We start from the raw sequence: 57,671 nt of genomic DNA on the forward strand, positions 1-57,671 counted from the left end.
TTTTAAATATAATTTTATTCTGGCGCGGCTCAGGGGTTTGGGTTGGGTTTTTTTGGGGGGGGGGGGGGGGCTTCCCCCCCGCCACCCCAGAAAAGAGCTCAAACATACCGCTCAATCAGGGCTATATCGATCGGAAATCTTTACTTTTGCACCCAAGGTCTAAAACGTAACAGGTTTTCAAAACCTGTTACGTTTACAAAGATGGCAGCGTACAATATCAGTCGAAAATCTTTACTTTTGCCGGATGTTAGAAATTCTTTATCGTGACGAGCATATTATTGCCATCAACAAACCCAGCGGATTACTGGTTCATAAATCTTTCTATGCCGGAGAAGCTGATACTTATGCTATTCAGGAGTTGAAGAAGCAGATTGGGCAAAAAGTATTTCCCGTACATCGTTTAGACCGGAAAACTTCGGGCGTTCTGCTGTTTACTTTAGATAAAGATACCCTGAGAGTCATGAGCGAACAGTTCGCATCACGTGAAGTGGAGAAGAAATATCTGGCCATTCTTCGTGGCTGGACAAAAGAAGAAGAAACCATTGATTATGATTTGGTTAATGAAAATGAAGTTACACAGAATGCGGTTACTTACTATCGCCGCTTGCAAACCTCAGAAATAGATTTACCTTTTTTAAAACATCAGACTTCGAGATATTCTTTGGTAGAAGCCATTCCTGAAACAGGAAGATTTCATCAGTTGAGAAAACATTTTAAACATATTCTCCATCCGATCTTAGGCTGTCGCAAACATGGTTGCAACAAACAAAATAAGCTGTGGCTTCAGACGTTTGATATCAACAAAATGACACTCCATGCCCATCAATTGATTTTTAATCATCCCATTTCTAACGAAAGAATTACAGTAAATGCCACTATAGATGAAGACTTCAAAAGAGTAGGGGATATTCTGAAATTCGATCTGAGTGCGTACTCTTCATTAAAACCTTAAGATTTTAAATATCCTTGACAAGGTTTTAAACCTTGACAGGGATGGTATTTATAATTATATCAAAAAAAGTATCCCATTCCATTTAACAGCTAAAGCAGATTTCTCTGTATCTGTTGTTTTTAACGCAATGTTCGCAAAGTTTAATTATGTATGCTTTTTATTTTCGATCGCAAAGGCACTTCGTTCAGCAAAGACTGATGTGCATACTCCGCTTAGTGAAACGCCCTTGCGAATCAAAATGTTTTCAGGATAATCATCTTTCTTTGCGGTCGCAGCGTTAAAAATCTCACTCATTTGCAGCGTACACAGATTGTGCCTATTGTTTTATCGCAATGTTTGCAAAGTTTATTGATAAATAATCTTTATTCCGATCGCAAAGGCACTCCGTTCAGCAAAGACTGATGTGCGTACTCCGCTTAGTGAAATGCCCTTGCGAACAAAATATATTCATGTTGATCAAACCTTTGCGATCATAGCGTTTAAAAATCCACTGATTTATTGCATATATAGTTATTTTTCCAGCTTATAGATGTTATATATCAGACATTTTGATAAAATATCATACATCAATCGAACATTAATTTTAAAATGAGTAATTTTGTAAAACTTTTTTTCAATGTACAAATCGCTCATTCGTCCGATTCTTTTCAAATTTGATCCTGAAGATGTTCATCACTTTACATTTTCAATGCTTAAGAATTTTGGATTTCTCACAAAATTATTTTTGCCAAAACCTATTGAAGACAAACGTCTGGAAAGAGAAGTTTTTGGATTAAAATTTAAAAATCCTGTAGGATTGGCTGCCGGCTTCGATAAAAATGCAGTTTTATTTAATGAATTGGCAGACCTGGGTTTCGGATTTGTAGAAATAGGAACAGTAACTCCGAGAGCGCAGGCCGGAAATCCCAGAAAAAGATTGTTTCGTTTGATTGAAGATGGCGGAATCATCAACAGAATGGGATTCAACAACGATGGTCTTGAAGCTGCTATTGAAAAGCTGAAATCCAATAAAGGAAAAATAATCATCGGTGGAAACATCGGAAAAAATACAGATACAACCCCGGAAAATTATACCCAGGATTATCTGGACTGTTTTGAAGGTCTTCATCCTCATGTAGATTACTTTGTACTGAATGTGAGCTGCCCGAATGTAGGAAGCCACGCCAAACTGGAAGATGTAGAATACCTGAGAGAGCTGATTACAGAAGTGAAAAAAATAAACCAGTCAAAATCTGTACAGAAACCTATATTATTAAAAATTGCACCAGATCTTAATAACAATCAGTTAGACGAAATCATTGACCTGATCGCAGAAACAAAGATTGATGGTATTGTAGTATCCAATACTTCAGTAAACAGAGAAGGTCTGAAAACCTCTCCGGAAGTTTTGGAACAGATCGGAAATGGTGGACTAAGCGGAAAACCTATCCGTGAGAGAAGTACAAAAATGATCAAATACCTTGCTGATAAAAGCAACAGAGCATTCCCAATCATTGGAGTTGGAGGAATCCACTCTGCTAAAGATGCGATGGAGAAGCTGGATGCAGGAGCTGTATTGGTTCAGTTGTACACGGGATTTATTTATGAAGGTCCGGAACTGATCAAAGAAATCAATCAGGAACTTCTGAAAAGAGCAAGCAGATTACCGAGATAAAAATAAAAAGAGAGTTCATTGGACTCTCTTTTTTATTTTGACTTTACTACGGATGCATTTTTAATATCTACAGTAATTGTATGGGCGGGAGTGCCTTCAGATTTCCCTATTTTGTAGGTAATCGTTTGTTTCTCTTTGGATTTCGTTTTGGTAACATCGTAAATATTTTCCCAGCAGCTTTCAATCAGGAATTCTTCATAATTTTTATAATTCCAGTCTTTTGTGAAATAAAGAACGCGATAGCCTTTTTCTCCTTCACTTGCCCCACACTGTCCGCAGGCATTAAAATTTGAAGTCTGTTCAAAATAAAGTAAAACCCTGTTTCCGTTTTCTCCTGAAGCATAGGAGATCAATTCATTTCCGCCTGCTTTATTGATGAAATCGTAGGTGTTAATCTTTTTATTATTTGGTAAGTACAGATAGTTGTTGAGGCGGTAGATCATAGCATTGCCTGTAAATAATGTTGCAGCCTGAACCTTTTTGCCAAGATAAAAATGGCCGGGAATCGGATTGTTTTTAAGAGCTGACTGATCAAATATGATAGATTCCTTTGGTAGTAATTTTTGAGCTATTTCATCAGTCTTTTCTACTTTCTGAAGAGAGGTGATCAGTCCCTTTAAAAGCCTGGCCTTTTGTTTCTGAAGGGTTCCAAAATTATACAGAGACAGATTTCCATAATAATCATATATTCCGGTAAGAAGGATTTTCTTTTTATACTTATCATAATAATACCATCCATCCACATAATGTTGGTATTGATCACAATCTACAATGCCTGTATAGCTAAGTTCAACAGTAATTGGTATTCCTCCGATTTCTCCGGTAAACGTCTGGGAAGAATCGGTTACTTTCTTTAATTCAACTTTTTGACTGAGGAAAAATGTAAGGAAAAAGCAAAAAAAGACACTGAAAGTTTTTTTCATGGTTGAGTTATCGTGGATTTTAGTTTTTTTAAATGAAGAAGTGAGCGATGGTGTAGATAATCAATCCTACCAGTCCGCCGACCAGCGTTCCGTTCACCCGGATAAACTGCAGGTCTTTTCCTACTTCCAGTTCCAGCTTTTCACTGAGTTCTTTTCCCTGCCAGTTTCCGACGGTAGTGCTGATGAGGTTCCCGAACTGATGGGTGTTTTTCAGAATATATTTATAGGCCGTTACCCGAACCCAATGATCAATTTTGTTCTGAAGGTTTTCATCAGTCTTTAAATTCTGGGCAAACTCATTCAGATTTTTAGTAAGATAGTTTTTCAAAGCCGAGTTTTCCTCCTGAAGTTCTTTCATCAGCGTTTTTTTAATGGAAACCCAGATGTCGTTGGAATATTCATCCAGTTTGTCATTTTTCAGAAGGCCGTTTTTGATGGTTTTAAACTCTTCATCCCATTTCGGATCTTCTTTCAGATCAATGGAGAATTCATGAATTTTCTGGGTAATTAATCCTCTTACTTCATGCTGGGGATCTTCTTCTATTTCTTTGAAAAAATCAGAAAGTCCGTCGGCAATTTTATCTGCAATTTTATTATCTACAAAAGAAGGAATAAATGTGTAACTGCCTTTTTTTACACGGTCTTTGATCATTTCATCGTTTTCAATGATGTATTCTTTGATCTGTTTAGAAAGATTGGTGATAATTCTCTGATGGTCATTTTTTTCAAGAATATAACCGATTCCGTTTCCAACCACTGTATTAAGCTTTATATCATCGGTCATTTCAGACACCTTTTTGCTGATAAACTGGCTTACCGTAGAATCATCCAGTTTATTAAGAATGTCAAGAACGATATCTGACAGGTTTTTAATCAAAATCTCCTGGCTCTTTTCCTTACCCAGCCATTCTCCTACAAAATTGGAAACTTTAAGTTTTTGGATATAAGGACGTATATTTTGAGGAGAAAGAAAGTTACCCACCACAAAACTTCCAAGGTTGTCTCCCAATCTCTGTTTACTGTTTTCAATCAGATTGGTATGAGGAATGGGAAGCCCGAGAGGATGACGGAATAATGCTGTTACAGCAAACCAGTCTGCTAGAGCACCTACCATAGCTGCTTCAGCAAAAGCCCGTACATAACCAATCCAATGAGAGTGATTAGACTTCTGTAAAATAGTGGTAACAATGAAAATAACTGCCATCAGGACAAATAATCCTGTAGCAAATGCTTTATATTTTCTGAGTTGTTTTCTTTTTGCTTCGTCATTCATATTCTCAAATTTAGTAAATTTGGTTATGAAACCATTCGTGGTTAAAGAATTAAAATTAATGTTGAAATTTTTAAATTCAATAACCATACTAATTATTCTGCAGGGATGTACGCAGAAATACCAACCCATTAAAACCCCTCCTATGGAAAATACAGAAGCAAAAAACAATCCATACTATTCCAGAACAGATACTACAAAACTTAATGTTTCCAATGAAGAATGGAAAAAACTCCTTGCTCCGGATCTATACGCAATTGCCAGAGAAGCCGCTACAGAAAGAGCCTTTACAGGAAAATATAACGAATTTGATGAGGTAGGAGAATATTATTGTGCCGTATGTGGAAATCATTTATTCCGTTCGACATCAAAATTTTCCAGCAGCTGTGGATGGCCGAGTTTCTTTGAAGCGGATAAAGAAGGTGTCTATTATGTAAGAGATCAGTCTTATGGAATGGATAGAGTAGAGGTTCTTTGCAAAAGATGCGATTCCCATCTGGGACACGTTTTCGACGATGGACCCAAGCCTACAGGATTGAGATATTGTATGAATTCTGTGAGCCTGGAATTTGTTCCGGATTCTCAAAAATAACCACTTTAATTCACAAAATCAGGAAGTTAAAGTTTCTTAAATAGCGTTAAACTTTTTAGAGTTATAACCCTTTGGTAATTATGTTTTTATAATTTTGCCCCACTAATTTGGATTTATATAGTATTGAATGAAAGGATTTTATAGTGTACTAGGCCTTGTTTACATGGTGACGACTTCATTCTACATTTCCCCTAAAGTGGTGGTGAAAAGTGAGAATGTAAAAACAACGAAAACTGAAAAAGTAGCTGAAACGAAATCTGAGAAGAACACCACAGCAGTGTCTTCATCAGAAGCATTGTACCAATCTATTGCATTTGACCCGGAACACGAACTGAACTATGAAGTGTTCTCAAAAGCATTGACTGGCTATGAAAATTTAAAAAAAGCAGGATTGCTTACCCAAGACTCGCATTTATTAACTATCTGCGATTTTTCTATGTCTTCTAACACAAAAAGACTTTGGATCATTGACCTTGAAGACAAAAAAGTTCTGTTCAACTCATTAGTAGCACACGGAAAAAATACCGGCGAAGAATTTGCGACGAATTTTTCTAATAAGGAAAGTTCGCTGCAGAGTAGCCTGGGATTTTATATCACGGATGCAACCTATCAGGGTGATAACGGATACTCTCTGAAGTTATTGGGAATGGATAAGGGCTTTAATGATGCTGCATACAGACGAGCAATTGTAATGCATGGTGCGGATTATGTAAGTGATGCATTTGCTGCGATGCACAAAAGAATTGGAAGAAGCTGGGGATGCCCTGCCGTCCCAAGAGAACTGACGCAGTCTATAATCAATACGATTAAAGGAAAAAACTGCCTGTTCATCTATTATCCTGATCAGAATTACCTTTCTTCCTCAGAATGGTTGAAAGCATAAGAGTAAAAGCAGTCATTTTTTTGACTGCTTTTTAATTTTTGGAGGGGAATTCTACAGTAAATACACTTCCTTTTGACACTTCAGAATCTATGGTCAGTTTTCCTTCGTGTATTTCTACAATTCTTTTTACAATGGAAAGACCTATTCCGTTTCCTTTTTCGAAACTTTTATTGGAACCGCGGTAAAAAAGATCAAAAATTCTTGAAAGATCTTTCTCTGAAATACCGATGCCATGATCAACAAAACGGATTTTTATATGTTCTGTTTTAGTTTCTATCTCAATATGACAGCTTTTGTCTGCCGAATATTTACAGGCATTCTCTATTAGGTTCGAAAAAGCAACCTGCAGCAGGTAAGGATTACCATAAAAATCATAATTGTTTTCATCATCATCTGAGGCATTGCTCATATAATTGATCCCGATTTTGAAGCCGGCATTTTTCTGCAGTAATGCAAGCTTAGCTTCTGCCAAAATCTCATCCAGGCGTAGATTGGTAAAACTGATCTGTGATACATCATAGCTGGCTCTGGCAAAATCCAACAAAGCAGATGACAACTCCGACGCGTCATTAGCATCCTGCAGGGCATTGTCAATAGAAAGCTTATAGTCATCCAAGGTAACGTTAAGTTCCTTGGCAAGCTCAAGTTCTGCAATTAAGGTAGAAAGAGGAGTCCGGAATTCATGAGAAATAGTGGTCACGAATTGCTTATGATTGTTGAAGGATTTTTCAAGCCTGTTGAAGGTAGAATTAAAAGTTTCCGTGAGTTCATAAATCTCATCTTTTGCCTTGGGAATATCCAGCCGTTTATTAAGGTTGTGCTCTGAAATATCACGGATCTGGAGAATAATATCCTTTAAAGGCTTAAGCGTATAATAGGAAAAAAGAAATCCTATAATAAAAATGATAACAATGGAGCTGATGTAGATGATGATAATATCTTTTTTAAACTCGGAGATATGGGCTTTTCCCGTAACATCTACTGCACTTCCGATGATATAATACTTTTCACCGTTGGATTGGAGCTGAATGGCAATATACTGACGGTCACCCTGCTGCCAGAATATTCTGTTTTTATCGGATCTTATCATTTTATCCAGATATTTTCCATTGCTTTTGAGAGGAGGAAGATCTGTAAAGGTAAGCTCTTTTTTACTGTTATAAACACTGATGTCTGCTTCATTCAGCAGTTTTTGGTTGCGCTGGTGAAGTTCACGGATTTTTGCATCACTGATTCTGGCATCAAATATAAATTCTGAACGCCAGATTACTTTGTATCCCAGCCGGTCATTGAATTCATCTTCCCTGTTTTTTTCAGAAACAAAATAAAGGACATAGGCAAACAAAAATAAAATGCCTGCCGTAAGGATGGAATATATGAGAGCTGTTCGGGTTGCTATTTTCATAATTGTGAAGCAAAAATAAATCCTACTCCGGGTTTGGTATGAATCAGTTTATGATCAAAATTTTTATCAATCTTTTTCCGTAAATAAGCAATATAAACATCAATATAATTCGTCCCGGTATCAAAATGATTTCCCCATACATTTTCTGCAATTTCTTCACGGGTAAGAATTCTTTCGGCATTGCTTACCAGAAATACCAGGAGTTTAAATTCTTTGGGAGTAAGTTCTATTTCCGCTCCGTTTCTGAAAACTCTGTTGAATTTCCTATCGATCTTCAGGTCATAATACTCCAGATCATTCAGATAAGCTTCTTTATTTTTATTTGATCTCCTCTGCAGAATAGCTTTGATTCTCACATAGAGTTCCCGGATCTCAAAAGGTTTCACCATATAGTCATCTGCTCCGGCATCAAATCCTTCAATTTTTTCATCAATCGTCCCAAGAGCAGTGAGCATGATAATGGGGATATCAGGATATTGCTGTTTGATCAGTTTGCACAGATCAATGCCACTCATTTTAGGAAGCATAATATCCGTAATGGCCAGATCAAATGTTATTTTATTCAGCAGAACAATCGCATCTTCTGCATCTTCCGAAATATATACCTGATATTGCTGGCTTTCCAGCCCTCTTTTCAAAAGACTTGAAACACGTGAATTATCTTCTACAATTAAAATTTTCATAAAGAAATACGATGAATAGTTGTGTTGGTTTTTCAAACGTTTTTTTTGATTTTAAAAGCCTGACTTTCATTTATTCCCAAAGCACTGTACAAAGGTATTTTATATTTTTCTTTTATCAGAAAACATTCACCCTTTTAATAGTTTTCTATAAGGTTTCTAATAGATTTCTAATACCTGCCGGGCTTTTAGCAATCTAATTTTGTCCCGTTGAAATCAACAAAAGATAAGAATAGAAAAATATGAAGACTACCTCTTTCAAAACAGCAATCGCGTTGTTTTCCTTATTGGGACTCATGGGGAAATTAGAAGCCCAGAAAAAAAATGATTTTAATAATCCCGGATTAACTCATTATTTCAATGAAGAACACTCACGATATATTTCTCTTAGCGGATATGCAGAATTGTGGGCCAGATATACCCAGCTTAATCCGGGAAGCCTTGTCAATAACGAAGCAAAGTCAGATCTGTCCGATCTTTCGCTTCGAAGAGTTCGTGTCAAAATGACTTATAAGCCCACCGAAAAGCTGATGTTTGTTTTGCAGGGAGGAACCACCAACGTGAATGTCAATGCAAAAGGAAGTAATTATTTTGACCTTCTGGATGCCTATGCTGAATATGCTTTTAATGATAAAATTGCTTTTGGTGCAGGACGTTCTACATGGCGCGGCCTCTCAAGATTTACTACAGGACCATTGAATACGCTTTTATACGACCTGCCGGCTTATGCAACCTCCAATGCAGGAACAACAGATTATACAGTGAGGGAATTGAGTGCCTATATTAAAGGGCAACTCGGAAAGTTTGATTACCGCCTGGTAGTAGCCGATCCTTATACCATGGCAACTTCTGATCCGAAACTGAATGTCGCTTCCTTTAGTAAAAACTCCCCCGGAAAAGACTTTTCAGGATATTTCAGATATGCTTTTTTAGATAAAGAGAATATTTCTACACCTTTTAATTCCGGAACGTATGTAGGAAAAAAGAATGTATTGAGTCTGGGTGCCGGATTTGATTACATTCACAATGCATTATGGCATCTGGATGCCGGTAAAAATACAGTGAATGATGATATGAAGAGTTTTGCGGTAGATTTATTTTACGATGCACCATTAAACAAAGAAAAAGGAACGTCAATAAGTGCGTATGGAATGGCAATGCATAACGACTATGGGCCTAATTATATCCGATATGTAGGAACCAATAATCCTGCTACCTCTGTAGATGTTACACAAGCAAGTCTGAATGGAGCAGGAAATGCAATGCCTGTTATCGGAACCGGGAATACCTATTATGTACAATTGGGAGGAACTCTGCCTTACCTGGATAAAGAAAAGAAAAACCTTCAGCTTCAGCCTGCTGTAGGAATGCAGCTGTCAGATCTGAAAGGGCTTCATGATAATGCTGTGATCTATGATGCAGGAATATCTCTGCTGATGAACGGAATGTCTTCGCGTTTAACCTTTGACGCTCAGAACAGACCTGTTTATACCAATGATCCCTCAAACAATGCTGTAGTTTCCGACCGGAAATGGCAGTTTGTCCTTAAATACAGAATAGATTTTAATTAAAATAAATGACAATGGAAAGAAGAAAATTTTTATTCCGCTCAGTCCAGGCTTCTGCCTTACTGCTGGTTTCAGGAAATATGTTTGCCTCTGCTTTACCTATGTTTAACCCTATAAAAAAGAAAAAAATGTACTTCCATTATTTGTTGTTCTGGCTTAGAAAAGATCTTTCGGAGTCTGAAGTAAAAGAATTTGAAATTTTTTTTGAAGGCCTTAAAAAGCTACCTTATCAGAAGAACCTCCGTTACGGAAAACCGGCAGCTTCCAGCCCGAGAAGTGTTTTAGACAGCACATTTACTTATAATGCTTCTATGGAGTTCGATAGCCTGGAAGAACTTGAAGCATATGGAAAACTTCCTGAGCATCTTGCTTTGGTTCAGAAATATAAACCATTCTTTGAAAGAATGCTGGTTTACGATACTGTTTATAATTAAAAATAAAAAATTAAATTTATAATGAAAAATATCATTAAGGGCTTAAGCCTTGTTTTAGTAGTAAGTACTGTAGGATTTATGAATGCACAACACAAAAACCATAAAAATGTAAGTGTCACTGCGGAAACCTCCACTGAGTTTATTCCTGCCATAAGACTAATCAACAATCCTGACGGATCATGTACTTTTGAGAAAGGGAAAATCCCTACTCTTAAACACATGAATACCACAACATTCTGGATGAGCAATAAAACGGAGGAGTGGGAAAAAAATGCCCATCCGGCTCCCAGAAGACAATATGTGATTACCATCAAAGGAAATATAAAATTTAAAGTGACGGATGGCTCCACCTTTATGATTAAACCGGGAGTAGTTCTTCTTGCTGAAGACCTTAAAGGAACCGGTCACAGCTGGGACATGGTGAAGAGCAAGGAGTGGGAGAGACTCTATATTCCGATTGCTGAAAATGCCGAGGATTTTTTTATCCCGGATGCTCAATAGTTACAAGTCAATCTCTTTATAAGGGGTATATAATTCGTTATATTTGAAGCAGTCAGTTTTGACTGCTTTTTTTCTTTTGAACAATTATTGTAGATATTCTTTAATAATAGTTCTTGCTTCCTCAATGCTATTGCTGATTCGGGCAACTATTTTTCCGTTTTCGTCAATGATAAAATGAAGAGGATAGCTTGTAGCATTCACTTTCTTCTGAAAGTCTTTATTGGTATCAAAAAAGTTTATCCAATCCGCATTATTTTTCTTTAAAATATTTCTGGCAACCTCCATTCTATTGGGTTTTTGCTCATCTGTAATTGTAATGAAGTTTACATTTTGACCTTTATATTCGTGATACAGATTCACAATTTCAGGCATACCTTTTATGCAAGGGGCGCAAGTCGTTGACCAATAATCAATAAAGGTTAATTTATAATTCTTAAAATCTTCCGAAGTCAGTTTATTCCCCTTGTCAAAATAAATGTCAGGTATTTTTTGTCCGACAGATGTAGATTGCTCTGCTTTTAAACGCGTTTCAACACCTTTGTATAGTTTGTTTTGTTTAAATTTTGCTGAAAATAAATTTAAGTTTTTCAGGTAGGCAGGGTGATAATCCTCCAGCGTATAATCATTCACAATCTCCCATAATGCAACATAAGAATTGGGGTTTTTCCTGATATATTCTCCTAAAAACTCCTGTTTCTTGTTCATATTGATCAGGCTGTCGCGTTGATCAGGATTTTTTGATTTTATATAAAACGGGTCCAATGATTTTTGTAGGGCTTTATATTCTTTGTTGGTAGGGGAATCTATATTCAGTTCTAAATTGTTAATGTTTTGAGGTAAGTCAATTTTATATTTCCCTTTTTCCAAGAAAAATATTTTTGTATTATACATCGGCTCACCTTTCTTTCCTATATAACCAAACGCTACAGGTTGAGGATATTCTGTAAAACCACTGACGATATTTTTCTTTTGAATCTTAAAATAATATATAGAATGTTTCATCCTGATCTTTTTTCCAAAATCAGAAATATTGTTACTGGTTTGTATTTTGAATGTATAAAGGTCTCCAAATCCGTTTCTGGTGGCTGGAGCTCCCAACATGAGGCTATCATTAATGTATGAATCTGAAGTGAGATCAATTTCAAAATTATTCTGAGAATAAAGAAAATTCGAAATAAGAATTAATAATGCATAGAAAAGTTTCTTCATAAAATATTTTGTGACGGAACGAACTTACAAAAACTTTTATATATAAAAAATCCCTGTGCTTTAAAAACACAAGGATTGTAGATATTTTCAGAATTTTATTCTTCTGACTAAGGATGTATGATTCAATTTCAGATATAAAAATCTGTCGTAAGTTTATGATAATTAAGAGAATTTCTTAAAAACAACAGTTGCATTATGTCCTCCGAATCCAAACGCATTACTCAACGCAAAATTGATATTTTTTTCTTTTGCTTCTCCAAAAACGATATTGATATCCTGAGGAATATTCTCATCAATCCTGTGAAGATTAATTGTTGGAGGAATAATTCCATTTTGAATAGCCTTGATTGAAAGGATAGCTTCTACCGCTCCGGCAGCACCCAATAAATGCCCGGTCATGGATTTTGTTGCACTGATATCAAGGTTTTTACTTCCTTTAAATGCTTTATTGATGGCTGTTAATTCAACCATATCTCCTAATGGAGTGGAAGTAGCATGAGGGTTAATATAATCAATGTCTTCCATATTAGCTCCTGCTTCTTTCACGGCCAGTTGCATTGCTTTGATGGCTCCTGCTCCTTCCGGATGAGGTGCTGTCATATGATAGGCATCTGCCGTCATGGCGGCTCCGGCTAATTCTGCATAAATTTTTGCTCCTCTGGCAACAGCGTGTTCGTATTCTTCAAGCACCAGTGCTCCTGCACCTTCACCCATTACAAAACCATCTCTGTCTGCATCATAGGGACGGCTCGCGGTAGCAAAGTCATCATTTCTTGTAGACATGGCTTTCATAATAGAGAATCCTCCGATGGATGCCGGAGTGATGGCAGCTTCGGAGCCTCCACTGATGATTACTTTGGCTTTCCCGAGACGGATATAGTTGAATGCATCCATCAATGCCGTATTTCCCGTAGCACAGGCAGAAACCGTAGTATAATTGATGCCCTGAAGTCCATACTTCATAGAAATCATTCCCGAAGCCATATTGGCAATAAACTTGGGCACAAAGAAAGGATTGAAACGTGGTGTACCATCGCCTGCTGCGAAATCCATCACTTCTTTTTCAAAAGTCCACATACCGCCCTGTCCTGTTCCCCAGATAACTCCGGTATCAAAAGGATCCATTTTTTCAAGTTCCAGGCCGGAATCCTGAATGGCTTCTGAGGACGCATACATAGCATATTGTGTAAACAGATCGCTTCTCTTGATTTCGTTATGATTCAGATATACTTTTGGATCAAAGTCTTTTACCTCACAGGCAAAATGTACTTTAAATTTTTCTGTATCGAAATGGGTAATGAGTCCTGCTCCGCTGACTCCTTTAATACTGTTTTGCCAAAATTCTTCGACATTATTTCCCAAAGGCGTCACTGCGCCCAGACCTGTAATGAGAACTCTCTTCATACTTAGTTATTGATTTTGAATAAATTCGAGGTTCCTCTTGCGATCAATCGTGTTTTGTCTGCGTTCCATATCTCGCATTGTGCATTTACGAATTGCTTACCTCTTTTAATGATTTTAGTTTCGGCTACAATATTATCATTTTCTTTTGCAGTTGAAAAATAATCGATGACATTATTTATCGTGGTAATGAAAGAATTTTCATTTAAAGAAAACATAGTAGCGCCAATGATATCGTCTATAATGGCAGCGGTAACTCCACCGTGAAGGTTTCCGACAGGGTTCAGCCATTCCGGTCTTATGGTATATTGAAATTCCAGCTGACCTTCTTCTGCAGAAAGAACAACAGGATTGAGCCATTTCATAAAAGGAGAAGGTGACTGGTCAAATTCTTTTCCGATGAATTGTTTTAATTGTGCTAATCTATCCATACGCGAGTTTTTATTTTTCTAAAATCATTGTTACTCCCTGTCCACGGGCTGCGCAAATGGATATAAATCCTTTTCCACTGCCTTTTTCATGAAGTAATTTTGCCAGGGTTGCAATAATTCTTCCTCCGGTCGCTGCAAAAGGATGGGCTGCTGCAAGGCTTCCTCCTTTTACATTCAGCTTGTTCCTGTCTATTTTTCCCAGGGCTTTTTCCAATCCGAATTTTTTGGCCAGCTCATCATTTTCCCAGATTTTTATGGTGGCTAAAACCTGTGCTGCAAAAGCTTCATGGATTTCGTAGTAATCAAAATCTGAGAGATTCATCCCCGCTTTTTTAAGCATTCTTTCTGCAGCAAAAACGGGTGCTAAAAGTAAATCCTGTTTATTTTCAACATATTCTATTCCCGCAAGTTCTGAAAAACTGATATAAGCTAAAACAGGAAGATTATTGGCTTTTGCCCATTCTTCACTGGCCAGCAAAACTGCTGAAGCACCATCCGTAAATGGAGTTGAATTTCCTGCCGTTAAAGTTCCGTTTTGCTTATCAAAAGCAGGTCTTAGCTGTGAAAGCTTTTCAATGCTGCTGTCACGTCTTAAGTTGTTATCCTTATCCAAACCAAAAGCTGGAGTCATCATATCATCAAAGAAGCCTTCATCATACGCTTTTGCCATGTTCTGATGACTTTTTAAGGCTAATTCATCCTGTTCTTCTCTTGGTATGTTGTAATATTGGGCTGTGATTTCTGTATGCTCACCCATTACAAGGCCCGTTTTGGGTTCCTGTCCTTTATAAGGAATAGGCATCCAGTCTTTCAGTTTCGGGCTTAACAGTTGTTTTATTTTTCCAAACGCAGTTTTCTCTTTGTTAGCTTTTAATAGGGCTTTTCTTAATCTTGGTGATGATTCAAACGGGATATTGCTCATGGCTTCCACTCCGCAGGCAATACCACAATCTATCTGCCCCAGGGCAATTTTATTTCCGATATAAATAGCTGCCTCAATTCCTGTATCACATGCCTGTTGAAGGTCGCATGCAGGAGTTGCAGGATCAAGAGTTGTATTCATCACGGTTTCCCTGACGAGGTTGCTTTCAGAGATGTGCTTGATAACAGCACCTCCGGCCACTTCTCCGAGCCTTTTTCCTTTAAGGTGATAACGATCTATCAATCCGTTCAGAGATGCGAGCAGCAAATCCTGGTTTCCCTGTTCTGAATAAGCAGTATTCATTCTGGCGAAAGGAATTCTGTTGTATCCTACGATAGCCACTTTTTTTGTTTCCATATTGTATAATTTATGATGGAAGAATATTGAGTTCATGATCAATCATGTGGGCAATTTTGTCTAAAGCATGGTTTAGAAAACTTTGATCACCCATTGTTTTTGAGAGCAGGATTCCGCCTTCAATAAGCATAATAAATAAGGAGGCATATTGCTCAGTATTGATTTTTTTATCAATTTCCCCATTCTTTTGTCCCTCCAGAATAGTGGCTGATATTTTGACCATCCATTGCTCAAAGGATCTTTTAACCTGAGTTTTTAAAGCCGGGAAAGAATCATCTGCTTCTGTTGCAGCATTCATTATCGGACATCCGCCATTGGAAAATACAAACTTCCAGTTTTTTCGGTAAAACGCTACAAAAGCATGAAGCTTATCCACGGATGTAGGATATTCTTCACCAAAAGAACGACTGAGGGTTTTGCTCAATAGTCCGGCATTGTATTTATAGACTTCAATCGCTACTTCATCTTTGTTTTCAAAATTTCCGTAGATACTGCCTTTTGTCAGTCCTGTTGCCTGGGTAATGTCTGACAGCGATGTGGAAATGTAACCCTTTGTATTAAAAAGCGTTGCTGTTTTCTCAATGATATGCTGTTTTGTTTTTTCTGCCTTCGACATTATTAATGATTAAATATATGCAAATATACAAAAATATACCATTCGGTATATTTTATTGAAGGAGAATAATTAATTTGAATGTTTTGGGTTTAAGTTTTGGCTAAAGCCAATGGAATTATTTTAAAAAAGAAAACGGGCTAAAGCCCGTTCCTATTGATATAAATGCTTTGAATTTTAATTTTCCAAAGTAGCATTCAATGTAATTTCAAAGTTGAATGCTGCACTTACCGGGCACCCTTCTTCAGCAATTTTAGCGAATTTCTGGAATTCTTCTTCTGAGATTCCCGGAACTTTAGCCGTAAGAGTCAGTTCAGATTTTGTAATCTTTCCGATATTAGGGTCAAGAGTGATTACAGAAGTTGTTTTTAATTCTTCAGGATTGTAGCCTGCCTGAGATAATTCTGCATCCAGTTTCATTGTGAAGCATCCTGCATGAGCTGCTGCCAGTAATTCTTCAGGATTTGTCCCAACACCATCTGCAAAACGGCTGTTGAAAGAATATTGAGTCTGGTTTAAAGTTGTACTCTGAGTAGTTAAATGTCCTTTTCCTTCTTTAATAGTACCGTTCCAAACGGCTGTTGCGTTACGTCTCATAATGTTTGTTTTTGTATTTAGTAATGTTGTTTGATTTTGATGTTACAAAGGTAGGTCTGTGAACGGGTGTATTCAATAGATAAAATGACTTAAATATTGTACTTTTTTCCCGTGATGTAATTTTTTTTAAAATTTATCGGTGTGCTTCCGGTTTTATTCGTGAAAAGGCGGTTGAAATAGGCGGGATCTTCATAACCCAGATCATAAGCAATTTCTTTTACAGGTTTATCTGTATAGAATAGTAATCTTTTTGCTTCTAATAAAATTCTGTTAATGATAAACTGATTGGGAGAGTCCAGATTTAAATTTTTAAATTTATGAGTTAAAGTCTTTGGAGCCATGTGAAGCAGTTCTGCATACTCTGCAACATTGTGTTTTTCCCTGAAATGAATTTCAAGGTGTCTGCTGAAATCCCTGAAAATATCAAGTTCGCTGCCAGGAATTCTGATGGTATCATTATCCAGATTTTGTTTCTTCCATTGGCGGGTAGCGCGGATAATGATCTGTTTCACATAGGTTCTTATCATTTCCTCTGCAGAAGAATCTTTCCCTTCAAGTTCATCCTGAATATTCTGAAATAAACTTTTTATAAGAGACGTTTCTAAATCATCAAGTTCTACAAAAGGAATTTCAAATATGTTATGAAAGAGAAGGCCGTCACAAGCCACTTCCTTATCATGGATCTGAATACAGTAAAAATCACGGTTGTAGAAAAGAAGAATAGATTCATCTTTTCCCTTTTGAATGCTCAAATGCTGGTTGGTGAGGAAGAAAAGTGAAGGCTTATTGGTCTTATAATGATTAAAATCTACCGTAAGTTCGTATCCTGAAGGAATAAAAAATACTTTAATATCTGTAGAGAACCGTTTTCCATTAAAATTCTCCAGATTTTCTCCTGAAAATACTTCCAGTCCGAGTCTTTTATAATGATCTTCAAAAATAAGCTGTTGCGGCATACTTTAACTTTAGTTTAAAGATACAAAAAAGCAGGATTTGAACTGTATTAAATTATTGAAACCAACATTTCTGATGTCTGACATATAAAATTGGAATAAAATAAATCGGAAATATGTTTTTACATTGATATTATTTTATCATTTTTACAAAGATTTGTATTGTGACCTAATCGTATTAACCTTTTTTCATAGCTGCCTGTATGAGCGAATTAGAAAATATTCTGAGAGAAATAACTCCACTATCTCCTGAAGATAGTTTTCTCGTGTTTGACAGGATCAAAGCATCTTTCGACTTTCCGTATCACTATCATCCCGAAATTGAAATCAACTTTATCTACAAAGGGAAAGGATACCGTAGAATGATAGGAGATCATACCGGAGAGATCGGAAATATAGAATTGGTACTGGTAGGCCCCAATTTACCGCACTGCTGGGCGAATTATAAATGTAAGAACAGAAAGACCCACGAAATTACCATACAATTCAATCAGGACTTCTTCCATCAGTCACTAATGGAAAAAAATATTCTGAAACCTATCAATAATCTGATGAAAGACTCCATTAGAGGGATTCTTTTTTCAACAGAAACGGCTGAGAAACTAAAAGATTCGTTTCTCAATTTGTCAAAGATGAACAGCTTTGAATCCTTCATAGAAATTATGAAGATTCTGAATGAATTGGCTGTAGCAGAAAATAAAACTCTTTTGTCTTCATATAGTATTGAGCTTGAGTCTTTTGCAGATAACGACAAAATGAAGGTTGTTCATGATTTTGTACACAAAAATTTTGAAAATAAAATAACGCTGGATAATGTAGCATCATTGGTGAATATGAGCAATGTGACATTTAACAGATTTATCAAAAAAAGAACAGGGAAAACATTTGTTAATTATCTTAATGAGATCCGAATCAGTTATGCTGCACGCTGGTTGATGGAAAAGAATCTTACAGTCTTTGAAATTGCTTTTGAAGCCGGGTTTAATAATATTGCGAACTTCAATAAAGTATTTAAGTCCATTAAAAAGACAACTCCAACCGAATTTAAGGAGCAATTTAAAGGAGTTAAAAAGATTGAATAATACGTATCAAAAATTTATATTTTTCTTTTTTATATCCTATCTGACGCCCTGTAATTCCGTCCAGAAATCTACTTTTATTTTGTTAAAATACCCGAATAAATCCCCTTTTTTTAATTGTTTGGGAAGTGTTGTATTTTGCTGATATTTAAAGTGTTAATAGCTTTTAATTTTGATTGCTGAAAAAATAATATCGTTTTATGATAAAATAGTATTATATCAGACTGACTACAAAATTTAGATTTGTGAATGTGAATTAAATCTTAACAAAACTTTAAATTATTTAATACATAAACGGCAAAATTTTGCTGAAAAAACAATAATTTTTTTTGTATTAAAAAATAAAGTAATGTCATTGATTCTCAATTAAATCTAACGAATCTATACCTTATGAGAAAAGCAGTTATACCCGTTCTGTTCGTTTTTTCACTTACTGCGAATGCACAGGAGAAAAAAGCGGCCGACACTACGAAGACAACCAGTATTGAGGAGGTCGTGGTCACCTCTTTGGGGATTAAAAGGCAGGCCCGCTCTTTAACCTATTCCAGTCAGCAGATTGGTGGGGATGAGCTTACGGAAGTGAAAACTCCCAATCTATTAAATTCAATTAATGGAAAAGTATCCAACGTACAGATCAACAGAACCAATGGTGTAGGTAGCTCAGTAAGGGTAGTCATGAGAGGAGATAAGTCTGTCAACAGTGCACAACCACTGTATGTAATTGATGGAATCCCAATCATCAATGGAACTGGAAAATCAGCAGATATCGGACAGTATTCCAATATGCCGGATCCGGGAGATGTACTGAGCTCCATCAATCCTGATGATATTGAAAGCATCAACTTCCTGAAAGGAGCATCTGCATCTGCACTGTATGGTTCTGCCGGAGGTAACGGAGCTATTTTGATTACGACTAAAAAAGGACGTGCCGGGAAAAGTTCAATTACTTACAGCTCAAGTCTTACCGTAGACAGAGCATACAGTCTTCCAAAACTGCAACATAGTTATTTATCTTATGACCCATCTGTATCAGGCTCACAACCTGGACAGGCTGTAGACAGCTGGGGTGCAAAAGGTTCTTCCAAGGATTATCTTAAAGATTTTCTGCAGACAGGAACGACATGGGTAAACAGTTTGTCTTTCCAGTCAGGAAATGAAAAATCAACAAGCTATTTCTCTATTGGGAATACCACCAACAAAGGAGTAGTTCCTATGTCTTATTTTGATCAGTATAATGTGTCTTTCAGAAATTCAAGTAAGTTTTTGGATGATAAACTGACATTAGATGCCAACTTCATAGGTTCATTACAGGAAAGTAAAAACAGACAAACTCCCGGAGCATCTTTCTCTCCTTTGACAAGTTTGTATTGGTTGCCAAGAGGAGTCGATTTTGATCAGTATGGTCCAGATAATTATTCTTACTTAAATAAAGAAAGATTTTTACCTGCTCAAAACTGGTGGGAGGTTAATCCGGATGGAAGTTTTAAAGGAAATCCACCAACACAGAACCCTTATTGGATTTTAAACCGTAATCCGGTTACTGTAAGCAATAAAAATACCTATGGAGCGCTTTCACTATCTTACCAGATTAATCCCTGGTTAACAGCAAGAGTAAGAGGGAATTATAGCTGGAATATTTCAGACAGTCAGCGTGATATTGCTGCTTTTTCAGCACCTACTTTACTGGCTGTTAAGGAAGGAATTAATGGAAGAATGCTTAAAAACACCTATGAAAACACTTCTACATACGGAGACGTGTTGCTTATCGGTAGTCCTAAAATAAGTGAATCTTTCTCTTTAGATTTTACGTTAGGAGGAAGTATCAATACCACAAGAAATAAAATAGGACAAATTGATAATGCTTATCTGACAAACCCTAACCTTTTCACTGTAAGTAATCTTGAATGGGGTAAAAAAAGATCCCCTGGTGATGGATATCATAATATTTATACCAATATGAAGAAGCAGGTGCAATCTGTATTTGCCAGTGCTACAGTAGGGTATAAAAATATGTTTTATGTGGACATGACTTTTAGAAATGACTGGGATTCCAGTTTGGCCTTAACCGGAAGAACAGGATTTGATTATGAATCTGTAGGGGCTAATGCTGTATTATCATCTGTTTTCAAACTGCCGGAAGTTATTAGTTTCTGGAAAGTAAGAGGATCTTATGCAACGGTAGGATTAGGATTACCTACCAATATCTCCAATGCAATGATTGAATATAATAAAGGATATACCGTTGGCGTAGATGCGGGAACGCTTGTGTTTCCAAAAAGTTCATTCATTACTGATCCCAAGTATAAGGAACTGTTTCCGAAACCTGAATTTAATAAAACTTTTGAAGTTGGAACAGAGCTAAGGATGTTCAGCAACAAATTAAGTTTTGATATTACTTACTACAACTCCAATACGAGCAATCAATTGTTAGAAACAAAAATCGATTCTTATTTTGGAGGGATAGCTCCTGGGTCATATTATATTAATGCAGGGAAAATCCGAAATACAGGTTTTGAATCTTCATTATCCTATAAGGTTTTCAGTTCAGAAAAATTTGGATGGACAACTACATTAAATGCTTCTGCCAACAAAAACAAAATTGTTGAATTGTTCCCATCAAGTTTACCAATATCAGAAAACCAACTTTTCTCATTAACAGGAGGAGGGGAATATACAAAACTGAAATTGGGAGGATCTTTCGGTGATCTTTACGGAATTAAGTTTAAAAGAGACGATCAGGGACGGATTTTAGTGAATGAGAAAGGAATCCCATTAGCAGAAGGTACTCCTTCTTATCTTGGTAATCCGAACCCTAAATTTATTATGGGATTCAATAACTCCTTTAACATTGGTAAGCTTGGAATATCTTTCCTTATTGATGGTAAATTTGGAGGGAAGGTACTTTCCCTTACAGAAAAAGCAAATGATATCTATGGGGTAACTCAGTCTACAGCTGATGCAAGAGATGCAGGTGGTGTATCTATCCCAAATGCAGTGTATGCACCTGGAACTCCAAATGCAGGACAGGCTTACACAGGTTTAACCAATGCAAAAGATTATTATAAAGCAGTAGGAACAACAGAAGGGTTTGGAAAAGGTATTGATGAAGCTTATCTGTATAGCGCAACAACAATACGTTTACGCCAGGCTTCCATTTCATATACTTTTGATATTCAATCCAAATATATGAGAAATGCAACGGTAAGCTTAGTAGGAACCAACTTATTTTTCTTCTACAAAAAAGCACCGTTTGATCCTGAACAGGTATCAGGAAATACACCTGGTGGAGTGGGGGTAGATTCATTCGGATTACCGGTTACCCGATCTATTGGATTATCATTAAAAGCTAACTTCTAACTTTTACAATTAAGAAAATGAAAATCAATCATATTAAAATATTGGCATTCGGAGCTGTACTATTGCTTTCCGCTTCAGGATGTACTAATGACTTTGAACAGTATAACCAGGAAAAAGCAGGAGGCCCTGAAAATTTTTACGCAGATTTTATCGCTGTTGTAGACCCCATGAAATCCATGCAGAGAGGATTACAGTCAGATTATCAGCTGTACCCTAACCTGAGTGCAGATATGTACAGTGGAATGTTCAGTACAGCAACACCATTTAACGGAGGGGTAAATAATCTTACCTATTCAATGATGGATGGATGGAACAATAGAATTATTGCCAGACAGCAGGATATTTTCAATTACTCTCTTATTATTGATAATACCGCTAAGGAAATCTATAAAGGAGTAGATTTTACAGGAACATTTGCTGTTAAAAAAATTCTGAAAGTGATTACGGCTGCAAGAGTTTCAGACAGTCACGGGCCTGTAGTTTACAGCAAATATGAAAAGCCAAATCCGAATGGAGTAACTGATTTTGATTCTCAACAGGAAGCCTACAACTATTTTATTGCTGATCTTACTGCAGCTATTAACGATTTGCAGAAAGTAATCGCCATGTCGGCAACACAGAATGTAGAAGATAAATCGGCATTGAAAAAAGCAGATTTAGTATATGGTGGAAATATGGCGCAATGGGCAAAGTTTGCCAACTCACTAAAGCTGAGGTTAGCCATGCGAATGAGCTATGCAGATCCTGCAAAATCTAAACAATATGCTGAGGAGGCATTAGCTTCACCTGCCGGATTAATTACCGACAATGCAGATAATGCGCTGATCAGCGTAGGGCAGTCAGAATTGAGTTTCATCATTTACTCATGGGGAGACTGTTTGATCGGAGCACCTTTGATGGCTTATATGAATGGATATAACGATCCAAGACTTTCTGCATATGCTATTCCGGCATCTGACCCAGGTTTACAAGGAAAATACATAGGAATACGTCAGGGAATTGATTTATTAAATGGTAAATCAACTTATGGAGGATTCTCACAGCCACAGGCAAAATCTGCCAGCGGAGATTATTTTTCAGGTACAGATGGTAAAATGAAATTATTTACTGCTGCAGAAACATGGTTCCTTAGAGCTGAAGCTGCTTTGAGAGGATATGTAGGAGCAGGAGATATTCAAACCAACTATACAACCGGGGTTCAGCAGTCTTTTGGAGAATGGGGGAAAAGTGCGAGCGTTGCAACATACCTTGCGGATAACACTTCTACAGAAGCACCTTATGTAGATCCGAAAAATGCAGACAATAACATCGGTTTAGGACATCCTCAGTTAAGTACCATTACCATTGCATGGAATAACGGGGATACCAACGAAAGAAAATTAGAAAGAATTATTACCCAAAAATGGCTTTCTCTTTATCCCAACGGACCGGAAGCATGGGCTGAGCAGAGAAGAACAGGATATCCGGTTCTCTTCAAAGTAAGAAAAAATGACAGTGGTGGAGCCATTAGTACAGAAGCAATGATCAGAAGAATTCCTTTCACTATTGATACCAAAACGTCATTATACAATTATCAGCAGGCAGCTCAAATGCTTAACGGACCTGACACCGGAGGTACAAAACTTTGGTGGGATAAAAAATAAAAAATATTCAGAATCACTCATTAATAAAGAGACATCTCAACATCAGATTTTTATTTGATACATTCATTGAAGCGGGAGAATAGAGTAGAATCTCCAAAAAATTTATAGTTTCGTTTTTTTAGCCTGAATGAATCCTTGAGATGTTCTCTTTTATTTAGAATTTTATTTTCAAATATGGGAAAAAACAACTCCGGAACCCGTCGGATCCAGCCAATTCTTTGGATTTCAACATTATATTTTGCAATGGGTGTTCCCTTTGTAACCATTAATGCGGTTTCAGGAATCATGTATAAAGATATGGGCGTTTCGGATTCACAAATTACATTCTGGACAGCCCTTATCCTGTTCTCCTGGACATTAAAACCACTTTGGAGTCCGTTCCTGGAGATCTATAAAACAAAAAAATTCTTTGTTGTTTCTACTCAGTTTGCCATAGGAATTCTCTTTGCATTAGTGGCTTTAAGTCTGCCAATGCATGATTTTTTCAAGTACAGTATTGCCCTTTTTGCAGTAATAGCATTTTGTGGAGCTACCCATGATGTGGTAGCAGACGGAACGTATATCGGCTTTCTTACCAATAAAGAGCAGGCAAAATATATCGGCTGGCAGGGCGCTTTTTACAACCTCGCGAAGATTATCAGCAGCGGCGCACTCGTTTATTTTGCAGGTGTTTTAGAAAAAACAAAAGGAGTTACCAATGCCTGGATGATCATTATGGTGATCTATGCACTGCTGTTTTTTCTATTAGCTATTTATCACTATTTCATTCTGCCGAAAGAAAACAAAGAAGAACATAAAGAAGAGAAAAATGCCGGAAATGTTCGTAAAGAATTATTGGAAGTGATTACCTCTTTCTTTACCAAAAAAAAGATTCTGTGGTGCATACTCTTCATTATTCTATACCGTTTTGCAGAAGGATTTGCGATCAAAATTGCCCCTTTATTTTTTAAAGCTCCAAGAACTTCAGGGGGATTGGGATTATCAACTTCCGATATCGGGCTTATTTATGGAACATACGGTTCCGCGGCATTTATTTTAGGTTCCGTATTGGCAGGATATTTTATCTCAGCCCGCGGATTGAAAAGGTCTTTGATATGGCTGTGCTGTGCATTCAATATTCCATTTGTAGTATATGCACTACTGGCACATTACCAACCGTCGGAACTTCTTCCGGTAGGAATTGCTGTGGTGGTAGAATATTTCGGATACGGATTTGGTTTTGTAGGGTTAATGCTCTACATGATGCAGCAGATTGCACCCGGAAAACACAAAACAGCCCATTACGCATTTGCAACAGGAATTATGAACCTTGGGGTGATGATCCCTGGAATGATCAGTGGGACAATCAGCGACTGGATCGGATACAAAATGTTCTTTATCTGGGTCTTGATTGCTACGATTCCTGCTTTTTTAGCCACCTTATTCGTTCCTTTTCCTCATCCTGAAAATCAGAAAGAACAACAAATCAATTCATAATAATTAAAAATAAAAAGTAAAAAATACTTTATGACAGCTCAATCAGTAATGATCCCTTGGCAGGATCGCCCGGAAGATTGCAATGATATCATGTGGAGGTTTTCCGAAAACCCGATCATTAACAGATATGCGATACCAACATCCAACAGTATATTCAACAGTGCAGTAATCCCTTTTGAGGATGGATTTGCAGGAGTCTTCCGTTGTGACAACAAGGCAGTACAGATGAATATTTTTGCTGGTTTCAGTAAAGACGGAATCAATTGGGATATCAATCATGACCCTATTGAAATGCAGGCAGGAAATACAGACATGATTGAATCCGATTACAAATATGATCCGCGTGTTACTTTTATCGAAGACCGTTACTGGATCACATGGTGTAACGGATACAATGGTCCTACCATCGGAATTGGGTATACTTTTGATTTTAAAGAATTTTTTCAGTGCGAAAATGCCTTTCTTCCATTCAACAGAAACGGAGTTTTGTTCCCTGAGAAAATCAATGGTAAATATGCGATGTTGAGCCGTCCGAGTGATAATGGGCATACGCCTTTCGGAGACATCTATATCAGCTATAGCCCTGATATGAAGTACTGGGGGGAACACCGCTGCGTGATGAAAGTAACGCCTTTTGAAGACAGTGCGTGGCAGTGTACAAAAATCGGAGGTGGGCCTGTTCCTATCAAAACAGAAGAAGGATGGCTGCTTTTCTATCATGGCGTGATCAATACCTGCAGAGGATTCAGATATTCAATGGGAGCAGCTTTGCTTGATCTTGAAGATCCTACAAAAGTATTGTACAGAACGAAGCCTTATTTGTTGGCTCCGGCCGAATTGTATGAACTGACAGGAGACGTACCGAATGTGGTGTTCCCTTGTGCAGCATTAACTGAGGGAGACAAAGTAACAGTATATTACGGTGCTGCTGATACCGTGGTTGCAATTGCCTTTGGATATATCTCAGAAATTATTGACTTTATGAAAAAGAATTCAATTTAATACAGTAATATAAAGTTTAGGAAAATAGGTTAATCATCTTAATTTTCCCGTTTGCTGGGAATTTTATAATGGTTTTCCTATTTTTAACCAACTTTTAAACAAAAAAATCTCCGATATCTCTATTATCATGAAAAAAGAACTGCTTATCTGCTTTTTTACAACCCTGATTTCTGTAGCGAATGCCCAGCAAAATAAAAATGATGTTTTATCCTGGGTTGACCCTTTTATAGGAACAGGAGGTCATGGACATACCTTTCCAGGGGCAACTACGCCATTTGGGATGATACAGCTGAGTCCGGATCAGAATACGAAAAGCGGCGACTGGGACTGGTGTTCCGGATACCACTACAGCAGTAAGACGATCATGGGATTCAGTCATAACCATCTTAGCGGAACAGGTTGGGCAGACCTTGGAGATATTCTGGTAATGCCAACGGTAGGACAGGTAAAAATGGTTCCGGGATCAGAAGATCAACCGGAAACAGGGTACCGTTCAAAATTTACACATGATAAAGAAGTGGCGTCTCCGGGATATTATTCCGTAATGTTGGACAGCTATGGAATCAAAGCTGAGCTGACCGCTTCCCCAAGAGTAGGATTTCATAAATATACTTTCCCTAAAAGTGATGAATCTAATATCATTATTGATCCTACCAATAAAATCTTCGGAAATATCTACCATACTTTAGTGAGTGTGGAAGGCAATAATAAAATCAAAGGTTACTGTTACAGCAATGGCTGGGGAGGTAAACGGTTTGCATACTTCGTGATGGAGTTTTCCAAACCGTTTAAGTCTTACGGCGTGTATGCTGACGGGAAAATCAAAAATGATGAAAAAATTGCCCTTGCCAAGGATGCTAAAGCCTTTGTAAGATTCTCAACAGAAGACCAGGAAAGTATTGAAGTAAAAGTATCTTTATCTCCGGTGAGCACAGAAAACGCACAGGAAAATTTCGATACCGAAGCAAAAAATATTGACTTTGCCAAAGCGAAAGAAACAGCCCAAAAAACCTGGAGAGACCTTATCGGAAGATTCCAGGTGACAGGAGGAACAGACAGTCAGAGAAAAATTTTCTACACAGGCGTTTACCATACCTTCATTGCTCCCAACCTTTATATGGATGTGAATGGAGATTATGTTGCCGCTCAGGAAAACATGAATACCAAATGGTTCACGAACTACAGTACTTATTCATACTGGGACGGATTCAGAGCAACGCACCCGCTTTTGACCATTATGGATCAGAAACATACAAAAGAATTTGCCAATTCCTTAATCAGCAGATATACAGACCGTAAAGATCATATGCCCATCTGGGAACTTTGCGGATATGATAACTTCTGTATGTTAGGTTATCACAGTGCTTCGGTAATCTGGGATGCCATTTCAAAAGGCGTTCCGGGTATTGATGGAGAAAAAGCATTTGCAGCAATGAAAGATGCTTCTTTAACAGACAAAATGAGCAGCAGTGATGGAGGCGGAGGTCTTAATGATTATATCAGGTTAGGCTATACACCATCAGAAAACGGTGCTTCAGTTTCTGCAACCCTTGAATATTCATATGATGACTGGTGTATCCAGCAGCTTGCAGAAAAATTAGGGAAGAAAGAAGAAGCAGAAGTGTATAAAAAACGTTCTATGAATTTCCTGAATACCTTCAATAAAGAAAATAATCATTTCTGGCCAAGACAAAAAGACGGGAAATTCTTAGCGGATTTCAAGCTTAATGATTGGAAAAAACTCCAGCCACACTGGGTTTCCGGAAATATCTGGGCCTATGATTTCTTTGTTCCGCATCAGATTGATGAAATGATGAATCTGTATGGAGGAAAAAAAGGTTTTGAAGAAAAACTGGATAAGACCTTTACAGAAGCACTTCATATGGAAGGAGAACAGCATGTTGATATCTCAGGTTTTATCGGATCTTTAGGATTTGGAGATGAACCTGGACATCATGTTCCATACCTCTACAACTATGCAGGAAATCCTTACAAGACTCAGAAAATGGTGAAATTTATCCGTGACAATATGTACGCGGCAAAACCGGACGGAATTGTAAATAACGAAGATTGCGGTCAAATGTCGGCATGGTATATTTTCTCTTCATTAGGATTTTATCCTGTGACGCCAGGAAAACCTGTTTATGCTATCGGAGCCCCACAATTTCCGAAAGCTTCATTAAAACTAGAGAATGGAAGAACTTTTACCGTGATCGCAGACAAGATATCCGACAAGAATATCTACGTTCAGAAAATGTTCCTGAATGGAAAAGAATACAAAAGCTGGGAACTGAACCATAGCGATATCATGAACGGTGGCGAGCTTAGATTCGTAATGGGAAGCAAGCCGGTAAAATAAGACTATAAAAATAAACGAAACAAAAGTATCAATGGAAAGGAGAAATTTTATTAAAACAAGTGCACTGGCAGGAGCCGGATTGCTGTTTACTCAGAATGTTTTTGCTAAAAATTTAGTGCTGGATGATTTTCCTGTTGTCCGTGTTCCTAAAGAAAAAAGACATTTTACCAGCGAATCCGTAGAAAATGCTATCGCTGCTTTTAAAAAGAAAGTTAAAAACAAAGAACTCGGCTGGCTCTTTGAAAACAGCTTTCCGAATACATTAGATACTACCGTTTTCTATAGTGAAACCAACGGAACGCCGGATACTTACGTCATCACAGGAGATATTGATGCGATGTGGCTTCGTGACAGTTCTGCACAGGTTTTCCCTTACCTGCAGTTCTCTAAAAAAGATGAAAAGCTGCACAAACTGATCTCAGGAGTGATCCACAAACAGACGACTTTCATCCTGAAAGATCCTTATGCAAACGCTTTCTATAACGATGATCAAAAGATCAGTAAATGGAAAGAATATGACCATACCGATATGAAACCGGGAACCCATGAAAGAAAATGGGAAATAGACTCTCTGTGTTATCCTATCCGTCTTGCCTATCACTTCTGGAAAACAACCGGAGATACAAAGCCTTTCGATGCCAACTGGCTGAAAGGAATTAAACTTACCCTGCAGACTTTCACAGAACAGCAGAGAAAAAATGATCTTGGACCTTACAAATTCGAGCGTACAACAGCGTGGGCAACAGATGGAGTTCCTATGGGAGGATATGGTTATCCGACAAAACCGGTGGGTCTTATCAGCTCTATGTTCCGTCCAAGTGACGATGCTACTATTTATGGATTCCTGATTCCGTCTAACTTATTTGCAGTAGTAAGCTTACGTCAGGCAGCGGAAATGGTTTCTCAGATTAAAAATGAAAAAACGTTGGCTCAACAGCTGAACAGCCTTGCTGATGAGGTAGATGCAGCCATCAAAAAATACGGAATTTACAATCATCCTGAATTTGGAAAAATCTATGCTTTTGAAGTGAATGGCTTTGGAAGCTACAACCTGATGGATGATGCGAACTGTCCAAGCTTGCTGGGACTGCCTTATCTGGATGCGGTGAAAGCTGACGACCCTGTATATTTGAATACAAGAAAATTTGTGTGGTCAGAAAACAACCCGTTCTTCTTCAAAGGTAAACTGGCAGAAGGGATAGGAGGTCCGCATATCGGACTTGACATGATCTGGCCAATGAGTATCATCATGAAGGCACTCACTACCAAAGATAAAAGTGAGATCAGATGGTGTATTGATACTCTACAGAAAACGCACGGCGGGACAGGCTTTATGCATGAATCCTTCCATAAAGACGATGCCAAAAAGTTCACCAGAGAATGGTTTGCATGGGCGAATACATTATTCGGTGAGTTGTTATGGAAAACCTTTAACGAAAACCCTGAGCTACTGACATAGCCCTCCCTTTTTATATGGCTTATTCATCTGAGATACTTTCCTGAAAAGAAGGTATCAGGGGGAAAGCTATATAAAATTCAGACACCAAAGCACCTTAAAAAAATTATACAATGAAAAAAAAATCCATCCTTACCGCACTGATGGCAGTGATGCTTCAGTCAGGGTCTCTGATCAACGCACAGCAGCTTAATCCTACAGGAATTTGCTATGTGGAAGTGAATAACAACAACCTCCTGAATGCAGGAGCGTATAAACTGCAGACATCGAACAGCTATCTGTTCAATGTGGTGAATATTTTTGCGGCTAATATTAATTATGATAGCAGCCGTGGAAGAGCTTATCTGTATTCCAATAATAATGTTACGAAAGTGCTTACCAATGCGGATACTTACATAAAGCCACTTCAGCAGAAAGGAATGAAAGTAGTCCTGACTATTTTAGGAAACCATCAGGGAGCAGGGATCTGTAATTTTCCTACCCGTGAAGCCGCAAAAGACTTTGCATTACAGCTTGCCAATACAGTGAATACCTATGGTCTTGATGGAATTGATTTTGATGACGAATATTCAGAATACGGAAATAACGGAACCGGGCAGCCTAACGACAGCTCTTTTGTAATGCTTGTTCAGGAGCTCAGAGCATTATTACCGAATAAGATTATTTCATTCTATTATTATGGTCCTGCTGCTTCAAGACTTTCATGGAATGGAGCCAGAGTGGGAGATAATGTTAATTACAGTTGGAATGCCATGTATGGAACATTCTCAGCTCCTAATGTACCTCCTCTTACCAAAGCACAAATTTCTCCTGCAGCCGTATGGATGGGAAATACTTCCAATTCTACAACCACCAGCCTGGCCACTCAGACTAAGAACGGTGGTTACGGAGTATTTATGTGGTATGATTTACATGGAACCAATGAAACATCACAACTTTCAGCAGGAACTCAAACATTATATGGAGAGCCGACTGTTTTAAGCGGTACTTTACAGTCATGGACACAAGGAACAAACTGTGATGCGCCTATTGGACTGTACACAAGCAATCTTACCGGAACAAGTGCAAAACTGAACTGGTCTGCTGTTGGAACCAATACCTATGATATTGATTATAAACCAGCTTCTTCCACAACATGGACGAATGCTGTGTCTGCAACGAGCGCTACTTCTGTAACTGTTTCAGGCTTAACAGCCAATACAGAATACGATTGGAGAATCAGAACCAACTGCAGCGTGAAAAGCGCTTACATGTTTGCACCAAGATTTACCAGTACCTCAGGAACAACGCCTACAGGTTCTTATGCATTATCTCTGGATGGAAGTACTGAATCAGGGGCTGCCGGAAGTATGAACCTGAGCGGTTCCGCATTATCTTTTGAAGGCTGGATCAAACCTTCGTCCTTCAAGTCTGCTTCTCCTTATATTTCTTCTATCATGGGAACTGAAGTAAGCGACAGTAATTCCGCATTCTTACGATTAGGAGATGCCAGCCTGGCCAATAATAAGCTTCAGTTTGTAGTAAGTATTAATAATGTTCAGCAAAAACTGGCTTCCGCAACTGCTTTGAATGCCAATACCTGGTATCATGTTGCAGCAACATATGACGGTGCCAATATGAAAATTTATATTAACGGGGTTCTGGATGCGACTAAAGCACAAACCGGAAGTGTGAATTCAACTGGAGCATTCAACGTAGGCTATCTATACAATACTTCGCGAAATTTCAATGGCAAAATAGACGAAGTAAGAGTTTGGAAACGTGCATTGAGTCAAACGGAGATCAGTCAGAATATGTGTAATGTATCAGTTCCGGCTACATCATTGGCTGCTTATTGGAAGTTTAACGAAGGAAGTGGTTCTACTGTTCAGGATACATCCGGAAACGGAGTAACTTTAACATTGACAGGTGTTGATGCTTCCAATTGGGGAACAGATCTGCCATGTGCAACAGGAAGCTCACTATTGGCAAGAAATGCTTCAAGCCAAAAGGCAATAAGTGCAGGACAGACCAATAGTAAAAATCAAATCAAATTATATCCGAATCCGGTAAGCAAATCTTCATCACTTACCGTTTCTGTTCCGGATGAATACAGCAAAGGAAAATTAACGGTTTATGATTTTAATGGAAGAATCGTTGACACAAAATCACTGAATTCCGGAGATAACCAAATTGAATTGACAAGACTTTCAGCAGGAAGCTATATCGTTCAGTTTGAATCTCATGATGGAAGTTTAAAACAATCCGAAAAACTAATTGTAAAATAATAAACCAGTCATTGGGCTTCGGCCCAATGATTTTTTCTACTACAAAATTGATATACTATGAGAAAAAAATCCTTTTTTATTCCTCTAATGGCTCTGATGCTTCAGTCAGCTCCATCACTCAAGGCACAGCAGCTTGATCCTTTGGGAGTCTGCTATGTGGAAGTGAACAACAATAATATGCTGAATGCAGGTTCCTATACTCTGCAAAATACCAACAGACAGCTTTTTGATGTTGCTATTATTTTTGCAGCCAACATCAACTATGATGTTTCTAAAAACCGTGCTTACATCTCCAACAATAACAATGTTACCAAAGTCCTGAATGATGTTAATACCTACGTAAAACCTTTACAGCAAAAAGGAATAAAAGTACTTCTGGATCTTTTAGGAAATCACCAGGGAGCAGGAATTTCTAATTTTCCTAACCGTGAAGCAGCTAAAGATTTTGCTCTGCAGGTTGCTCATACTGTTTACACCTACGGTCTGGATGGAGTAGACCTTGATGACGAATACGCAGGATACGGAAATAACGGAACAGGACAGCCTAATAACAGTTCTTTTGTAATGCTTTTACAGGAATTGAAAGCGGCAATGCCTGATAAACTGATTACATTCTACTACTACGGTCCGGCTACAACCAGACAAACTTATAACGGAGATTTAGCAGGAAATTATATTAATTATACCTGGAACGCCATGTACAGTACGTACAATGCACCTGTTGTTCCTCCACTGGATAAATCCAAAATTTCTGCAGCCGCAACATGGATTCAAAACTCCAATCCAAGCTCTACATCAGCAACAACATTGGCAAATTTAGCCACCAGCACAAAAAATGATCAATATGGTGTGTTTATGTGGTATGATCTGCCGGGAACAAATGTTGCCAGCTATCTGAGTACGGGTTCCAATATCCTTTACAACGAAAATACGCTTTTAAGCGGTCAGTTATATTCATGGTCTCAGGGACAGACCTGTGATCCGCCATTGGGACTGGATGTTTCCAATGTGACAGGAACTTCAGCAAAACTGAACTGGACTTCCAATGCTTCCCAGTCTTACAATATTGACTATAAACCGGCCAATTCCACAGTATGGACGAATGTGGGCAACAATTATTCAGGAAATAATATTGTCATCAACAACCTTACTCTGAATACCAATTACGACTGGAGAATACAGTCCAACTGCTCACCGACATTAACAAGTACTTATATTTTTGCACCAAGGTTTAATTCCGGAAGTGGCTGCACTACGCCATCAGGATTAACTTCCGGAAGTTTCCTTGGTAATACAGCCCAGTTATCATGGGATGCAGGAAACGCCACTTCATATACTCTACAGTATAAAACTGCTGCTGCCACAACCTGGTCTGAAATCCCGAATATCACAACCAATTCATATTCATTACAGAATCTGACACCTAATACCAACTATGTATGGAAAGTGCAGGCAGGATGTGCGGGAGGAACTACAAGTATCTATTCAGGAGAAGGAGCATTCAACAGTGGTTTTGCACCTGTTACAAGTCCCGGAGCAAGATCCCTTTCTTTCAATGGAAGCACGCATTATCTTAACGCAGGACAGTTTAACCTGAGTGGAAATGCTATGACATTTGAAGGTTGGGTAAAAGTAAATGCTTTTAAAACGGGATTCCCTTATATTTCATCAGTAATGGGTATTGAAGTGGGAGATAATAACTCGGCTATGCTTCGTTTCGGAGATGGAAACCTGGCGAATAATAAACTGCAGTTTATATTGAGTTTCGGTTCATCACAAGTGAAACTGAATACGAATACAGCATTCAATACCAATACATGGTACCATATTGCAGCCACTTATGACGGTGCAGCAATGAAAATTTATGTCAATGGAAATCTGGATGCAAGTTCAGCAGTGACAGGTAATTTCAATGCCAACGGCATTCTTTATCTGGGTAGAAATTATGATAATTCCCGTACAATCAATGGATTCCTTGATGAATTCAGAGTTTGGAAAAAAGCATTAACACCACAGGAAATTCTGAGTAACAGCTGTAATGTTCCTGCCAACTCTACGGGTCTTGAAGCGAACTGGAAAATGGATGAAGGAAGTGGAATGGGAGCTTTAGATGCTACAGCCAACACTCATTTTGCAACCCTGATCAATATGACAGATGCGAACTGGAGAACAGATGTTGCCTGTACTTCATCTCTTGCCGTGAAAGATATTGAATCTGTAAAAGAGAACAACACTGTTTATCCGAATCCTGTGAAAAGAGGAAATGATATTCACTTTGCCATCAGCGATAACTCTGCAAGTGAAGTAGCATTGTATGATGCTTCAGGAAAATTGTTCAAAAAACAGAATATTAATCAAAATAATAATGCAGTGAATACGCAGGATTTAATCAGTGGTACTTATATTTACAAGATTACATCTGCAAACAGTAAAGTATTATCAACAGGTAAAATTATTGTGAAATAAAATTCAGATAATGAAGTAGTTATCAGAATTAGTAATATAAAGTCTGAAATACAAAGCAGACAGGCAGGTAGTGTACTCCTGTTTGTCTGTTTTTTCAGTCAAAGGATGTTTGAATTTAAAATAATAAATAATGCAGAATATAGTAGGAATAGATATAGGAGGGTCGCATATCACGCTGGCTCAGGTAGACCCGGAAAAACGTGAAATCATTTCATCCACCTATGTAAGAGAACATGTAGATGCTTTTGAAAAGAAAGAAATTATTTTTAGTGCTTGGGTTTCAGCCATTGAAAAAGTGGCTCATGATCTGGTGAAAGAAGATCTTCTGATCGGTATCGCAATGCCGGGACCTTTCGATTATGACAATGGAATATCGCTGATGCAGCAGGGAAAATTTATTGATATCTATCAGGTGAATATCAAAGAAGAACTGGCAAAAAGACTAGGCATTTCTGAGAAGCTGATTCATTTTGTAAATGATGCGGCAGCCTTTATGGAAGGAGAAGTATTTGGAGGTTGTGCCCAGGGATTCAAAAGTGCTTTTGGAGTAACCCTTGGAACAGGATTGGGAACTACCTTCTTCAATGGAGAATTTGCTACCGATGAAGACTTATGGGATTCGCCTTTTAAAAACTCTATCAGTGAAGATTATCTTGCAACACGATGGTTTGTGAATCGTTATAAAGAACTCACCGGAGAAGAAATTTCAGGGACTAAAGAATTGTTGGATAAACCAGCGGAAATACAAACCCAGATATTTGATGAATATGCAGACTCTTTCTCAGAATTTATCGTAAAATATGTAGATCATTACAAACCGGAAGTTTTAGTTATAGGAGGGAATATTGCGAAGGCATATCCTTATTTCGAACAAAGATTTATTCAGAATTTAACAAAGAATAATATTAACTTGCAGGTTAAAATTTCTGCGATATTTGAAGATGCGGCCATTCTTGGAGCTGCCAGCTATGCATTAAAAAAGCGTATATAAATTAACAAACGAAAAGATACAATGAAGTTTATATTTTCTACTTGCTTACTGTTATTACAGGCCTGGGCGTTAGGTCAGAATATATCTCCCGTAGATTATGTGAATCCTTTAATGGGAACGCAGTCCAAGCCTTCCTTATCCAACGGAAATACCTATCCGGCAGTCGGACTTCCCTGGGGAATGAATATCTGGACACCACAAACCGGGAAAATGGGCGATGGATGGGCTTATACCTACGATGCAGATAAAATAAAAGGATTTAAACAAACGCATCAGCCTTCTCCCTGGATGAATGACTACGGCGCATTTGCCATCATGCCGGGAGTAGGAAAAGTGAAATTTAAAGAAGACGAAAGAGCGAGTTGGTTCAGTCACAAAGCTGAGGTTACAACTCCTTATTTCTACAGTGTATACCTTGCGGACATCAATGTAACTACAGAATTTACACCTACAGAAAGAGCTTCCTATTTTAAATTTGATTTTCCAAAAACAGACAGTGCTTACATCGTCGTAGATGCTTTGAACAAAGGTTCTTACATCAGGATTTTACCTAAAGAAAGAAAAATTATTGGGTATACCACAAAATATTCTACAGGGAAATATGATAATTTTAAAAACTATTTCGTCGTTCAGTTTGATAAAGATTTTGAACTCACAAAAACCTGGAAAGATGATAAATTGGTTAATGACCAATTAGAAATTACCAGTGATCATACAGGAGCTGTCGTAGGTTTTAAGCTTAAAAATAAAGAAACGGTTTATGCAAAAGTAGCCTCTTCATTCATCAGCTTTGAACAGGCAGAACTGAATCTTAAAAGAGAAATCGGAACGAGAAACTTTGAACAGGTAAAAACCGAGGCTAAAAATATCTGGAACAAAACATTAGGAAAAATAGAAGTAAAAGGAGGAACAGATCAGCAGATGAGAACCTTTTATTCGTCTCTGTACAGAACATTATTTTTCCCCCAGAAATTATATGAAGTAGATGCTCAGAATAAAATAAAACATTGGAGCCCTTACAATGGTAAAATTGTTGACGGAAGAATGTTTGCAGGTACCGGATTCTGGGACACGTTCCGCGCTTTGTACCCTTTCCTGAACCTTGTTTACCCAAGCATCAATGTAGAAATGCAGGAAGGATTGGCTAATGCTTACAAAGAAGGCGGATTCTTACCGGAGTGGAGCAGCCCGGGATATTCTGATATTATGATCGGAAACAATTCTGCATCCGTTGTAGCAGATGCTTATATCAAAGGACTTCGTGGATATGATACGGAAGCGCTTTGGCAAGCCGTAAAACATGGAGCGAATAATGAAGGGCCTATAGAAGCAGTAGGCCGTGCAGGAGTAAAGTATTATAATGAATTGGGTTATGTTCCTTACGATGTGAAAATCAATGAAAATGCAGCCAGAACATTGGAGTATGCGTATGACGACTTTTCAATTTATCAGTTAGGAAAAGCATTGGGGAAACCCGCTTCAGAAATTGATATTTATAAGAAAAGAGCTTATAATTATAAAAATGTCTTCGACAAGGAAACAAGTTTGATGCGTGGTAAAAATAAAGACGGGAACTTCCAGAAACCATTCAATCCTTTCAAATGGGGAGATGCCTTTACTGAAGGAAACAGCTGGCATTATACATGGTCTGTTTTTCAGGATATTGACGGTCTGGCAGAATTGATGGGTGGAAAAAAGAAATTTGAAGCCAAATTGGATGAGGTTTTCTCATTGCCTCCTGTTTTTGATAACAGTTATTATGGAGGTGTGATCCATGAGATCAGAGAAATGCAGATCATGAATATGGGACAGTATGCCCACGGAAACCAGCCTATTCAGCACATGATTTATCTGTATAACTACTCAGGAGCGCCTTACAAAACACAATATTGGGCAAGACAGGTAATGAATAAACTGTATCATGCAACTCCGGATGGATATTGCGGTGACGAAGATAACGGACAGACTTCTGCCTGGTATATTTTCTCAGCCCTTGGATTTTATCCGGTAACACCGGCTACTGATCAATATGTGTTGGGAGCACCATTATTTAAAGAAGCAACCATTCATCTTGAAAATGGTAAGAAAATTGAAATAAAAGCTCCGGAAAATAATTCCGAAAATCTATATGTAAAATCACTGAATGTAAACCAACAGCCTTATTCCAAAAACTGGTTAAGTCATAAAGAATTGATGAAAGGAGCTGTGTTAGACTTTAAAATGGATAACAAACCAAATAAAGAAAGAGGTTCACAGGAAAAAGATTTTCCGTATTCAATGTCAAAAGAAGAATCAAATAAATAATTTTAATTTAAACATATAGCTGTATGAGTACAGAAAAAAAAGAAATATTCGATAGAGTAGAGAACATGCTGCAGACACAAGGTTTTAACATTGCAGCAAAAGACGATACAAGACCATGGGGTGGTTTCTTTGTGATTGATGAAACGCAGGCGCAGGATTTTGCCAACCAGTATTTTGATGGGATTGATGTAGACAACTTGAGAATAGGAGGGAAGCTAAGCCCGAAAATTCTTATCGTAGCTCCGGAAGCAAGATTAAGCTGGCAGTATCACCACAGAAGAGCCGAAATCTGGCAGGTAGTAGAAGGAACTGTAGGAATCAAAAGAAGCAATACCGATGAAGAAGGAGAATTGGGAGAATATGGACCAAAAGATCAGGTGAAGCTTCAGCAGGGAGAAAGACACAGATTAATAGGTCTTGCAGGCTGGGGAATTGTTGCCGAAATCTGGCAGCACACCGATGCATCCAATCCTTCCGACGAAGATGATATTGTAAGAGTACAGGATGACTTTGGGAGATAAATAAAAAATCCGCTTCATTGAAGCGGATTTTTTATTGGTAGGGAAACTTGAAACTGGAAGAGGGAGGTTTCTGGAGTTTATCAGAAGTTTTTATTCTCCTTCATTATTTATGTATCTATAAGCTGGCAGCAAAAAATAAACCTTATAAGTCTCAAAGACCTATAAGGTTTTGTTTATTCAGAGAATACCTTCCAGTAATTTGCCTCAAAATAGAACACTACCGACTAGCAGTACTCCCAGCTTCACTCTTCCAGCTTCCCGCTTTTAAAACGTCACATCCAGTCCCAAATAGAAGTTCGCCTTCATAATCGGGGCGTATACCATTCCACCATCAAAATAATTTCCGAAAGGATTTTTAAAATCTACAATCGCATTTTTCTGATAATAAGAAGTAAGGTTTTCACCTCCTACATAAGCTCTGATCTTTTTATTAAAGTTTCTTGATATCTGAGCATTAAGAACCGCATAAGATTCAGAATAGGTTGGCAGCTGAAATTCAGCAGGATTCGTTGAAGTATCAGGAAGTCTTTGTTTTCCAACCCAGTTTAAAGTCGTATCAAAGCTCCAAAATCCTCCTTTATCTGTTTTATTGGTTGAATAAGCCAGATTCACAAACCCTCTGTGCTTAGCCATAAAAGGAACTTCTCTTCTTCCACCTATATAATCCGCCTGTACATCATAATACTTATAAGCAAGTCTTACTTCAAGATTTTTTACAGGCATGAAATCCCATTGGGTCTGGAATGAATTCGCAAAAGATTTACCATCCAGATTATAGAATGTAAGCTGTTGAGGAGACTTATCCAAATCTACCAATACCTGATCCTGAAAATCTGTTCTGAAAAAGTCTGCAACAATGCTTGATTTTCTTCCGAACAATTTGAATTCCTGTTGCAAGCTCGCCCCATAATTCCATGCGATTTCAGGTCTCAATCCATAAATATTTCCTCCGTTAGGTAAAATATTGATAGCTCTGTTCGAAGCAAAATACTGCTGACTTTCCGCAAATACATTCGCTGTTCTGAATCCTCTTCCCGCAGAAAGTCTTAAAATAGTCTGAGGCGTGAAATCATATTTAAAATTAAGTCTCGGCGTAAACTGTGTTCCTGCAAGATTGTGAAAATCTACCCTGGAACCCGCTACTAAAGTATATTTTAAACCTGTTAAAGTATATTCAGCAAAAATACCCGGTACAATTTCATTTCTTCTCACATCATCAAGTAAATACGTTTCTTTATAACCATCATATAAGAAACTTGCTCCAGCCTTATACTTGTGGTTGGTATTTCCTATGATACTTTCAAAAATTAAATTGGAATAATACGTGTGCTGCTGTCCTGCATAATTTCTCAATCCAAAGAAACTGTCCTGTTGGTGGTAAACGTATTGGTTCATCCACCCGATACTCTGGTAAGGTTTTCCTTTAAAAACATACCCTGTTTTATTCCAGACCTGGAATCTTGAAATATCGATTCCTACCCCATAAAAAGGTTGTTTATCCTGGCCCAGTTTTTTATCAAATCCAATCTGTCCTGCAGTTCTTTCATCTCGGATATAGTTAATTCCGAAATGAGACCCGAATCCGGATTTTTCAAGATCATTATAATTCAGCAGATACGCTGCATTGATCTGGGAACCTTTTGGTCTGTCCAGAAAACCGTCATGGTTCATATCCGTATTACCAAAAGTTCCGTTTCCGTGAAGAAGGAAAGTCTGTGACCATTTATCGTTGATAGGAGAAACATTGGTAACATTTATTTCCGCTCTTCCATTAAAGTCGGAAAAAAGGTTCAGTGACGTTTCAGGAGTCTTGGCATTCTTTAAAAGTTCAGTATTGATCTGTCCTGTGATACTTTCGTAACCGTTTGTAACCGTACTTCCTCCTTTGGTAAGCTGAATACTTTCAATCCATCTTCCTGGGATAAAGTTTAATCCATAAGCAGAAGCCAATCCTCTGATCTCAGGGAGTTGCTCCTTCGTTAAGCTGGTATATTTCTGATCCAAACCAAGCATTTTCAGCTGTTTTGTCCCTGTAACCGCATTACTGAAAGATACGTCTACCGTTGCATTGGTTTCGAAACTTTCAGACAGATTACAGCAAGCAGCCTTTAACAGCTCTTTTTTATCAATATTAAAAACAAGTCCGGCTTCTTTCTTGCTTAAAGCTGTTGCTGCCTTAGAACCTGTTACAATAACTCCGTCGATATTTTTTTCATGCTGAGAATGATCTTCTTTAGCCGCAGAGGTCTCATTGTCTTTATGATCTTCATGCTTTGCTCCTTCTTCATAATGTACCTTTGGATTGGCTTCACCAAAAGTAAAATCCCTGTCATACAGGCAGCATCCAGGGAGTCCGTTGTAAACAGCATCAGAAGCTTTGTATTTTTCATTATCATGTCCTGCATCAGCAATAGCCTTTAAAATCTTATCTGATGAGGTTTTTGAAGGATCAAATTGTAAAGTAACCGTTTGTTTCTCTGCATTCCATTCTGCAGTATTGGCACCGGCATCTTTGGATGCTTTTTCAATTCTGGCTTTACAAGAAGCACAATTTCCTCTTACGTAGAACTCGTTTTCTTTTTTAGTGGAAATAGTAGCCTCTGCATGGTGCTCGTGATGTGTTTCTGCTTGTGAAGGCTGTAGATCTCTATCGTAATGACAGCATCCGGGAAGGCCATCGTATGTTGTGTCAGAAGCCTTGAACTTTTCGTTATCATGACCTGCTTCTGCTACTTTTTTCAAAATATCATCAGCAGACGTCTTATCTGTTTCTAAGGTTAGTATCTGAAGATCAATAGAGTAAACAGCTGTTTTAGCACCTGCTTTTTTAGCTGCACTTTCAATTCTTGTTTTGCACATTTCGCAGTTCCCTTTTACCTTGAACTGATTTTTTGAAAGTGTCTGAGCAGATATAAATTGTGTAAATAGGAATAATGCACCAAGTATCAACCTGGAAATATGTAATTTCATTTTGTTTAAAAGTTTAAATTAATTAAAAAACAGTTCACTATAAGACATAATGAACCCTTGATGTTTTAATTAACCTATCTTGGGCGGTTGCCAGATTTCCTTTAAACGGTCTGAAAGATAAGGATCTGCATACTGAAACTGAGGATTCTTATTCGCTTTGTAATAAGACAGCTCCAGACGTAGATTCTTTGAGAAAGGGGTTTCAATAAAAGTGTAGCAGGCAATACATGATGAACAGCAGTCATCATTACATGATTTTGTGTTATCATGTTTGCTGTCTTTTTTTGAAGAATGATTTTTACAGCAGTCCATTTTTTGGGAAGACTCTGCCTTACAGCATGTTTCCTGTGCCCCTTGCGCATAGAAATTGTCCTTAGGAACCAAAAAGATTCCCAGGCAAAACACTATTGCAAGTAGGTGAAACAGCTTCATATCTGCAAAAATACAAAATTTATGGCAAAGGATCACCAACTTTTAGAGAGCAGCTATGCCAAGGCTCGCCATGGGCAGGATTTAGTTTTGGTTTTTCACCCATCGCCAGATTCTGTGCTGCAGGTGCAGGAGCAGGACTTGGAGTCGTTTGCACTACATTTTGTGCCGGTTGTGGTGTTGGAGCTGGTTTGCTGTTTAATGGTTGTCCCACAGGAATATCACATCGGTGTCCGGGTTGTCCATGTGGAGGATTCATTCCCGGAGCTGTTTTTGTCTGCTTTCCGTTGTTGTCCAATACAATTTTTCCTGGTGATACGGCATTAGGATCTATCTGAACGATATTGTTTCCGTTTGCATTTATATTTTGAGAAACAGGAGTAGCTGTTGCAGGAGCACCATTCAGAGGTTGTCCTACAGGGATGTCGCATCGGTGTCCGGGCTGTCCGTGTGGAGGATTCATTCCCGGAGCTGTAGCCAAAGGAGCAGGAGCAGAGCTGGATTGGATGCCTGCCTGATCCATCAGAGCGGTTTTTGAAGTGTTATTGAGGGCTACGTTGGGTTGTCCAGCGTTGGCTTCTTCTTTTAAATAAGTAGCTCTTTCATCCTTTTTACAAGATGCAGCTAACAGTGATACGGCGATCAAACCTATAAATGTATTCTTCATATCCATGGGTATGAAACAAAATTAGCAAAACATTTTCAATTGTTTTGCTAATTTTATACTTATAATTTGATTTTTGGATTAATTTTTTACCAAAAGTCTAAACCCTTCTCCGTGAACGTTGATGATTTCTAATCCTTCGTCGTCTTTTAATAGTTTACGAAGCTTGGCAATATATACGTCCATACTTCTTGCTGTAAAGTAATTTTCTTTTTTCCAGATCTTTCTTAAGGCAAGATCTCTCGGCATAAAATCATTTCTGTGGATGCAAAGAAGTTTTAATAATTCATTTTCTTTAGGAGAAAGTTTGTATTCTTTATCACCTACTTTCAACTGTCTCAGCATAGAGTCGAAGAAAATATTGCTGATCTTGAACTGCTCCTGCTCTTCATTTTCCAATGTGGAACTTCTCTGAAGAATTGCTTTTATTTTGTATAAAAGAAGTTCTGTATCAAAAGGTTTTGTAATATAATCATCTGCTCCCAACTGATATCCTTTCAAGATATCTTCTCTCATATTTCTTGCAGTAAGGAATATGATGGGTGTATTTTTATCAATCTTTTTTACGTCTTCCGCTAATGAAAATCCATCTTTTTTAGGCATCATTACGTCAAATATGCAGATATCGAATTCATTTTCTGTAAATTCTTTTAATCCCTGCTCTCCGTCAGTGGCAAGAGTTACTTCAAAATTATTGATGGTCAAATAATCTTTAAGCACCGCCCCGAAACTCTGATCGTCCTCTACTAATAATATTCTGTTGCTCATAATTTTAATAATTAATAATTAACAATTAAGAATGAACTTCCTCACTCTATCTTCTATATTTTGATATTTGGTTTAAACTTATAATTGATGAATGATCATTGATAATTGATGTGAAGGAGAAGTTTAATCATTTATCGCTTATCATCTATCGTTTATTTTTCTAGCTCATTGGCAGCTTTATCGTGAACGTACTTCCATTTCCTTTATGAGAGTCTACAATAATCTGTCCTTTGTGCAGTTCTACAATTTTCTTCACGTAAGAAAGGCCTAATCCCTGTCCTTTTACGTTGTGGATATTTCCGGTTTCTTCCCTGAAGAATTTTTCGAAAATTTTGGTTTTATTCTGGGTATCCATTCCCATTCCTTTATCTGAAATTTCAATCACATACCAGTGTCCTTCATTTCTTGTTTCCACATGTATTTCCGGTGCCTCAGGAGAATATTTGTTGGCATTATCCAGTAAGTTCACCAGCATATTCGAGATGTGGAATTCGTCTATTTTAAAATTATACTGAGTAGCATTGAACTTCTGCGTAAGCGTTCCGTTTCTTTGCTGTACAATCAGATTGAAAGATTCTGTTGTTTTTTTGATCAGTTCCCTTACGTTGGCTTCTTTTAAGAACAGTTCCACTTCATTTCGCTCAAGTTTTGACATATTAAGCACATTTTCCACCTGCTTTTTCATCCTTAAGTTTTCCTGCTTGATCAGTTCGGAGTAGTATTTTACCTTATCCGGATTGGTGGCAATTTTGTCATTAGCCAATGAATCCGTTGCAACAGAAATGGTTGCAAGTGGTGTTTTAAACTCATGGGACATGTTGTTGATGAAGTCTGTTTTTACTTCAGCAAGTTTTTTCTGTCTCATCATATAATTGATGGAAATAATATAAATTCCAAGAATGGTAAGGAGAGAAAGGAATGTTCCCAAAAGCATCGGCCAGTTGTTCATCGCCAGTGAATATTCTTTTTTAGGGAATACCAATGCAAGGCTGTATAACGTATTTTTCTTATCGGCAAAAAGAGGAAAGCTGTAGGTATTGCTGTCTTTCTTTTCTTTATAAGCCTTATTGGCAATGCTGGTAAGTTTATTATTACGATCCAGAACTCCATATCCGAATTTGGCAGTGATCCCTCGTATTTTAAGTTCTTTGGCAATAACAGAGTCCAATGTTTTCGGATCTACTCTTTTAGTAATAGGAAGGTTATTTCCATATACTTTCACAAACTCTTTCATGGAGTAATCTCCCGTTTCAATCTCCTGATTGATATCTTGCGTTAATAGTTCGCGATTGGTGGTATCTCTTTTTATTTTATAAGCAGCTTCGTCTGTATACAATGTGGTCAGCTTAATAGAATCTCCTTTTTGAGAAATCGGAAGCTGTGTTTTTTCAATAATATTTTTGGAATAAATAATCTGTCTTTGAGTACCAGAGTCTTCCACTTGCTGAATTGTAGTTAAAGAAGGCTGTTTGCTATTTGCAAGAATATTTTTTCTGAAATCTTTATAATCCTGGTTCAGGTATTTGTCAGCTTCAATTTCTTCAATACTTTTTGAAGTACTTTCCAAAACCGCATACACTTTATTTGAAAAATCCTGTTCCAGTACTCCGTAATAGCCTTTCAACCAATAAAATTGGAGCGTTACAAAGACAATCAGTGAGATCGTCATAAACACTGAAATTATTGGGATGAATTTGTTATTCATTATTTTATTATATAGGTTTTGGAAAAATGAATGTTAAAATTAATTGTTTTAAGAGTACATAAACAAAAAACGAGCCAAAAAATTGTTTTTTTTTTCTTAAAAGAGTGTTTTTTAACAATTATTTATGAATTATCTCTTACTTGTCATATGAAAAGTCCCTTTCAATAAATAAAGTGCTAACTTTATTAAAAATAAATATTTATGGAATCTAATATCATTTTCAACAAAGATTTTGATGCGCCCAGCACGTATGTCATGAAGATTTATAAGGCTGATGTTTCAACAGTGTGGAAGTATTTTACAGAAGCCAGATTATTGGATCAATGGTGGGGACCCAAGCCATGGAAGTGTGAAACAGTAAGCCAGGATTTCAAAGAAGGAGGGATCTGGATGTATACCATGGTAGGACCAAATGGTGAAAAAGGACCAATGTATGCTCAAACTCAATATGGAGAAATTACAGAACACAGAAGTCTTGACTGGATGAGTGCATTCTGTGATGAAAAAGGGAATGTCAACGAAGATTTTCCAAGATCTAAATGGCTGATTGGCTTTACCGGAGTGGAGGAAGGAACTAAAGTAACGATCAATATCCATTACCATTCTCCTGAAATTATGAGAAAGCTCATGGACATGGGATTTGAAGAAGGATTTAAAATGGGCCTTAATCAATTGGAAGAATTGATTGGATAAATGTGAATATGTAAAAATAATCGGTTATAAAAAAGAGGATTTTCCATTGGAAAATCCTCTTTTATTTATTGACAGGAATTAATTTCCTGCTTCCATCTTCCCGCTTTTACAAAAGCTCCTCCTCCTGAAAGTATTGGATAATTGCTTTTTTCATCAGCAATGTCTGCTCATTAGGCTTTAATTCCGGAAGTTCTTCCAGGCTTTCAAACTGCGGCCATCCGTCTTCATAGTGTGTAAATTTATAATATCCAAAAGGCTCAAGCAGTCTGCAGACTGCAATATGAATCAGGTTTACCTTGTCTTCTTTTGTATATTTTTGCTGGCCGCTTCCCAGCTCCTGAAGCCCTATCAGAAATAAAAGGGTTTCAATGGGTGGGTTTTTCTCCGTCTGGAAATTGTCTTCAAAGAATTGTTCTATTTTTTTCCAGTATTCAGCTTCGTTGATCATTCTTTTTGATTTTCTAATTTTAATAAAAACGCGAATTCCAACGCATCTTCCTTCAGAGATTCAAATCTTCCGCTTGCCCCTCCATGTCCGGAGCTCATATCAGTTTTGAAAACTAAAATATTATCGTCAGTTTTTAATTCTCTCAGTTTTGCCGTCCACTTTGCAGGTTCCCAGTACTGCACCTGAGAATCGTGGAATCCTGTAGTGATCAGCATATGAGGGTAGTCTTTAGCTTCTACATTATCGTAAGGAGAGTAGTCTTTCATATAATGATAATATTCCTCGTCATTTGGATTTCCCCATTCATCATATTCTCCGGTTGTCAAAGGAATCGTATCATCCAACATTGTTGTAACAACATCTACAAAAGGTACCTGTGCCACAATTCCGTTGAATAACAGAGGTTCATAATTGACCACAGCACCTACCAACAAACCGCCTGCGCTTCCTCCCATTGCATACATATGCTTTGAGGAAGTATAATTTTCTTTGATCAGATATTTCCCTGCGTCAATAAAATCAAAGAATGTATTTTTTTTGAACAACATTTTTCCATCTTCATACCATTCTCTTCCCAAATATTCACCACCACGAATGTGAGCAATAGCATAGATAAAACCTCTGTCCAGGATGGATAGTCTTACATTCGAAAAGCTGGCATCAACAGTATGTCCATAACTTCCGTATCCATACAGAAGAAGAGGAGTGTCAGGTGATTTTTTAGTGTCTTTATGATATACCAGGGAAATAGGAACTTTTGTCTTTCCATCTCTTGAATCTGCCCAGATTCTCTCTGAAATATAATTTTCAGGAGCAAACTTTCCACCCAAAACTTCCTGTTGTTTCAGAAGCTTTGTAGTCTTATCCTTCATGTTATATTCATAGGTGGAGCTTGGTTGTGTAAGAGAGGTGTAACCGTAACGTAAAATCTCTGTATCAAATTCCAGATTAATCCCGATATAGGCTGTATAAGTAGGGTCGGAAAAAGGTAAGTAGTAAGATTCCTGGGTTTTCTCATCAATGATTTTGATCTGAAGCAGTCCTCTTTCTCTTTCTTCCAACACCAGATAATCTTTAAAGATTTCAAAACCTTCCAGTAAAACTTCAGCACGGTGTGGAATGACATCAATCCAGTTTTCCATACTGCAGTTATCAATCTTTGTTTTTACAATCTTGAAATTGATCGCATCATCAGCATTCGTAATGATATAAAACTCATCTTCATAATGCTCTACAGAATATTCAAGATCATCTATTCTTGGCTGGATCACTTTCCATTCTGCAAATACATCATCAGACGGGATAAAGCGGTGTTCATCAGAAATAGTGCTTGAGCTGGCAATGAAAATATACTCTAACGATTTTGTCTTAAATACATTAACATCAAAAGTCTCATCCTCTTCATGGAAAATCAGAACATCATCTGCTGAATCTGTCCCAAGTTGATGTCTGTACACCTGAAATGCACGAAGGCTTTTATCTTTTCTGATGTAAAAAATATGCTGGTTGTCATTTGCCCAGACAGCTTTTCCTGTAGTATTAGGAATGGTGTCTGGCAAAATTTCTCCTGTCTTTAAGTTTTTAAAATTCAGGGTATAAATTCTTCTACCTACATCATCCGAAGAAAAAGAAGCCAGTTTGTTACTTGGGCTTACTGCTACACTTCCTACTTCAAAAAACTCTTTGCCCTCTGCCAGGATATTAACGTCAAGTACAATTTCCTCTTCGTTATCCAGGCTTTTATACTTTCTGCAGAAAATAGGATATTCTTTGCCTTCCTCATAACGCACAATATACCAATACTCATTAAAGAAATAAGGCAGAGACTCGTCATCTTTTTTATAGCGGGCTTTCATCTCTTCGAAAAGCTCTTCCTGAAGAGCTTCTGTATCTTTCATGATGAATTCCTCGTAGGCATTTTCCTCCTCAATATATTTGATAACTTCAGGGTTTTCCCTTTCATTCAACCAAAAGTAATTATCGGTTCTTTTATCACCGTGTTTTTCTAGTATTTTTTCAATTTTTTTTGCCTGTGGAGCTTTCATCCGGGGTATTTTTATTTTTTTTAATTGAATACAATCTTATACTTTTTCCTCTGAAAGTAAGTAATTTAAGCAAAAACCAATTCAATATTAATTTTTGTTCAAATTTAGGTAAAAAAAAACCATCTTTCCTTTATTGAAAAGATGGTTGATGGTATTTTTATAATTAAAGCCTATTTGTGAAGTGCTTTAATATACTTTTCAAGGGCCATTGTCATAGAAGGAGTTTCCTTCGTAGGTGCCATTAAATCTACTTTTAATCCTGCTTCTTCTGCAGCTGCCAAAGTCGTGTTTCCGAAAACTCCGATCTTGGTTTCATCCTGCTTGAAATCCGGAAAATTCTGTTGTAGAGATTTGATTCCCTGCGGACTGAAGAAAATCAGCATGTCATAATCTTTGACATTGATATCTGTAAGATCGCTGCATACGGTACGGTACATAATTGCTCTTGTCCAGTCTACATTAGATGCATCCATGGTTTTTACAATATCCGGACTCAAAACATCTGAAGATGGCAACAGATATTTTTCAGTTGGAAACTTTTTGAAAAGAGGAAGCAGGTCTGAGAAGTTCTTCTCCCCAAAGCTGATTTTTCTTTTTCTGTACACGATGTGCTTTTGAAGATAGTTGGCAATTGCTTCCGACTGGCAGATGTATCTCATCGTATCCGGAACAGCAAAACGCAATTCCTCTGCTAGTCTGAAGTAATGGTCAATCGCATTTTTACTGGTAAAAATAATACCGGTATACTGCGTCAGATCTATTTTCTGTGTTCTGAGCTCTTTATTGTCAACCCCTTCGACGTGGATAAATGGACGGAAATCAATCTTTATTTTTTCCTTCTTCGCTATATCCAGATATGGAGAAGACTCACTAGGCGCTGGTTGAGAAACCAATATAGACTTTATTCTCATCATTGACTTTTATTAAAAAAATAACAACTTCCAAAGCAATAATAATGGTGCGATTTGGAGGGTGCAAATATACAAAAATTTATAATACCATTTTTCAGGAAGAATCTTGTTCTTGTGAAATAAATAGAAAAATACTTTGAAAATGAATACAAAAGCAAAGAAACCGAAATAATACAGAAACATTTTATTTCTGTCTATCGGGAAGTAATAATGGGCTACACAAAGAATTATTAACAAAAATGAAAGGATGAAATAAAACTTTGTGGAGGTAAAATAAAAAATAGTCCATTTTTTTCCATCCCCAATACTTTGGTAAAATAAAAATCCCAATGCTGACTTTATTAAATAAAAAAGCAGCACTGCCAGCAATGTATATCCAAATTTATTAAGCTGATATCCCAAAAGCTGAAGATCAGCAATGTATTTCGGTACAATAGGAACGTACTGTGAAATTAATACAGATAGGGTAAGGGTCATTACACAGGACGTGATGATCCAGCTGGGAAGGTTGTTGCTTGCATCAAAATATTTCTGAAGCAGAAAATCTTTAAGACTGGCATCCCTTTCTATGACGTTCATCATAAAAACATATAAAAATATACAGCCCACAAGGATAAAGATTACCCAATCATTATTCTCAGGTATTCTTACGTGATTGATGAAGTGTTGTGATGATGGCAAAATTTAATTTTTTTTATTTATTATTTAACTTCAGATAACACAGCCCGGCACAGATTTTCCTGTCACCAGATCCATGAATTTGCAGTTAAAATATTTGCTCTCATCGATTTTACGTATTGTTCAGATCTGTTGAATAAAAGTTTCTGTTTCATCCGCTTAATCCCCGAGAAATATTTTTGCAAAATTATAGATTATTTTGTATAAAATAAAAAGGTTAAATAAACTATCTTTGCAAACTGAAATGAAAAAACTCGTCATCATCCCAACATATAACGAAAAGGAAAATATTGAAAATATTATTTCCGCAGTTTTTGCATTGGAGGACGACTTTCATATCCTGGTAGTAGATGATTCTTCTCCTGATGGAACAGCAGAAATCGTAAAGGAATTGCAGAAAAAGCATCCACATTATTTACATCTGTCAATAAGACATGTGAAAGATGGGTTGGGAAAGGCATATATTCATGGGTTTAAATGGGCCATTGAAAACAAATATGATTATATTTTTGAGATGGATGCCGATTTTTCACACAATCCTAACGATCTGCCAAAACTTTTTGAAGCATGTAAAAATGCAGATATGGCCATTGGTTCCCGTTACTCAAAAGGAGTGAATGTTGTGAACTGGCCTATGGGAAGAGTGCTGCTTTCTTATTTTGCCTCAAAATATGTAAGGTTTGTATTAGGGCTTCCAATTCATGATACCACTGCAGGATTTGTATGTTTTTCAAGAAAAGTATTGGAAGAAATAGGATTAGATAATGTAAAATTAAAAGGATATGGATTTCAGATTGAAATGAAATTCAGAGCTTTTAAAAAAGGTTTCAGAATTGTAGAAGTACCTATTATATTTACCAACAGAATTTTAGGAGAAAGCAAAATGAATGGAGGAATTATCCATGAAGCTGTTTTTGGAGTGCTGAACTTAAAATGGAAATCAATCATCAACAGATTATAAAACTGATGAAAAAGTTACTCTTTATTTTCGTTTTGTTGGGCTTGTTTTCGTGCGGCGATTATATTGATAAGCCTAAAAATCTAATCGATAAAGATAAGATGGCAGAAATCATTGCTGATCTTGCAATTAACGATCAGGCTATCTTTATCTATCCTGACAAAAATATGGAAGCAGGTACAAGAGCTGTTCTGAAATCACATAAGGTAAAGCCTGATGATTTTGTAGGCAGTTTCAAATACTATGTGATTAAAGAAGAAATGGATGGGATCACCAATGATGCTCAGGAAATATTGCTGAAAAGAGATCCCAAAGCAGATAAATATGTAAAGGAGAGACTGAAACAGAATGGTGTTGCAATGCCTGTAGTAAGGTAAAATCAGACTGAAAGTTTCTGTCCCATAAAATCACTGAAAAAAACAGTGCATTTAAAAAAGTATAGAGATGAAATTTTTTAATATAGAAAAAACCTCTGAAGGAAAAGCAAGAGCAGGGGAAATTACCACAGATCACGGGAAGATTCAAACTCCTATTTTTATGCCTGTGGGAACTGTTGCAAGTGTGAAAACAGTTCATCAGAGAGAATTAAAAGAAGACATTAAGGCTCAGATTATTCTGGGAAATACTTATCACCTATACCTTCGTCCGGGCATGGAAACGATGCAGGATGCAGGTGGTTTACACAAATTCATGAACTGGGACCTTCCTATTCTTACCGATTCAGGAGGCTTTCAGGTGTTTTCACTGGCGAGTAACAGAAAAATGACAGAAGAAGGTGCGAGATTTAAATCTCATATCGACGGAAGTTATCATATGTTCTCTCCGGAAAGATCAATGGAGATTCAAAGACAGATCGGAGCTGACATTTTCATGGCTTTCGATGAATGTACTCCTTATCCATGTGATTACAACCAGGCAAAATCATCCATGGAGCTTACCCACCGTTGGCTGAAAAGATGTATTGACTGGACGAGTGATAATCCTGAATTATATGGACATAAACAAAGACTTTTCCCGATTGTTCAGGGATCTACTTATTCTGACCTTAGAAAAATTTCTGCAGAAGTAATTTCTGAAGCAGGAGCAGAAGGAAATGCTATCGGAGGACTTTCCGTTGGAGAGCCAGAAGAAGAAATGTACAGAATCACTGATGAAGTGACAGATATCCTTCCGAAAGAAAAACCAAGATACCTGATGGGAGTGGGAACTCCATGGAATATCCTTGAATCTATCGGACTGGGAATTGATATGATGGATTGCGTAATGCCAACAAGAAATGCAAGAAATGCAATGCTTTTCACCTGGCAAGGCGTGATGAACCTTAAAAACGAAAAATGGAAACGCGATTTTTCGCCTTTGGATGAATTTGGAACCAGTTTTGTAGATCGTGAATATTCAAAAGCGTATCTTCGTCACCTGTTTGTATCTAAAGAATATCTGGCAAAACAGATTGCGTCGATTCATAATCTTGCCTTCTATCTTGATTTGGTAAAAGTAGCCAGAGAACACATTATGGCAGGAGATTTTTACGAATGGAAAAACTCTGTGGTACCGGTTCTTAGACAAAGACTGTAAAAGAATATGCTTAAAATTGTAGACAGATATATCATTAAAAAATACCTTGGAACTTTCAGTTTCATGTTGGTATTATTGTCTATAGTCGTATTGGTAATCGATGTTCAGCAGAAAATCCCAAGGATAGAAAATGCCAAGGCTATTGATCCGAAACTGGATCTGACGTATTTTCTTATTCATTTCTATCCCTTCTGGATCATCAATCTTGTGGTGACCTTCCTTTCTATTCTGGTATTTATATCGGTAATTTATTTTACCTCCAGAATGGCAAATAATACTGAAATTGTGGCCATTATAAGTAGTGGTGCCAGTTTCCACAGATTTTCCAAGCCCTATCTGTTTACCTCTATTTTTATTGGATTGATTGCCCTTGTGGTATACCATATGGTTCTTCCATGGGCCAATATCAAGAAAAATGAATTGGAAGCATATACGTATAATGCGGCCAATAAAGAAAAGATTTTAGGAACAGCTCCCGCTTCTTCACAGCTGAGTAAAACGGAATATATTTTCGTTGATTCATGGAATAAAAGAGAAAAAAGAGGATCAAGTTTTGTCTACCAGAAATATGATAAAGACAGAAAAATGGTCTATGAACTTAAAGCAAGTGAAGTGTATTGGGATAAAGCCAAAAAACAGTTTGTTTTAAACAACTACCTGGAAAAAACAATCAATAAAGACAATACCGAAAAACTCGGTAACGGAATAGAATTAAGGAAAAATTACGGTCACTCACCGGAAGAACTTTTTCCTAACGAGCTTTTGGGACAAAATAAAACCACTCCTGAACTTTTGAAATTCATCGAAAGAGAAAAAGAAAGAGGAAACAGTAACCTGAACTCGTATCTGAATGAACTTCACCAGAGAACCTCAATGCCTGTTTCAATCATTATTCTGACATTCCTGGCGCTTTCCCTGTCATCACAAAAGAAAAGAGGAGGATTGGGTGTAAACCTTGCCATAGGTATTTCATTGGCCTTTATTTTCGTGTTTTCGTTTGAAGCCTTAAAAGTGGTTTCGGAAAATAAAAGTTTGTCTCCGGCTGTAGCCATGTGGCTGCCCAATATGGTGTTTTTACCGCTTACGCTTTATCTTTATATCAAAAGAGCCAATCAATAAAGTAGTTTTACTTCTTTGTGATAAAAGGAATGCATTCCGTCTTCCAGTTCGATCCAGAGTTCACCCTTTTCATCTGCGTGTCGGATGATGCCATTTTGTCGCTCTTTTTCAATTTCAAAAACTGATATCTGGTCCTTTCTGAAAAGGTTTTTATTAAATCCATCCAGAATTTCCTGATCAGAAGGTAGATTCTTAAGCTTTTCACACAAATACTCATGAAGGTTTAAAGCGAGTTCTTCCAGGTCAAACTGTATCCCTGTCTGTGTCAGAAGTGATCCCGCATTGGATATTTCGTCAAAATTTTCCTGCAGGATGTTGATTCCGGCTCCAATAATGAAATAATTATTTTGATTAATTTTTTTCTTTTCTATTAAAATTCCAACGATTTTTTTACCTTTAAGGATAATATCATTCGGCCATTTGATTTTTACCTCAGAGTCAGACAATTTGGCAAGGAAATCCCGGATCACCATTGCGGTATAATAATTGAATATAAAGTCGGAGCACAGGATGTTCTGAGTATTCATTGCCAGCGTATAAGCCAGATTTTTTCCGGCAGTCTGAGTCCAGATATTTCCATACTGACCACGGCCTTTAGTTTGATTAAAAGTATGAAGTCCTATAAAATCTGAATCTCCGTAAAGTAAAAACTTTGATATTTCGTCATTAGTAGAAGAACATTCTTTCAGGTAGAAGAGTTGGCTCATTTAAGAAAACTTTAAGAGATTAAGAGGGTAAAAGTAAGGGTAAAGTAAAGAAAAAACAATAAATTTGCAGATTATAGTATTTTTTTAATGAATAAAACAGCAGAAAAACAAGCGTTAATAGATAAAATCGTTGAAGCTATCCAGGATGTAAAAGGAGAAGACATTATGATCTTTGACCTTTCAAACATCGAAAACTCCGTAGCAGAAACGTTCGTAATATGTAGTGGAAACTCAAATACACAGGTAGCTGCATTGGCAGGAAGTGTAGAGAAGAAAGTAAGAAACGAACTTCAGGACAGACCTTGGCACGTAGAAGGTACTGAAAATGCAATGTGGGTATTGGTGGATTACGTTTCAGTGGTCGTTCATATTTTCCAAAAACAGGTACGTGAGTACTACGATATAGAAGAACTTTGGGGTGACGCAGTGATTACCAGAATTGAAAATGAATAATAAAAATTTTAAAAAGTCTAAATGAATAATAAAGGATTCAACTGGTTCTTTCCTATTGCAATCGTAGCTCTTTTGCTATTCTTTGGCTCCAATTTCCTTGGAGGTGATGCAGCAAAATCTATTGATGAAGATGGTTTCTTTAGAGAAATGCAGGCGGGCAAAGTCCAGAATATAATTATATACAAAGACATAGAGAAAGCTGATGTTTTCCTAACAAAAGAAGCAAAATCGGCAATGGTTTCCAAAGCCGGAAAAGAAAACAACCCACTTTCTGCCTTCGAAATGGCTCCTAAAGCAGATTTTTCTGTGAAATATGGAGACCTTCAACTTTTCCTTCAGAAATTTGAACAGGTCAAAGCCAGCAATCCGGTTATTAAAACAACCAAAGATTACGGTACAGGTAAAAGCGCATTAATGGATATTTTAATTCCTGCGCTGGTTTGGATTTCAATCTTAGGATTATTCTACTTCCTACTTTTCAGAAAGATGGGCGGTGGCGGAGGTCCTGGCGGACAGATTTTCTCAATCGGGAAATCTAAAGCAAAGCTTTTTGACGAAAAAGAAAGAATTCAGGTAACATTCAAAGATGTTGCAGGATTGGAAGGAGCTAAAGAAGAAGTTCAGGAAGTAGTAGACTTCTTGAAGAACTCTGAAAAATATACAAAACTGGGAGGTAAAATTCCTAAAGGTGTCCTTTTAGTAGGCCCTCCGGGAACTGGTAAAACCCTATTGGCGAAAGCTGTTGCAGGGGAAGCTAAAGTTCCGTTTTTCTCACTTTCAGGTTCTGATTTCGTTGAAATGTTTGTAGGAGTAGGAGCTTCCAGAGTAAGAGACCTTTTTGCTCAGGCTAAAGCAAAATCTCCGGCGATTATTTTCATTGATGAGATAGATGCTATCGGACGTGCAAGAGGAAAAAATAATTTCTCCGGCGGAAATGACGAAAGAGAAAACACCCTGAATCAGCTTCTTACTGAAATGGATGGTTTCGGAACAGATACCAATGTTATCGTAATGGCTGCAACCAACAGAGCAGATATCCTTGATAAAGCTTTGATGAGAGCAGGACGTTTTGACCGTTCTATCTATGTAGACCTTCCGGAACTTCACGAAAGAAGACAAATCTTTGATGTTCACTTGAAAAAGATCAAGCTGGATGATAATGTAGACAGAGAGTTTCTTGCAAAACAGACTCCCGGATTCAGTGGGGCGGATATTGCCAACGTTTGTAACGAAGCAGCACTGATCGCAGCAAGAAATAATCATACTTCTGTAACAAAGCAGGATTTCCTTGATGCTGTAGACAGAATCATTGGTGGTCTTGAAAAGAAAAATAAAGCAATTAAGCCTTCTGAAAAAAGAAGAGTGGCTTACCATGAAGCAGGACACGCTACCATCTCATGGTTGGTAGAACATGCATCCCCGCTTTTAAAAGTAACGATCGTTCCGAGAGGACGTTCATTAGGAGCAGCATGGTACCTTCCGGAAGAAAGACAGCTTACCACTACTGAACAGATGTTGGACGAAATGTGTGCAACATTAGGAGGTAGAGCAGCAGAGCAGGTAATATTCAACAATATTTCTACAGGAGCACTTTCTGACCTGGAAACTGTGACGAAGAGAGCTCAGGCAATGGTAACAATCTACGGACTAAGCCCGAATATCGGTAACATTTCTTACTATGACAGCTCTGGCCAGTCTGAGTATAATTTTGGAAAACCCTATTCTGAAGAAACTGCTACAAAAATTGATGCAGAGATCAAATCAATCATCGAAAATCAATATGAGAGAGCGGTAAGAATTCTTGATGAGAATAAGGATAAACTTGATGCTCTGGCAAGTAAATTGTTGGAAAAAGAAGTGATCTTCCGTGAAGACTTAGAAGAAATCTTCGGAAAAAGAGCATGGGATCCTGAACTGACAGAGAAGCCTGTAACCAATACTATTCCTGAGAAAGATCAGCCAATGGTAGAGGAAACACCTCAGATCAAAGAAAAAGAAGAAGAAAGCGAAATACAGGCTCCCGAAAGCCCAACACAGCTTTAAGACTCTTAAAAATAAAATTATTAAAACCTGACAACTGCAAAATTGTCAGGTTTTTTCATATTTAAGGAGATATTTTGGACACTATTGTAATTTATTTTCTATTTTTGTATAAAGTTGACTAAAAATAGATTAAGTTGAATTTATTCAAGAGGATTGTAAGCAAACTTACCAACCAGCCTGAAGAAGAGGACAAACAGAGCCTGGAGAAGCTTGGGGATTCGCTGAAAAATGCGGATCTTGACTATAAGTTTGCGCAATTATTTACGCATTCGGGGGGATTTTTTAATTATTGTGCAGATGAAGCGGAAGCTCTACAAACTTTAAATCAAATTATCAAAATTGAAGGGATCCACAATCTTTTTTGTTGGGACAAAGAACTTCAGAACTTTTTGAACGTTGTGAAGACTACTTATACTTCAGAGCTACAACCGTCTAATGACGCCGCATTCATCACCTGTGAATACCTGATCGCCTATGATGGCAGAATCATGCTTTCACATAATAATATTCTTCATTATCATTCTTCAAGGCTTCCCGACAGAATTATCATTATTGCCAATGTTTCTCAGATTGTAAACAACCTGAATGATGCTATGGGGAAAATAAAAAGAAACGGAAATATCAAGAACCTTACTTCCATAAGCGGAAGCCAATCAAAAATGGACAGTTCTTCCAATTCCAATACAAAACTGTTTTTATTGCTGCTTGAAGATTAAGCAACCACTTCTAAATTTTAAATTTTGGACAAAAATCTCATTCAAAGAACCGTATCAGGTATCGTTTATGTAGCTATCATTATTCTTTGTTCTACTCCGCTGGGAGCACAGCTGCTGAACAATATTGCACCTGGCCTGATTAAGCAACAGTATCTTTATCATGGATTAATGAGTCTGCTGCTGATTGTAGGAACCTGGGAATGTGTCAAAATCATGAAGTTTGGAAACGGCTATGAAAAATGGGTAGTATATCCATTGGTCATTTTTATTTTCTATATGTTTTCCAAAAGATATTTTAATCACGATTTCTTTTTTGATTTCAGACTTAGCGAAATACTGGCACTGGCTTTAATTGGGATTGCTGTGGTTACTTTATTCAAATATCCCAACGAATTATACTTCGACAGCGGAAAACTTATTTTTACCGTGATCTACGTGGCCCTGCCATTTAGTTTTGCATTGGGATTACCAAAGTTCTCCAGCTACAGTGATAGTTTCTCTTTGGAGGTTCTGTTTCTGTTTA

The 57,671-nt window shown here is 37.4% G+C and carries 49 protein-coding genes (1 of these 49 running past the window's edge); 28 read left to right on the forward strand and 21 right to left on the reverse strand.

Features of this window, described 5'->3' with window-relative positions; all coding sequences use genetic code 11:
* Positions 1-244: 244 nt before the first annotated feature.
* Both FB551_RS17025 and FB551_RS17030 read left to right on the forward strand, forming a co-directional pair.
* A complete protein-coding gene (locus FB551_RS17025) occupies positions 245-952 on the forward strand; it encodes a pseudouridine synthase (RefSeq protein ID WP_142018348.1) in 708 nt (235 codons plus the stop codon).
* 616 nt (positions 953-1,568) lie between these two features.
* Positions 1,569-2,606 (forward strand): quinone-dependent dihydroorotate dehydrogenase, encoded by a 1,038-nt coding sequence (locus tag FB551_RS17030; RefSeq protein ID WP_142018349.1) that lies wholly within the window; start codon positions 1,569-1,571, stop codon positions 2,604-2,606.
* A gap of 32 nt (positions 2,607-2,638) precedes the next feature.
* On the opposite strand, the gene FB551_RS17035 is transcribed toward FB551_RS17030, so the two are convergent.
* Positions 2,639-3,529, reverse strand: a complete 891-nt coding sequence (locus FB551_RS17035) for a hypothetical protein (RefSeq protein ID WP_142018350.1) — start codon at positions 3,527-3,529, stop codon at positions 2,639-2,641.
* A 28-nt stretch (positions 3,530-3,557) separates the two neighbouring features.
* Positions 3,558-4,802, reverse strand: a complete 1,245-nt coding sequence (locus FB551_RS17040; protein ID WP_142018351.1) for a DUF445 domain-containing protein — start codon at positions 4,800-4,802, stop codon at positions 3,558-3,560.
* 142 nt (positions 4,803-4,944) lie between these two features.
* Here FB551_RS17040 and msrB point away from each other — a divergent pair, with 142 nt between their 5' ends.
* Both msrB and FB551_RS17050 read left to right on the forward strand, forming a co-directional pair.
* The gene (gene msrB / locus FB551_RS17045) at positions 4,945-5,391 is read left to right on the forward strand and encodes a peptide-methionine (R)-S-oxide reductase MsrB (protein WP_185097520.1); all 447 of its coding nucleotides are present in this window, start codon (positions 4,945-4,947) and stop codon (positions 5,389-5,391) included.
* Positions 5,392-5,518: 127 nt separating this feature from the next.
* Entirely contained in the window at positions 5,519-6,274 is a 756-nt protein-coding gene (locus FB551_RS17050) for a murein L,D-transpeptidase catalytic domain family protein (protein ID WP_047427105.1), read from the forward strand.
* A gap of 31 nt (positions 6,275-6,305) precedes the next feature.
* Here FB551_RS17050 and FB551_RS17055 read toward each other — a convergent pair whose 3' ends face one another.
* Entirely contained in the window at positions 6,306-7,679 is a 1,374-nt protein-coding gene (locus FB551_RS17055) for a HAMP domain-containing sensor histidine kinase (RefSeq protein WP_047427108.1), read from the reverse strand.
* Positions 7,676-8,362, reverse strand: coding sequence for a response regulator transcription factor (locus tag FB551_RS17060; RefSeq protein WP_047427110.1), 687 nt, complete (start codon positions 8,360-8,362; stop codon positions 7,676-7,678). The genes FB551_RS17055 and FB551_RS17060 overlap by 4 nt, the downstream gene beginning before the upstream one ends.
* A gap of 239 nt (positions 8,363-8,601) precedes the next feature.
* On the opposite strand from FB551_RS17060, the gene FB551_RS17065 reads away from it, so the two are divergent.
* Genes FB551_RS17065 through FB551_RS17075 form a run of 3 tightly spaced genes read left to right on the forward strand, consistent with a single transcriptional unit; the run spans position 8,602 to position 10,862 of the window.
* Positions 8,602-9,930, forward strand: a complete 1,329-nt coding sequence (locus FB551_RS17065; RefSeq protein WP_142018353.1) for a porin — start codon at positions 8,602-8,604, stop codon at positions 9,928-9,930.
* A gap of 11 nt (positions 9,931-9,941) precedes the next feature.
* Positions 9,942-10,361, forward strand: coding sequence for a Dabb family protein (locus FB551_RS17070; protein ID WP_167497888.1), 420 nt, complete (start codon positions 9,942-9,944; stop codon positions 10,359-10,361).
* Positions 10,362-10,382: 21 nt separating this feature from the next.
* Entirely contained in the window at positions 10,383-10,862 is a 480-nt protein-coding gene (locus tag FB551_RS17075) for a cupin domain-containing protein (RefSeq protein WP_082001894.1), read from the forward strand.
* An 84-nt stretch (positions 10,863-10,946) separates the two neighbouring features.
* On the opposite strand, the gene FB551_RS17080 is transcribed toward FB551_RS17075, so the two are convergent.
* The 7 genes from FB551_RS17080 to FB551_RS17110 form a co-directional block, all read right to left on the reverse strand.
* Entirely contained in the window at positions 10,947-12,071 is a 1,125-nt protein-coding gene (locus FB551_RS17080; RefSeq protein ID WP_142018355.1) for a TlpA family protein disulfide reductase, read from the reverse strand.
* A gap of 162 nt (positions 12,072-12,233) precedes the next feature.
* Positions 12,234-13,475, reverse strand: a complete 1,242-nt coding sequence (fabF, locus tag FB551_RS17085; protein WP_142018356.1) for a beta-ketoacyl-ACP synthase II — start codon at positions 13,473-13,475, stop codon at positions 12,234-12,236.
* Positions 13,476-13,477: 2 nt separating this feature from the next.
* Positions 13,478-13,903, reverse strand: coding sequence for a PaaI family thioesterase (locus tag FB551_RS17090; protein WP_047427123.1), 426 nt, complete (start codon positions 13,901-13,903; stop codon positions 13,478-13,480).
* A 10-nt stretch (positions 13,904-13,913) separates the two neighbouring features.
* Positions 13,914-15,182, reverse strand: coding sequence for an acetyl-CoA C-acetyltransferase (locus FB551_RS17095; RefSeq protein WP_142018357.1), 1,269 nt, complete (start codon positions 15,180-15,182; stop codon positions 13,914-13,916).
* A gap of 10 nt (positions 15,183-15,192) precedes the next feature.
* Positions 15,193-15,798 (reverse strand): TetR/AcrR family transcriptional regulator, encoded by a 606-nt coding sequence (locus tag FB551_RS17100; RefSeq protein ID WP_142018358.1) that lies wholly within the window; start codon positions 15,796-15,798, stop codon positions 15,193-15,195.
* A gap of 174 nt (positions 15,799-15,972) precedes the next feature.
* Complete coding sequence (locus FB551_RS17105) at positions 15,973-16,392, reverse strand: OsmC family protein (protein ID WP_002982623.1); 420 nt, start codon at positions 16,390-16,392, stop codon at positions 15,973-15,975.
* Between the two features lie 89 nt (positions 16,393-16,481).
* A complete protein-coding gene (locus FB551_RS17110; protein WP_142018359.1) occupies positions 16,482-17,348 on the reverse strand; it encodes a helix-turn-helix domain-containing protein in 867 nt (288 codons plus the stop codon).
* 200 nt (positions 17,349-17,548) lie between these two features.
* Between FB551_RS17110 and FB551_RS17115 the strand changes: the two genes are divergently transcribed.
* From FB551_RS17115 to FB551_RS17170, 12 genes are all read left to right on the forward strand, one after another.
* A complete protein-coding gene (locus tag FB551_RS17115; protein ID WP_142018360.1) occupies positions 17,549-18,427 on the forward strand; it encodes an AraC family transcriptional regulator in 879 nt (292 codons plus the stop codon).
* 387 nt (positions 18,428-18,814) lie between these two features.
* Entirely contained in the window at positions 18,815-21,781 is a 2,967-nt protein-coding gene (locus tag FB551_RS17120; protein WP_142018361.1) for a SusC/RagA family TonB-linked outer membrane protein, read from the forward strand.
* 17 nt (positions 21,782-21,798) lie between these two features.
* The gene (locus FB551_RS17125; RefSeq protein ID WP_142018362.1) at positions 21,799-23,424 is read left to right on the forward strand and encodes a SusD/RagB family nutrient-binding outer membrane lipoprotein; all 1,626 of its coding nucleotides are present in this window, start codon (positions 21,799-21,801) and stop codon (positions 23,422-23,424) included.
* A gap of 174 nt (positions 23,425-23,598) precedes the next feature.
* A complete protein-coding gene (locus FB551_RS17130; RefSeq protein WP_142018363.1) occupies positions 23,599-24,900 on the forward strand; it encodes an MFS transporter in 1,302 nt (433 codons plus the stop codon).
* Positions 24,901-24,930: 30 nt separating this feature from the next.
* On the forward strand, positions 24,931-25,902 hold the full coding sequence (locus tag FB551_RS17135) for a glycoside hydrolase family 130 protein (RefSeq protein WP_129038662.1): 972 nt from the start codon (positions 24,931-24,933) through the stop codon (positions 25,900-25,902).
* A gap of 127 nt (positions 25,903-26,029) precedes the next feature.
* Complete coding sequence (locus FB551_RS17140) at positions 26,030-28,261, forward strand: GH92 family glycosyl hydrolase (protein WP_226798722.1); 2,232 nt, start codon at positions 26,030-26,032, stop codon at positions 28,259-28,261.
* A gap of 31 nt (positions 28,262-28,292) precedes the next feature.
* Positions 28,293-29,720 (forward strand): glycoside hydrolase family 125 protein, encoded by a 1,428-nt coding sequence (locus tag FB551_RS17145; protein WP_142018365.1) that lies wholly within the window; start codon positions 28,293-28,295, stop codon positions 29,718-29,720.
* 110 nt (positions 29,721-29,830) lie between these two features.
* Positions 29,831-31,984, forward strand: coding sequence for an endo-beta-N-acetylglucosaminidase H (locus FB551_RS17150; protein WP_142018366.1), 2,154 nt, complete (start codon positions 29,831-29,833; stop codon positions 31,982-31,984).
* A gap of 57 nt (positions 31,985-32,041) precedes the next feature.
* On the forward strand, positions 32,042-34,450 hold the full coding sequence (locus FB551_RS17155) for an endo-beta-N-acetylglucosaminidase H (RefSeq protein WP_142018367.1): 2,409 nt from the start codon (positions 32,042-32,044) through the stop codon (positions 34,448-34,450).
* A gap of 130 nt (positions 34,451-34,580) precedes the next feature.
* Positions 34,581-35,441: an ROK family protein gene (locus FB551_RS17160; RefSeq protein WP_142018368.1), complete on the forward strand. Its 861-nt coding sequence runs from the start codon at positions 34,581-34,583 to the stop codon at positions 35,439-35,441.
* Between the two features lie 21 nt (positions 35,442-35,462).
* Positions 35,463-37,745: a GH92 family glycosyl hydrolase gene (locus tag FB551_RS17165; RefSeq protein ID WP_142018369.1), complete on the forward strand. Its 2,283-nt coding sequence runs from the start codon at positions 35,463-35,465 to the stop codon at positions 37,743-37,745.
* Between the two features lie 23 nt (positions 37,746-37,768).
* Positions 37,769-38,266 (forward strand): cupin domain-containing protein, encoded by a 498-nt coding sequence (locus FB551_RS17170; RefSeq protein ID WP_142018370.1) that lies wholly within the window; start codon positions 37,769-37,771, stop codon positions 38,264-38,266.
* Between the two features lie 264 nt (positions 38,267-38,530).
* Here the strand turns inward: FB551_RS17170 and FB551_RS17175 are convergent, their stop codons facing one another.
* The 5 genes from FB551_RS17175 to FB551_RS17195 form a co-directional block, all read right to left on the reverse strand.
* Entirely contained in the window at positions 38,531-41,236 is a 2,706-nt protein-coding gene (locus tag FB551_RS17175; protein ID WP_142018371.1) for a TonB-dependent receptor domain-containing protein, read from the reverse strand.
* 69 nt (positions 41,237-41,305) lie between these two features.
* A complete protein-coding gene (locus tag FB551_RS17180; protein ID WP_226798723.1) occupies positions 41,306-41,668 on the reverse strand; it encodes a hypothetical protein in 363 nt (120 codons plus the stop codon).
* 19 nt (positions 41,669-41,687) lie between these two features.
* Positions 41,688-42,338: a hypothetical protein gene (locus FB551_RS17185; protein ID WP_142018372.1), complete on the reverse strand. Its 651-nt coding sequence runs from the start codon at positions 42,336-42,338 to the stop codon at positions 41,688-41,690.
* Between the two features lie 72 nt (positions 42,339-42,410).
* Positions 42,411-43,097, reverse strand: coding sequence for a response regulator transcription factor (locus FB551_RS17190; protein WP_002982671.1), 687 nt, complete (start codon positions 43,095-43,097; stop codon positions 42,411-42,413).
* A gap of 160 nt (positions 43,098-43,257) precedes the next feature.
* Positions 43,258-44,802: a sensor histidine kinase gene (locus FB551_RS17195; RefSeq protein WP_142018373.1), complete on the reverse strand. Its 1,545-nt coding sequence runs from the start codon at positions 44,800-44,802 to the stop codon at positions 43,258-43,260.
* A 201-nt stretch (positions 44,803-45,003) separates the two neighbouring features.
* On the opposite strand from FB551_RS17195, the gene FB551_RS17200 reads away from it, so the two are divergent.
* On the forward strand, positions 45,004-45,495 hold the full coding sequence (locus FB551_RS17200; protein WP_047427148.1) for an SRPBCC family protein: 492 nt from the start codon (positions 45,004-45,006) through the stop codon (positions 45,493-45,495).
* Between the two features lie 106 nt (positions 45,496-45,601).
* Here the strand turns inward: FB551_RS17200 and FB551_RS17205 are convergent, their stop codons facing one another.
* The 4 genes from FB551_RS17205 to FB551_RS17220 form a co-directional block, all read right to left on the reverse strand.
* Complete coding sequence (locus FB551_RS17205; RefSeq protein ID WP_047427150.1) at positions 45,602-45,943, reverse strand: hypothetical protein; 342 nt, start codon at positions 45,941-45,943, stop codon at positions 45,602-45,604.
* A complete protein-coding gene (locus tag FB551_RS17210) occupies positions 45,940-47,988 on the reverse strand; it encodes a S9 family peptidase (protein WP_142018374.1) in 2,049 nt (682 codons plus the stop codon). The genes FB551_RS17205 and FB551_RS17210 overlap by 4 nt, the downstream gene beginning before the upstream one ends.
* A gap of 170 nt (positions 47,989-48,158) precedes the next feature.
* Positions 48,159-48,899: a uroporphyrinogen-III synthase gene (locus tag FB551_RS17215; RefSeq protein ID WP_034691594.1), complete on the reverse strand. Its 741-nt coding sequence runs from the start codon at positions 48,897-48,899 to the stop codon at positions 48,159-48,161.
* Positions 48,900-48,911: 12 nt separating this feature from the next.
* A complete protein-coding gene (locus FB551_RS17220; protein WP_082001898.1) occupies positions 48,912-49,580 on the reverse strand; it encodes a DUF4271 domain-containing protein in 669 nt (222 codons plus the stop codon).
* Between the two features lie 241 nt (positions 49,581-49,821).
* Between FB551_RS17220 and FB551_RS17225 the strand changes: the two genes are divergently transcribed.
* From FB551_RS17225 to FB551_RS17240, 4 genes are all read left to right on the forward strand, one after another.
* Positions 49,822-50,538: a polyprenol monophosphomannose synthase gene (locus FB551_RS17225; protein ID WP_034691591.1), complete on the forward strand. Its 717-nt coding sequence runs from the start codon at positions 49,822-49,824 to the stop codon at positions 50,536-50,538.
* A 5-nt stretch (positions 50,539-50,543) separates the two neighbouring features.
* Positions 50,544-50,912, forward strand: coding sequence for a DUF4296 domain-containing protein (locus FB551_RS17230; RefSeq protein WP_226798725.1), 369 nt, complete (start codon positions 50,544-50,546; stop codon positions 50,910-50,912).
* A gap of 67 nt (positions 50,913-50,979) precedes the next feature.
* Positions 50,980-52,110 (forward strand): tRNA guanosine(34) transglycosylase Tgt, encoded by a 1,131-nt coding sequence (tgt, locus tag FB551_RS17235; RefSeq protein ID WP_142018376.1) that lies wholly within the window; start codon positions 50,980-50,982, stop codon positions 52,108-52,110.
* 6 nt (positions 52,111-52,116) lie between these two features.
* Positions 52,117-53,229: an LptF/LptG family permease gene (locus FB551_RS17240; RefSeq protein ID WP_047427160.1), complete on the forward strand. Its 1,113-nt coding sequence runs from the start codon at positions 52,117-52,119 to the stop codon at positions 53,227-53,229.
* Here FB551_RS17240 and FB551_RS17245 read toward each other — a convergent pair.
* Positions 53,223-53,936 (reverse strand): biotin--[acetyl-CoA-carboxylase] ligase, encoded by a 714-nt coding sequence (locus FB551_RS17245; RefSeq protein ID WP_142018377.1) that lies wholly within the window; start codon positions 53,934-53,936, stop codon positions 53,223-53,225. The two genes, FB551_RS17240 and FB551_RS17245, sit on opposite strands and share 7 nt — an antisense overlap.
* A gap of 87 nt (positions 53,937-54,023) precedes the next feature.
* Here FB551_RS17245 and rsfS point away from each other — a divergent pair, with 87 nt between their 5' ends.
* From rsfS to FB551_RS17265, 4 genes are all read left to right on the forward strand, one after another.
* Positions 54,024-54,389 (forward strand): ribosome silencing factor, encoded by a 366-nt coding sequence (gene rsfS, locus FB551_RS17250; RefSeq protein WP_047097448.1) that lies wholly within the window; start codon positions 54,024-54,026, stop codon positions 54,387-54,389.
* Positions 54,390-54,410: 21 nt separating this feature from the next.
* On the forward strand, positions 54,411-56,432 hold the full coding sequence (gene ftsH / locus FB551_RS17255) for an ATP-dependent zinc metalloprotease FtsH (protein ID WP_047427166.1): 2,022 nt from the start codon (positions 54,411-54,413) through the stop codon (positions 56,430-56,432).
* 134 nt (positions 56,433-56,566) lie between these two features.
* Positions 56,567-57,148 (forward strand): LUD domain-containing protein, encoded by a 582-nt coding sequence (locus FB551_RS17260; RefSeq protein ID WP_047427169.1) that lies wholly within the window; start codon positions 56,567-56,569, stop codon positions 57,146-57,148.
* 24 nt (positions 57,149-57,172) lie between these two features.
* Positions 57,173-57,671, forward strand: the 5' portion of a protein-coding gene (locus FB551_RS17265; RefSeq protein ID WP_047427173.1) for a phosphatidate cytidylyltransferase. The gene runs 374 nt beyond the window's last position; only the first 499 of its 873 coding nucleotides appear in the window; its start codon is at positions 57,173-57,175; the stop codon falls past the right edge of the window.

This window comes from Chryseobacterium aquifrigidense (assembly GCF_006716485.1).
GTDB classification, from domain to species: domain Bacteria; phylum Bacteroidota; class Bacteroidia; order Flavobacteriales; family Weeksellaceae; genus Chryseobacterium; species Chryseobacterium vietnamense.

Bases quoted from the DNA above. Each gene is read 5' to 3' on its own strand.
- FB551_RS17025 (WP_142018348.1), top strand. From the start codon at position 245: ATGTTAGAAATTCTTTATCGTGACGAGCATATTATTGCCATCAACAAA.
- FB551_RS17030 (WP_142018349.1), top strand. From the start codon at position 1,569: ATGTACAAATCGCTCATTCGTCCGATTCTTTTCAAATTTGATCCTGAA.
- FB551_RS17035 (WP_142018350.1), bottom strand. From the start codon at position 3,529: ATGAAAAAAACTTTCAGTGTCTTTTTTTGCTTTTTCCTTACATTTTTC.
- FB551_RS17040 (WP_142018351.1), bottom strand. From the start codon at position 4,802: ATGAATGACGAAGCAAAAAGAAAACAACTCAGAAAATATAAAGCATTT.
- msrB (WP_185097520.1), top strand. From the start codon at position 4,945: ATGGAAAATACAGAAGCAAAAAACAATCCATACTATTCCAGAACAGAT.
- FB551_RS17050 (WP_047427105.1), top strand. From the start codon at position 5,519: ATGAAAGGATTTTATAGTGTACTAGGCCTTGTTTACATGGTGACGACT.
- FB551_RS17055 (WP_047427108.1), bottom strand. From the start codon at position 7,679: ATGAAAATAGCAACCCGAACAGCTCTCATATATTCCATCCTTACGGCA.
- FB551_RS17060 (WP_047427110.1), bottom strand. From the start codon at position 8,362: ATGAAAATTTTAATTGTAGAAGATAATTCACGTGTTTCAAGTCTTTTG.
- FB551_RS17065 (WP_142018353.1), top strand. From the start codon at position 8,602: ATGAAGACTACCTCTTTCAAAACAGCAATCGCGTTGTTTTCCTTATTG.
- FB551_RS17070 (WP_167497888.1), top strand. From the start codon at position 9,942: ATGGAAAGAAGAAAATTTTTATTCCGCTCAGTCCAGGCTTCTGCCTTA.
- FB551_RS17075 (WP_082001894.1), top strand. From the start codon at position 10,383: ATGAAAAATATCATTAAGGGCTTAAGCCTTGTTTTAGTAGTAAGTACT.
- FB551_RS17080 (WP_142018355.1), bottom strand. From the start codon at position 12,071: ATGAAGAAACTTTTCTATGCATTATTAATTCTTATTTCGAATTTTCTT.
- fabF (WP_142018356.1), bottom strand. From the start codon at position 13,475: ATGAAGAGAGTTCTCATTACAGGTCTGGGCGCAGTGACGCCTTTGGGA.
- FB551_RS17090 (WP_047427123.1), bottom strand. From the start codon at position 13,903: ATGGATAGATTAGCACAATTAAAACAATTCATCGGAAAAGAATTTGAC.
- FB551_RS17095 (WP_142018357.1), bottom strand. From the start codon at position 15,182: ATGGAAACAAAAAAAGTGGCTATCGTAGGATACAACAGAATTCCTTTC.
- FB551_RS17100 (WP_142018358.1), bottom strand. From the start codon at position 15,798: ATGTCGAAGGCAGAAAAAACAAAACAGCATATCATTGAGAAAACAGCA.
- FB551_RS17105 (WP_002982623.1), bottom strand. From the start codon at position 16,392: ATGAGACGTAACGCAACAGCCGTTTGGAACGGTACTATTAAAGAAGGA.
- FB551_RS17110 (WP_142018359.1), bottom strand. From the start codon at position 17,348: ATGCCGCAACAGCTTATTTTTGAAGATCATTATAAAAGACTCGGACTG.
- FB551_RS17115 (WP_142018360.1), top strand. From the start codon at position 17,549: ATGAGCGAATTAGAAAATATTCTGAGAGAAATAACTCCACTATCTCCT.
- FB551_RS17120 (WP_142018361.1), top strand. From the start codon at position 18,815: ATGAGAAAAGCAGTTATACCCGTTCTGTTCGTTTTTTCACTTACTGCG.
- FB551_RS17125 (WP_142018362.1), top strand. From the start codon at position 21,799: ATGAAAATCAATCATATTAAAATATTGGCATTCGGAGCTGTACTATTG.
- FB551_RS17130 (WP_142018363.1), top strand. From the start codon at position 23,599: ATGGGAAAAAACAACTCCGGAACCCGTCGGATCCAGCCAATTCTTTGG.
- FB551_RS17135 (WP_129038662.1), top strand. From the start codon at position 24,931: ATGACAGCTCAATCAGTAATGATCCCTTGGCAGGATCGCCCGGAAGAT.
- FB551_RS17140 (WP_226798722.1), top strand. From the start codon at position 26,030: ATGAAAAAAGAACTGCTTATCTGCTTTTTTACAACCCTGATTTCTGTA.
- FB551_RS17145 (WP_142018365.1), top strand. From the start codon at position 28,293: ATGGAAAGGAGAAATTTTATTAAAACAAGTGCACTGGCAGGAGCCGGA.
- FB551_RS17150 (WP_142018366.1), top strand. From the start codon at position 29,831: ATGAAAAAAAAATCCATCCTTACCGCACTGATGGCAGTGATGCTTCAG.
- FB551_RS17155 (WP_142018367.1), top strand. From the start codon at position 32,042: ATGAGAAAAAAATCCTTTTTTATTCCTCTAATGGCTCTGATGCTTCAG.
- FB551_RS17160 (WP_142018368.1), top strand. From the start codon at position 34,581: ATGCAGAATATAGTAGGAATAGATATAGGAGGGTCGCATATCACGCTG.
- FB551_RS17165 (WP_142018369.1), top strand. From the start codon at position 35,463: ATGAAGTTTATATTTTCTACTTGCTTACTGTTATTACAGGCCTGGGCG.
- FB551_RS17170 (WP_142018370.1), top strand. From the start codon at position 37,769: ATGAGTACAGAAAAAAAAGAAATATTCGATAGAGTAGAGAACATGCTG.
- FB551_RS17175 (WP_142018371.1), bottom strand. From the start codon at position 41,236: ATGAAATTACATATTTCCAGGTTGATACTTGGTGCATTATTCCTATTT.
- FB551_RS17180 (WP_226798723.1), bottom strand. From the start codon at position 41,668: ATGAAGCTGTTTCACCTACTTGCAATAGTGTTTTGCCTGGGAATCTTT.
- FB551_RS17185 (WP_142018372.1), bottom strand. From the start codon at position 42,338: ATGGATATGAAGAATACATTTATAGGTTTGATCGCCGTATCACTGTTA.
- FB551_RS17190 (WP_002982671.1), bottom strand. From the start codon at position 43,097: ATGAGCAACAGAATATTATTAGTAGAGGACGATCAGAGTTTCGGGGCG.
- FB551_RS17195 (WP_142018373.1), bottom strand. From the start codon at position 44,802: ATGAATAACAAATTCATCCCAATAATTTCAGTGTTTATGACGATCTCA.
- FB551_RS17200 (WP_047427148.1), top strand. From the start codon at position 45,004: ATGGAATCTAATATCATTTTCAACAAAGATTTTGATGCGCCCAGCACG.
- FB551_RS17205 (WP_047427150.1), bottom strand. From the start codon at position 45,943: ATGATCAACGAAGCTGAATACTGGAAAAAAATAGAACAATTCTTTGAA.
- FB551_RS17210 (WP_142018374.1), bottom strand. From the start codon at position 47,988: ATGAAAGCTCCACAGGCAAAAAAAATTGAAAAAATACTAGAAAAACAC.
- FB551_RS17215 (WP_034691594.1), bottom strand. From the start codon at position 48,899: ATGAGAATAAAGTCTATATTGGTTTCTCAACCAGCGCCTAGTGAGTCT.
- FB551_RS17225 (WP_034691591.1), top strand. From the start codon at position 49,822: ATGAAAAAACTCGTCATCATCCCAACATATAACGAAAAGGAAAATATT.
- FB551_RS17230 (WP_226798725.1), top strand. From the start codon at position 50,544: ATGAAAAAGTTACTCTTTATTTTCGTTTTGTTGGGCTTGTTTTCGTGC.
- tgt (WP_142018376.1), top strand. From the start codon at position 50,980: ATGAAATTTTTTAATATAGAAAAAACCTCTGAAGGAAAAGCAAGAGCA.
- FB551_RS17240 (WP_047427160.1), top strand. From the start codon at position 52,117: ATGCTTAAAATTGTAGACAGATATATCATTAAAAAATACCTTGGAACT.
- FB551_RS17245 (WP_142018377.1), bottom strand. From the start codon at position 53,936: ATGAGCCAACTCTTCTACCTGAAAGAATGTTCTTCTACTAATGACGAA.
- rsfS (WP_047097448.1), top strand. From the start codon at position 54,024: ATGAATAAAACAGCAGAAAAACAAGCGTTAATAGATAAAATCGTTGAA.
- ftsH (WP_047427166.1), top strand. From the start codon at position 54,411: ATGAATAATAAAGGATTCAACTGGTTCTTTCCTATTGCAATCGTAGCT.